This is a genomic window from Desulfovibrio sp. SGI.133 (assembly GCF_050313955.1).
Classification (GTDB): domain Bacteria; phylum Desulfobacterota; class Desulfovibrionia; order Desulfovibrionales; family Desulfovibrionaceae; genus Desulfovibrio.
In genome coordinates this window covers 112,687-169,807 of the sequence record NZ_JBNPMK010000004.1, presented here as the reverse complement: position 1 = coordinate 169,807, position 57,121 = coordinate 112,687, and the positions used below count along the sequence as shown (strand labels likewise).

At 63.8% G+C, this 57,121-nt stretch carries 44 protein-coding genes, 1 tRNA gene and 1 pseudogene (2 of these 46 running past the window's edge); 11 read left to right on the top strand and 35 right to left on the bottom strand.

The window, feature by feature from the left end:
• The 3 genes from ACQRBR_RS07600 to ACQRBR_RS07590 form a co-directional block, all read right to left on the bottom strand.
• A protein-coding gene (locus ACQRBR_RS07600) for a thiazole synthase (RefSeq protein ID WP_427812693.1) crosses the window boundary here: on the bottom strand, positions 1-589 show its 5' portion. 197 nt of this gene lie to the left of the window's left edge; the window shows 589 of its 786 coding nt (coding positions 1-589); the start codon lies at positions 587-589; the stop codon falls past the left edge of the window.
• Positions 590-666: 77 nt separating this feature from the next.
• Complete coding sequence (thiS, locus tag ACQRBR_RS07595; protein ID WP_168934698.1) at positions 667-867, bottom strand: sulfur carrier protein ThiS; 201 nt, start codon at positions 865-867, stop codon at positions 667-669.
• A gap of 417 nt (positions 868-1,284) precedes the next feature.
• Positions 1,285-2,856, bottom strand: coding sequence for a lipopolysaccharide biosynthesis protein (locus ACQRBR_RS07590; protein ID WP_427812692.1), 1,572 nt, complete (start codon positions 2,854-2,856; stop codon positions 1,285-1,287).
• 340 nt (positions 2,857-3,196) lie between these two features.
• Here ACQRBR_RS07590 and ilvD point away from each other — a divergent pair, with 340 nt between their 5' ends.
• Positions 3,197-4,876: a dihydroxy-acid dehydratase gene (ilvD, locus tag ACQRBR_RS07585; RefSeq protein ID WP_321127446.1), complete on the top strand. Its 1,680-nt coding sequence runs from the start codon at positions 3,197-3,199 to the stop codon at positions 4,874-4,876.
• A gap of 229 nt (positions 4,877-5,105) precedes the next feature.
• Positions 5,106-6,047, top strand: coding sequence for an AEC family transporter (locus ACQRBR_RS07580; RefSeq protein ID WP_303879760.1), 942 nt, complete (start codon positions 5,106-5,108; stop codon positions 6,045-6,047).
• A gap of 666 nt (positions 6,048-6,713) precedes the next feature.
• Here the strand turns inward: ACQRBR_RS07580 and ACQRBR_RS07575 are convergent.
• The 6 genes from ACQRBR_RS07575 to aprB form a co-directional block, all read right to left on the bottom strand.
• Positions 6,714-7,436, bottom strand: coding sequence for a hypothetical protein (locus tag ACQRBR_RS07575; RefSeq protein ID WP_427812691.1), 723 nt, complete (start codon positions 7,434-7,436; stop codon positions 6,714-6,716).
• A gap of 85 nt (positions 7,437-7,521) precedes the next feature.
• On the bottom strand, positions 7,522-8,706 hold the full coding sequence (qmoC, locus tag ACQRBR_RS07570) for a quinone-interacting membrane-bound oxidoreductase complex subunit QmoC (protein ID WP_006008668.1): 1,185 nt from the start codon (positions 8,704-8,706) through the stop codon (positions 7,522-7,524).
• A gap of 13 nt (positions 8,707-8,719) precedes the next feature.
• A complete protein-coding gene (locus ACQRBR_RS07565) occupies positions 8,720-10,981 on the bottom strand; it encodes an FAD-dependent oxidoreductase (protein WP_303740149.1) in 2,262 nt (753 codons plus the stop codon).
• A 5-nt stretch (positions 10,982-10,986) separates the two neighbouring features.
• A complete protein-coding gene (locus ACQRBR_RS07560) occupies positions 10,987-12,222 on the bottom strand; it encodes a CoB--CoM heterodisulfide reductase iron-sulfur subunit A family protein (RefSeq protein WP_006008672.1) in 1,236 nt (411 codons plus the stop codon).
• 222 nt (positions 12,223-12,444) lie between these two features.
• The gene (gene aprA / locus ACQRBR_RS07555) at positions 12,445-14,433 is read right to left on the bottom strand and encodes an adenylyl-sulfate reductase subunit alpha (protein ID WP_006008676.1); all 1,989 of its coding nucleotides are present in this window, start codon (positions 14,431-14,433) and stop codon (positions 12,445-12,447) included.
• A 37-nt stretch (positions 14,434-14,470) separates the two neighbouring features.
• Complete coding sequence (gene aprB / locus ACQRBR_RS07550; RefSeq protein WP_006008678.1) at positions 14,471-14,959, bottom strand: adenylyl-sulfate reductase subunit beta; 489 nt, start codon at positions 14,957-14,959, stop codon at positions 14,471-14,473.
• Positions 14,960-15,708: 749 nt separating this feature from the next.
• On the opposite strand from aprB, the gene ACQRBR_RS07545 reads away from it, so the two are divergent.
• A complete protein-coding gene (locus ACQRBR_RS07545; protein ID WP_303879778.1) occupies positions 15,709-17,517 on the top strand; it encodes a 3-phosphoshikimate 1-carboxyvinyltransferase in 1,809 nt (602 codons plus the stop codon).
• 164 nt (positions 17,518-17,681) lie between these two features.
• Here ACQRBR_RS07545 and ACQRBR_RS07540 read toward each other — a convergent pair whose 3' ends face one another.
• The 3 genes from ACQRBR_RS07540 to cutA form a co-directional block, all read right to left on the bottom strand.
• Positions 17,682-18,158, bottom strand: coding sequence for a YbaK/EbsC family protein (locus ACQRBR_RS07540; RefSeq protein WP_427812690.1), 477 nt, complete (start codon positions 18,156-18,158; stop codon positions 17,682-17,684).
• A 127-nt stretch (positions 18,159-18,285) separates the two neighbouring features.
• The gene (locus ACQRBR_RS07535) at positions 18,286-19,233 is read right to left on the bottom strand and encodes a carbohydrate kinase family protein (protein ID WP_168934687.1); all 948 of its coding nucleotides are present in this window, start codon (positions 19,231-19,233) and stop codon (positions 18,286-18,288) included.
• An 11-nt stretch (positions 19,234-19,244) separates the two neighbouring features.
• Positions 19,245-19,577 (bottom strand): divalent-cation tolerance protein CutA, encoded by a 333-nt coding sequence (gene cutA / locus ACQRBR_RS07530; RefSeq protein WP_303879787.1) that lies wholly within the window; start codon positions 19,575-19,577, stop codon positions 19,245-19,247.
• 113 nt (positions 19,578-19,690) lie between these two features.
• On the opposite strand from cutA, the gene nth reads away from it, so the two are divergent.
• Complete coding sequence (gene nth / locus ACQRBR_RS07525) at positions 19,691-20,359, top strand: endonuclease III (protein WP_297158824.1); 669 nt, start codon at positions 19,691-19,693, stop codon at positions 20,357-20,359.
• A gap of 341 nt (positions 20,360-20,700) precedes the next feature.
• On the opposite strand, the gene ACQRBR_RS07520 is transcribed toward nth, so the two are convergent.
• The 3 genes from ACQRBR_RS07520 to zraS form a co-directional block, all read right to left on the bottom strand.
• On the bottom strand, positions 20,701-21,330 hold the full coding sequence (locus ACQRBR_RS07520) for an HD domain-containing protein (RefSeq protein ID WP_303879794.1): 630 nt from the start codon (positions 21,328-21,330) through the stop codon (positions 20,701-20,703).
• 281 nt (positions 21,331-21,611) lie between these two features.
• On the bottom strand, positions 21,612-22,976 hold the full coding sequence (locus tag ACQRBR_RS07515) for a sigma-54-dependent transcriptional regulator (protein ID WP_204625690.1): 1,365 nt from the start codon (positions 22,974-22,976) through the stop codon (positions 21,612-21,614).
• Positions 22,977-24,617, bottom strand: a complete 1,641-nt coding sequence (zraS, locus tag ACQRBR_RS07510; RefSeq protein ID WP_427812689.1) for a two-component system sensor histidine kinase ZraS — start codon at positions 24,615-24,617, stop codon at positions 22,977-22,979.
• Positions 24,618-24,798: 181 nt separating this feature from the next.
• Here zraS and ACQRBR_RS07505 point away from each other — a divergent pair, with 181 nt between their 5' ends.
• Entirely contained in the window at positions 24,799-25,275 is a 477-nt protein-coding gene (locus tag ACQRBR_RS07505; RefSeq protein ID WP_427812688.1) for a periplasmic heavy metal sensor, read from the top strand.
• A 332-nt stretch (positions 25,276-25,607) separates the two neighbouring features.
• Positions 25,608-26,168 carry a Spy/CpxP family protein refolding chaperone gene (locus tag ACQRBR_RS07500; protein ID WP_081446885.1) on the top strand — a complete coding sequence of 187 codons (561 nt, stop codon included), beginning with the start codon at positions 25,608-25,610 and terminating at the stop codon, positions 26,166-26,168.
• Positions 26,169-27,117: 949 nt separating this feature from the next.
• On the opposite strand, the gene ACQRBR_RS07495 is transcribed toward ACQRBR_RS07500, so the two are convergent.
• The 4 genes from ACQRBR_RS07495 to ACQRBR_RS07480 form a co-directional block, all read right to left on the bottom strand.
• Positions 27,118-28,377 carry an aromatic amino acid transport family protein gene (locus ACQRBR_RS07495; protein WP_427812687.1) on the bottom strand — a complete coding sequence of 420 codons (1,260 nt, stop codon included), beginning with the start codon at positions 28,375-28,377 and terminating at the stop codon, positions 27,118-27,120.
• A 179-nt stretch (positions 28,378-28,556) separates the two neighbouring features.
• Positions 28,557-29,963: an L-serine ammonia-lyase gene (locus ACQRBR_RS07490; RefSeq protein ID WP_303879833.1), complete on the bottom strand. Its 1,407-nt coding sequence runs from the start codon at positions 29,961-29,963 to the stop codon at positions 28,557-28,559.
• 189 nt (positions 29,964-30,152) lie between these two features.
• On the bottom strand, positions 30,153-30,833 hold the full coding sequence (locus tag ACQRBR_RS07485; protein WP_303879836.1) for a helix-turn-helix transcriptional regulator: 681 nt from the start codon (positions 30,831-30,833) through the stop codon (positions 30,153-30,155).
• Positions 30,834-30,886: 53 nt separating this feature from the next.
• Positions 30,887-32,008 carry an elongator complex protein 3 gene (locus ACQRBR_RS07480; protein WP_427812686.1) on the bottom strand — a complete coding sequence of 374 codons (1,122 nt, stop codon included), beginning with the start codon at positions 32,006-32,008 and terminating at the stop codon, positions 30,887-30,889.
• A gap of 133 nt (positions 32,009-32,141) precedes the next feature.
• Here ACQRBR_RS07480 and ACQRBR_RS07475 point away from each other — a divergent pair, with 133 nt between their 5' ends.
• From ACQRBR_RS07475 to ACQRBR_RS07465, 3 genes are all read left to right on the top strand, one after another.
• Entirely contained in the window at positions 32,142-32,429 is a 288-nt protein-coding gene (locus tag ACQRBR_RS07475; RefSeq protein ID WP_072335293.1) for an integration host factor subunit alpha, read from the top strand.
• A 95-nt stretch (positions 32,430-32,524) separates the two neighbouring features.
• Positions 32,525-34,015, top strand: coding sequence for an MBOAT family O-acyltransferase (locus tag ACQRBR_RS07470; protein WP_427812685.1), 1,491 nt, complete (start codon positions 32,525-32,527; stop codon positions 34,013-34,015).
• An 11-nt stretch (positions 34,016-34,026) separates the two neighbouring features.
• The gene (locus ACQRBR_RS07465) at positions 34,027-35,244 is read left to right on the top strand and encodes a hypothetical protein (RefSeq protein WP_427812684.1); all 1,218 of its coding nucleotides are present in this window, start codon (positions 34,027-34,029) and stop codon (positions 35,242-35,244) included.
• A gap of 447 nt (positions 35,245-35,691) precedes the next feature.
• On the opposite strand, the gene ACQRBR_RS07460 is transcribed toward ACQRBR_RS07465, so the two are convergent.
• From ACQRBR_RS07460 to ACQRBR_RS07430, 7 genes and pseudogenes are all read right to left on the bottom strand, one after another.
• Positions 35,692-35,925 carry a SlyX family protein gene (locus tag ACQRBR_RS07460; protein WP_321128317.1) on the bottom strand — a complete coding sequence of 78 codons (234 nt, stop codon included), beginning with the start codon at positions 35,923-35,925 and terminating at the stop codon, positions 35,692-35,694.
• Positions 35,926-37,354: 1,429 nt separating this feature from the next.
• Positions 37,355-39,310: pseudogene (locus ACQRBR_RS07455) on the bottom strand (YgiQ family radical SAM protein); the annotation flags it as partial.
• 435 nt (positions 39,311-39,745) lie between these two features.
• On the bottom strand, positions 39,746-40,102 hold the full coding sequence (locus ACQRBR_RS07450; protein WP_303879857.1) for an EF-hand domain-containing protein: 357 nt from the start codon (positions 40,100-40,102) through the stop codon (positions 39,746-39,748).
• A 275-nt stretch (positions 40,103-40,377) separates the two neighbouring features.
• Entirely contained in the window at positions 40,378-40,773 is a 396-nt protein-coding gene (locus ACQRBR_RS07445) for a hypothetical protein (protein ID WP_278881911.1), read from the bottom strand.
• Positions 40,774-40,857: 84 nt separating this feature from the next.
• A complete protein-coding gene (locus tag ACQRBR_RS07440; protein ID WP_072335280.1) occupies positions 40,858-42,123 on the bottom strand; it encodes a phenylacetate--CoA ligase family protein in 1,266 nt (421 codons plus the stop codon).
• Positions 42,124-42,220: 97 nt separating this feature from the next.
• Positions 42,221-42,862 (bottom strand): hypothetical protein, encoded by a 642-nt coding sequence (locus ACQRBR_RS07435; RefSeq protein ID WP_427812683.1) that lies wholly within the window; start codon positions 42,860-42,862, stop codon positions 42,221-42,223.
• Complete coding sequence (locus tag ACQRBR_RS07430) at positions 42,859-44,226, bottom strand: chloride channel protein (RefSeq protein ID WP_427812682.1); 1,368 nt, start codon at positions 44,224-44,226, stop codon at positions 42,859-42,861. Before ACQRBR_RS07430 ends, ACQRBR_RS07435 begins: the two co-directional genes overlap by 4 nt.
• Before the next feature lie 218 nt (positions 44,227-44,444).
• Between ACQRBR_RS07430 and ACQRBR_RS07425 the strand changes: the two genes are divergently transcribed.
• Positions 44,445-44,520 (top strand) — tRNA-Phe (locus ACQRBR_RS07425).
• A gap of 314 nt (positions 44,521-44,834) precedes the next feature.
• Here the strand turns inward: ACQRBR_RS07425 and ACQRBR_RS07420 are convergent.
• From ACQRBR_RS07420 to hemB, 9 genes are all read right to left on the bottom strand, one after another.
• Positions 44,835-45,305: a hypothetical protein gene (locus ACQRBR_RS07420; protein ID WP_427812681.1), complete on the bottom strand. Its 471-nt coding sequence runs from the start codon at positions 45,303-45,305 to the stop codon at positions 44,835-44,837.
• Positions 45,306-45,565: 260 nt separating this feature from the next.
• Positions 45,566-46,633, bottom strand: coding sequence for a YeiH family protein (locus tag ACQRBR_RS07415; RefSeq protein WP_427812680.1), 1,068 nt, complete (start codon positions 46,631-46,633; stop codon positions 45,566-45,568).
• A 563-nt stretch (positions 46,634-47,196) separates the two neighbouring features.
• Entirely contained in the window at positions 47,197-47,592 is a 396-nt protein-coding gene (locus tag ACQRBR_RS07410; RefSeq protein ID WP_427812679.1) for a TraR/DksA C4-type zinc finger protein, read from the bottom strand.
• Positions 47,593-47,745: 153 nt separating this feature from the next.
• Positions 47,746-49,359, bottom strand: coding sequence for a Ppx/GppA phosphatase family protein (locus tag ACQRBR_RS07405; protein ID WP_168934668.1), 1,614 nt, complete (start codon positions 49,357-49,359; stop codon positions 47,746-47,748).
• On the bottom strand, positions 49,344-50,444 hold the full coding sequence (locus ACQRBR_RS07400; RefSeq protein WP_427812678.1) for an HD domain-containing protein: 1,101 nt from the start codon (positions 50,442-50,444) through the stop codon (positions 49,344-49,346). The genes ACQRBR_RS07405 and ACQRBR_RS07400 overlap by 16 nt, the downstream gene beginning before the upstream one ends.
• Positions 50,445-50,462: 18 nt before the next feature.
• Positions 50,463-52,616: a polyphosphate kinase 1 gene (gene ppk1, locus ACQRBR_RS07395; protein WP_427812677.1), complete on the bottom strand. Its 2,154-nt coding sequence runs from the start codon at positions 52,614-52,616 to the stop codon at positions 50,463-50,465.
• Positions 52,617-52,952: 336 nt separating this feature from the next.
• A complete protein-coding gene (locus ACQRBR_RS07390; RefSeq protein ID WP_427812676.1) occupies positions 52,953-53,450 on the bottom strand; it encodes an AsnC family transcriptional regulator in 498 nt (165 codons plus the stop codon).
• A 6-nt stretch (positions 53,451-53,456) separates the two neighbouring features.
• Positions 53,457-54,638: a heme b synthase gene (gene ahbD / locus ACQRBR_RS07385; protein WP_427812675.1), complete on the bottom strand. Its 1,182-nt coding sequence runs from the start codon at positions 54,636-54,638 to the stop codon at positions 53,457-53,459.
• 17 nt (positions 54,639-54,655) lie between these two features.
• Positions 54,656-55,645, bottom strand: a complete 990-nt coding sequence (gene hemB, locus ACQRBR_RS07380) for a porphobilinogen synthase (RefSeq protein WP_204674593.1) — start codon at positions 55,643-55,645, stop codon at positions 54,656-54,658.
• A gap of 322 nt (positions 55,646-55,967) precedes the next feature.
• Between hemB and ACQRBR_RS07375 the strand changes: the two genes are divergently transcribed.
• Positions 55,968-57,121, top strand: the 5' portion of a protein-coding gene (locus tag ACQRBR_RS07375) for a DUF6056 family protein (RefSeq protein ID WP_427812674.1). 193 nt of this gene lie beyond the right edge of the window; only the first 1,154 of its 1,347 coding nucleotides appear in the window; it begins with the start codon at positions 55,968-55,970; its stop codon lies beyond the right edge, outside the window.

Sequence of the window (57,121 nt, the reverse complement as noted above, 5' to 3'; positions counted from 1 at the left end):
CGCAGGCATGGGAGGGCAGGCCGATACCGGCGTCCACTACGATGGGCAGGTCGATCTCTTCGATGAGGATGCCGATCATCTCGCGGGTGCGCAGGCCGCGGTTGGTGCCGATGGGCGCGCCCAGGGGCATGACGGCGGCGGCACCGGCATCCACGCAGGCGCGGGCCACATAGAGGTCGGGGTTGATGTAGGGCAGCACGGTGAAGCCTTCCTTGGCCAGGATCTCGGTGGCCTTGGCGGTCTCGTAGCCGTCGGGCAGCAGGTGGCGGGTATCGGAGATGACTTCGATCTTGATCCAGTCGGCGCAACCGGCGGCACGGGCCAGACGGGCCAGGCGCACGGCCTCTTCGGCGGTGCGGGCGCCGGAGGTGTTGGGCAGCAGACGCATGTGGGAGGGGATGTGGCCCACGATGCCCTGCTGGCCTTTTTCCACGCGGCGCATGGCCACGGTGATCACCTGCGCGCCGCTGCTGGCGCAGACGTCGGGGATAAGGGCGTCATTGCTGTATTTGCCGGTACCGATGAACAGGCGGCTCTGCAGTTCCACGCCGCCGATGATGAGGGGATCGTTGTTCTGAAAATCGCTCATGATGGTCTCCTGCGGCCGACCGGGCCGCGCGGTGCGCACTGGGCGCAGAGGAAGAAAAAACGTCGTCGTGCCGGCGGCTAACCGCCGCCCACGAACTGCACGATCTCCAGCACGTCGCCCTCGTTCAGGGCGGTGGCCGCGAAGTCCGCGGCGGGCACGATCTGGCCGTTGTGTTCCACGACCACGGCGGTGGCATCGTGTTCCCGCTCCCGCAGCAGGGCCGCCACGGTCAGGCCTTCGGCACAGGTACAGGCTTCGCCATTGATGGTGAGTTGCATACTGCCTCCACAAAAAAACCCGTCCACCTTGCAAGAGGGCGAAACGGGCACGTTGGGCGCAAAAAGAGCGCACGTTGCCAGCTTCCCTTCGACAGCACTATCTGCATCAGGTGCAGGGCCGCACGGCGGCCCTAGGGGTCAGGGTCCTTGCACCCTTTCTCAGCCCGCAGGCTCCCCCAGCCGGAAGCAAAAAACTAGTCCCGGGACAGAAATATTGCAAGGGGGATAGCCCCGGCTTGCCGATTTTCCCGGTGCCCGCCCTGTCAGGACTGTGTTCGGGCTTGGTTTTTCCGTGCTGCGACCTGCTGCCGGCAGGAATCCGGCAGTCCGTTATCCACAGGGGCCGCAGCCTGTGTCCTCATCTTCGGAGGCCGGTGTTCCGGAGCGTCTCCTGTCCTCTCTTCTGTCGCGTAGTCATCAGCGTCCCAGACGGGCACGCAGCTTCTGGATCTTTTCGCGCATCTCGGCGCGGCTCATGCCCAGCAGCTGGGGAATGAGCAGGGCCGTGAGCGCGGCGGCCAGGGTGTAGACGACGCCGGAGATCAGGAAGCGCAGCAGGGAGTCGATGCCGCCCAGGCCCAGCATAAGGGTGAGCTCGCGGCAGGCAAAGGCCACGGCGGCCAGCACCAGCACGCACCAGATCTCGTGCAGCATGATGGGCAGCAGCCGGATGGGCACGAAGCGCGAGGCGCGCCAGAGGCAGATGTTGACGGTCACGCACTGCACGGCGATGGTCTTGATGGACAGGCCCACGGCCCCCAGATGCAGGCCGCCGTAAGCTTCGGGCGCCAGCAGGAACCAGGCCGTGGTCATGCCGTAGACGCATTCCAGCAGGGTGAGGTTGCGCAGTTCGCGGGTACGGCCCGAGGCATGGAACACGGAGCTGGCCAGCTGCAGATAGGACTGGTGCAGAGGGTAGAGGGCCATGATCTGCACGGGCAGGATGGCGGCGGTGAACTCCGCGCCCCCGAAGATGCGCACCAGGGCCGGGCCCTCGGCCATGCTGAAGCAGGCGAAGTAGGCGGCCACGGCATAGATCAGGGGAGCGAAGCGATTGACCAGGCGGCCCATGAGCTGGAGATCGCGCTGCCCCCAGGCGATGGAAAGCTCACGCATGACCAGCGGCGTCATGGCCGAGACGAACATCAGACAGGCCAGGCAGACCTTGTGGCCCAGGGCGAAATAGCCCTGTTCGGCACTGCCGTCGAACCACTGCAACAGCCAGCGTTCCGCGGCGGCCATGAGGAAGATGAGCAGGGCCTGGACGAAGAGCGGATGGCTGTAGGTGAAGAACTCCTGACAGTAGGCCTTGTTGCTGTCGGCACTCAGGCGCAGGCAGAAGGTGGCGTCCGGGCCGCCGTAGCAGCGCTCCCAGTGGCGCCGGGTGACGATCCAGTAGCCCAGGGCCGTGACGCCCAGCATGGCGTACTGCTGGCCGAAAAGGCTGAAGATGTTCAGCCAGTCCAGCAGGAACAGGCCGATGAGCAGGAACACGGCCGAGAGCGAGACCACGGTGCGCACCATCTCGGACTGCACGGTGGCGCCCACGGCATCGTTCATGGAGCGGAGCACGCGGCCCCACCAGGTCAAAAAGGCCCAGATGGCGGCCAGCGGGGCCAGCCACAGGGGCACGTCGGGCATGAGCCAGTTGCCGACGAGGGGCACCTGCATGGCGCCGGCGATGAGCAGGCTGATGACGGCGATGAGCAGGCTGAGCCGCATGTAAAAGCTGATGAGGCCCGTTTCGGACTGGCGCCGGGACAGGGCATTGTAGAAGCAGGTGGACGTGCCCATGTCCAGGAACATGAACAGCTGCTGGAAAAAGTTGGTGGCAAAACTGTAATTGCCGTACATGGCCGGGCCCAGGGCACGGGGCAGGATGGCTTCCATGGCCAGATAGACCGGCACGGAAGCCACGTTGGCCAGCAGCTTGCATATATAGCGACGCGCCAGACTTGGCGTGGAGGGGGGATTCGTCCTGTTTTCCATGCGGGAAAACCTAGCCCACTTTGCGGCCTGCCACAAGCCGGGAATGGGGCGTGGCGTGCCCTGCGGACCGGCTGCCTGCCGGGGACAAGTGTTTACGGCCTCCGGCTTTTTGCGTATGAAAAAACATTGAGCGCACGCACAAACAGCGCACCGGAGGACGCGGCCCAGCCGCTCCGGGAGCGGCCGCCTTACCGGCGGTCCCGCCCCGCCCTCAACGCCACCATGCGGCGGGCTGCCGCGCCGCTGCCCCCGTGACGCCCATGCACAAGATTCCCGCGCGATCCTTTTGCGGCCTTCTGCCGCCGCGCGGGCCGCTGACAAACGTCCAAAGGATACCGTCATGGAAGAGAACAGCAAAAAAATGAAATCCGGCCTGGAAAAGGCCCCTCACCGTTCCCTGCTTTATGCCCTGGGCCTGACCCGCGAGGAAATGGAACGTCCTCTGGTGGGCGTGGTCAACGCCGCCAGTGAAGTGGTGCCCGGTCACCTGCACCTGGGCAAGCTGGCCGAGGCCGTCAAGGCCGGTGTGCGCATGGCCGGCGGCACCCCCCTGGAATTCCCCGCCATCGCCGTGTGCGACGGCATCGCCATGAACCATGAGGGCATGCGCTTCTCCCTGCCTTCGCGCGAGTTCATCGCCGACTCCATCGAGATCATGGCCCGCGCCCATGCCTTCGACGCCCTGGTCTTCATCCCCAACTGCGACAAATGCGTGCCCGGCATGCTCATGGCCATGATGCGCCTGAACATCCCCTCGGTGCTGGTCTCCGGCGGTCCCATGCTGCCCGGTACCCTGACCCCCGGCAAGCAGGGCGACCTCATCACCCTGTTCGAGGGCGTGGGCCGCGTGCGCAACGGCCAGATGAGCGAAGAAGAACTGACCCAGTGGGAAGAACGCGCCTGCCCCGGCTGCGGTTCCTGTGCGGGCATGTTCACGGCCAACTCCATGAACTGCCTGGCCGAGACCATCGGTGTGGCCCTGCCCGGCAACGGCACCATCCCGGCCGTGCATGCGGCCCGTGTGCGCCTGGCCAAGCAGGCCGGCATGCGCGTCATGGATCTGGTGAAGCGCAACATCCGTCCCCGCGACATCGTCACCCGCGGCGCCGTGGAAAATGCCATCGCCGTGGACATGGCCCTGGGCTGCTCCACCAACACCACCCTGCACCTGCCCGCCATCTTCCATGAAGCCGGTCTGGACATCGACCTGTCCGTCTTCGACGAAGTGAGCCGCAAGAGCCCCAACCTCTGCAAGCTTTCCCCCGCCGGCCACCACTACATGGTGGACCTGGAGAACGCCGGCGGCATCCCGGCCGTCATGAGCGAGCTGGACAAGCTGAATCTGATCCGCAAGGACTGCATGACCGTCACCGGCAAGACCGTGGGCGAGAACCTGAAGGAACGCAACGCCCGCATCCTGGATACGGACGTGATCCACACCATCGACAACGCCTATTCCAAGGAAGGCGGCATCGCCATCCTGCGCGGCTCGCTGGCTCCTGACGGCGCCGTGGTCAAGCAGTCCGCCGTGGCGCCCGAGATGATGCGCCGCGAAGTGACCGCCCGCGTGTTCGAAAGTGAAGAAGACGCCATGCACGCCATCCTCGACGGCAAGATCAAGCCCGGCGACGGCGTGGTGGTACGTTACGAAGGTCCCAAGGGCGGCCCCGGCATGCGCGAGATGCTGTCCCCCACCGCCGCCATCACCGGCATGGGCCTGGGCAAGGACGTGGCCCTGTTCACCGACGGCCGCTTCTCCGGCGGTACCAACGGTGCGGCCATCGGCCACATCTCGCCCGAAGCCGCCAACGGTGGCCCCATCGCCCTGGTGCGTGACGGCGACCGCATCCTGGTGGACATCCCCAACCGCAAGCTGGACCTGCTGGTGGACGAAGCCGAACTGGCCCGCCGTCGCGCCGAGCTGGTGCCGCCGCAGAAGGAATGCCCCTATCCCGTGCTGCGCCGTTACGCCAGCATGGTGAGCTCCGCGGACAGCGGCGCCATGTACAAGAAAGTCTAGGACGCTTTCCCGGCCGGGACAGGCGCCCGCAGGAGGGACGGCCTGTGCCGTCATCCCCTGTGATGCCGTGCCTGTCCCTTCCGGGCATCCGTCCGGCTCTTCGGGGGCGGTGTGATGCCCGGAAAGCCGAAGGACGTCCGTCCGTTTGCCGATGGTCCCGCATTGCCGCCGGAGCAGTGCGGGACCATCGTTTTCTGGCAGGGCCTGTTCCTGCCGCACAGGTGCCATCATGGTTTTTCTGCACGCCCTTCAGGGCATCCTCAGCTTGCAGATCATCGTCTCGGTAGCGTATGTGCTGGCCCGCAAGGGCTGGTTCTCACCCGAGACCCAGATCCTGCTGCCCCGGCTGGTCACTACCGTGGCCCTGCCTTCCTACCTGTTCTATACCATCACCCATTCTTTCGGCCGGGACGATCTCGTCCACCTGATCTACGGTTCGATCTTCCCGCTGTTCAGCATCCTGCTGACCTTTGCCGTGGCCTTGCTGGTGGCCAGGATCACACGCGTGGAGCGGCGGCATTTCGGCCTGTTCTGCGCCAGCTTCACCACGTCCAACACGGTCTTCATCGGGCTGCCCGTCAATCTGGCCTTGTTCGGTGATGCGGCCGCGCCGTATGTGCTGCTGTATTTCTTTGCCAACACCACCTTTTTCTGGAGTATCGGCAGCTACATCATGAGCCATGACAACGAAGCGTTGCGCGGTTCCGCCACGCTGCTGGACAATGTGCGTCATATCTTTTCACCGCCCATGCTGGGCTTTCTGGCCGGGCTGGCCATGACCCTGCTGGGTCTGCGGCTGCCGGAGTTCGTACAGGAAGCCCTGCGCTACATGGGCAACCTTACCACGCCGCTGGCCCTGATCTTCATCGGCATCTGCCTCTACAAGATGGATCTGCGCCATCTGCATCTGTCGCGTGACCTGGTGCTGGCCCTGCTGGGCAAGCTGGTGATCTGTCCCCTGATACTGGCCGGCATGCTGCATTTTGTGGAGCTGCCCGAGCTTATGGAAAAGGTGTTCATCATCCAGGCCGGTCTGCCCTGCATGATGCAGATCTCCATCCTGGGCGCTGTCTACAAGACGGATGCGCCCTTCGGGGCCCTGCTGGTCAGCCTGTCGACCATTCTTTCCGTCATCACCATCCCTGTGGCCATGACCCTGCTTTCACTGTAGCGCTGAAGGGGACGGGCGAGAGCCGGAGCCCGGAGTTGTTGAGGGGGGAAGGAAGGACCTTTAGCTCGCGCGTAAAGGGCCCTCCTTCCCCCCTCAAGCTCCCCCCCCATCCTCCTCCAAACGCGCTTTATCGGCGTCAGGAGAGGCCTGGTTTTCTCTCTGGCTAGACCAGTACTCCTGCTTCTGCCCAACCCTCCGCGCACGGCTGCATACCCCTGATCCCTCTTTTCCATCTACGCAGTCTCTCCCCCCTGAGCTATCTTCGTCATGTATTGAGCGCGCCGTTTGGGCGGCGTACGCCTAAGGCGTGGTGCCGCCCAAGTGGCGCGCCGTGATGCAACCGGGGGCCTGACGCGGGGCACGGGGATGCAGGGGGGCTGGGGCCGCGCAGGCCCCGCCCCCTTGCCGCTTCGCCGCGGAGGCGACCAGGCCCCCGGCCGGGCAGTGGCCATCCATCGGACGGCTGGCTGTCGCGCTATGCGAGTTTTCCCCTCCCCGTAGCGAGTAATAACCGCCATTGGACGGCGGCTGTCGTGCTACGGCTCCCCTCATCCCGGGCAGGGGCTGCCATATGGCACTGCCCCTTTTGCCCCGCGCCGGCGACCATGAAAAAAGGCGCGCCCGCCGGAACGGACGCGCCTTGAAAGGCGATGCCTTGACTTGGGACTAGAAGCCGAAGCCGTCGGAGTTGGCGCCGCTGGTGCCGAAACCGAAATCGTCCGGCACGCCGCCTTCTTCCTGGGCGGGTTCTTCGGCGGCGGCAGCTTCACCGGCCACGCCGGCAGCAGCCACACCCACGGTGATGTTCTTCAGGTTGTCCTTGATGGCGTCCTTGATGCTCTGCATCAGTTCGTCATGGTTGATAGCGACCTTGCCCTGGAATTCGGCCACCTGGCGACGCAGACCGCCCATGTCGGTCTTCATGGTCTTGATGGTGTCTTCCAGCTTGTCGCACTTCTTCTGCAGTTCTTCAGCCTTGCCCTGATAGGGGGCCAGGGTTTCCACCTGCTGGCGCAGGGTGGCGATCTCGGCGCGCTGGCTGACCATGGTGCCGTGCATGTCGTCCATCATGTCGAGCACGGTGGCGACGGCGTTCTTCAGGCAGTCGTCCATGGGGGGCAGGGAGATGGTGTCGCCCAGCAGACGGGCACCCTGGTTGACGAAGTCGCCCCAGTTGTCACCGTCTTTGTAGTTCATGTCCAGGAACTTGGGGGACAGCTTGGCCAGCCAGGCAGCGGCGAAGGGAGCCACAGCGGCGGCGCAGGCGTCACAGACGATGCTGCGACCGGTGATGTAACCGGCGATATCTTTCACGTCCGCGCCCTTCTTGGCGACGGCCAGGGCCAGGACGGTTTCCACAGGGAACATTTTGCGAGCGGTATCAGACATTTTCGGCCTCCTCCTCGGAGAACGGTGTTTTGCAGTGTGAGCCTGTGCGGGCCGTCGTCACGGGGCGACGGCCCGGAAGACCATCCTAGTAGCCGCGTCCGTACATGCGGACGAACAGCAGGGCCGCGGTGCGGTACACGAAGTGACCGAGCTTGGACCACGGCAGGTAGGCAAAGAGCATCCACACAAAGACCAGATGCAGGTAGTACACCACAAAGGCGGGCTGGATGGCATCGGCCAGGCGGAAGACCTGGGACAGGATACCCGTCACGGCCACCAGCCAGATGATGCCCAGCAGGTACCAGTCATACCAGCTCGAACCCTGATGCTTGGGGTTCAGCTTCAGACGGCGGGCGGTGAGCATGGCCAGGCCGCAGACCAGCATGATGGCGCCGAGGTTGGCCAGGATCTTCACAGGGTACAGCAGCGGCATGGGGGTCTCGATCTTGATGAGCGGGATGATCTTGCCGCCCCAGTGGCCCAGGGCCACCACGGCCGTCACGAAGGCCAGGATGACGAAGCTGTAGACCAGGATCATGTGGCCGGCCTTGCGGTTGGGCACATAGGTACCGGTCTTGGGACCAGCTTCGCAGTCGTCGAACTTGCGATGGGTGACCACTTCGTCAATGAGCACGTCCAGCAGGTGCCAGTACCAGGCCTTGGTCTTGCCAAGCACGGTCAGGCGGCCTTCGGGCTTGAACATGCCCCAGAGCTTGCGCACGCCCTTGTAGAGGATGTAGCAGGCCCCGAAGAAGGTGATCATGAAGATGGGGTCGATGGTGTAGTCACCATAGAACACCTGACCGAACACGATGCGGCCGTCGGCGGCGCGGGGGAACCAGTTGCCGTCATTGAAGCCGGCGCGGATCCACCAGATGAAGAGCCACAGCAGGGCCGGGATGGCGAAGAGGAAGGGCAGGCCGGAGGGCTTGCTCATCCACTTGCCCACGATGGTGGGCTCGGTCAGATCGCGGTAGACCATGTTGCGGGCAGCGCCCATGACGTCGGCGGGACGGGCACCACGGGGGCAGAGGTCCGCGCAGTTGCCGCAGTTGTGGCAGAGCCACAGGTCCACGTCGGTGGCCAGCTTTTCCTTGAGGCCCCAGGACGCCCACACCATTTCCTTGCGGGGGTAGGGAGCGTTTTCCGGAGCCATGGGGCAGGCCACGGAGCAGGTGGCGCACTGATAGCATTTTTTCAGGCTTTCGCCGCCCGCTTCCATCAGCTCCCGCGTAAAGGTGGAATCCGGCTTGAGAATATTCTGTGCCATTGCAGCCTTCCTCCTACATGCCCTTGAACGGGTTGGGGCCGAGTTCCACGATGCGAGCGACGAATTCGTCGATCATGTCCGGCACCTTGTCATATTCGTCGATGGCCACTTCGAGCTGGTCAACGCGCTCGGGCTGCACGCCCAGACGGTTCAGGGTCTCGGCGATGTTTTCCTTGCGGCGGTTGCAGATCTCGGAACCCTTGATGAAGTGGCACTGGTAGTCTTCGCCATATTTGCAGCCCAGCAGCAGCACGCCGTCGAAGCCCTTGCTCATGGCGTCAGACACCCAGATGGCGTTGACGGAGCCGAGGCAGCGCACGGGGATGATGCGGCAGTACGGGCTCCAGGCCTTGCGGCGCATACCGGCCATATCCAGGGCGGGGTAGGCGTCGTTTTCGCAGGCCAGGATGAGGATGCGGGGGCCTTCCTTCTTGAAGTCCTTGGGCACCACAACTTCGCGGATCATGGAACCGATCTGGTCGATGTTGTAGTTGGCAAAGGAGATCACGCGCTCGGGGCAGGCGCCGAAGCAGGTACCGCAACGACGGCAGCGGGCCGGGTTGGGTTTGGGCGTACCCTTTTCGTCGTCGTCCAGGGCGCCGAAGGGGCATTCTTCGGTGCAGCGCTTGCACTGGGTGCAGCGCACGAAGTTGAACACCGGGTAGGAATTGTCACCGGAGCGGGGGTGCACGGCCACACCGTGGGAAGCGGCTTCCACACACTGGATGGCTTTGAGCACGGCACCGCGGGCGTCTTCTTCACAGGCGTCCAGGGTCTGGGGCTGACGCACGCAACCGGCGGCGTAGACACCGGTACGGCGGGTTTCGTAGGGGAAGCAGATGTAGTTGGAGTCCGCGAAACCGTCGAAGAGCTGCAGATCCGGGAAGTCGGGGCCCTGGCGGTAGTCGAATTCCACCACCACGTCCTTGGCGGTCGTGGGCACGACGCCCGTGGGCAGCACCACCAGATCCACATCCAGGTCGAAGTCCATGCCCAGCAGGGTGTTCTTGCAGCTGACCACCATGTGGTTGCCGGCATCACGGATGTCGGTCACATCGGCCTTGGTCATCATCAGGCCCAGACGGTCCTGCATCTTCTTGTAGAAGCGTTCCAGGATGCCGGGGATGGTCATGTCCTTGTACAGCACGAAGGCCTGCACGGCGTCATCGGTCTTGTCACAGATGATGTTGGCCATGCGCAGCATGCCCACGCTGTTGACGGCGTTGGAGTAACGCAGGTGCTTGATGCTTTCCAGGTTTTCCTTGACGAAGCCCTTTTCTTCTTCCTCGGCAGGAGCTTCGGCAGCGGGGGCTTCGGCCTCGGCAGCGGCGGCTTCGTCAGCGGCCTTCTGCAGGGCTTCTTCAGCGATGGTGGTATCGAGCACGAAGGCGATGCGGCGGGCGTCGACCTTGCCTTCGCCCAGCATCTTGGCGAACTGGGCGGCATGGACGACCTTGGGGTTCACGCCCAGGCCCATGCTTTCCAGATACTTTTCAGCCAGCGGCACCCAGCCGGTGGCCAGGACCACGGAGCCGATGTCGAAGGTCTGTTCGCCGTTGGCGGTGGCCACGGTGGCCTTGAACTCGCCGGGCTGGCCTTCCAGTTTGGCCATGTGGGAGTTCAGCAGCACGGTGATGCTGCTGTTGCCGGTCACAGCGGCGATCTTTTCGGCCAGGTTGGTGGGCTGGCGGTCTTCCCAGGGAGCCTGCAGGGGCGAGCCCATGGGCATGTTGTTGACCGCGCCGCCGAGCTTGTCGGCCTTTTCCACCAGGATGACTTCATAGCCGGTCTTGGCGGCTTCCTGGGCGGCGGTGAGGCCGGTCCAGCCGCCACCGATGACCAGGATGCGCTTGATGCCTTCGATGGCCGCAGATTCGGGCATGTTGCTCTTCTGCAGTTTGACCACGCCCATGTTCACGTAGTCGGTGGCCATCTGGGTCAGCAGGGCGGGAGCCGCGCCGCTGACGGCGGAACCATCGGGGTTCTTGTAAGCGAGCACGCACTGTTCGCGCAGGTTCACGTGTTCCACCTGCACGGGCAGCTGCCAGGGGGTAGCTTCGTCGCGGGGGCTGGCACCGCAGAAGAGCACGCCGTCAAGGCCGTTGGCTTCGATGTCGGCACGCACTTCGTCTTCGGCCACGCTCAGCATGGGCAGCACTTTCACCACAGGGGTGAGGTCGCTCCATTTGCTGCGGACCTGTTCGGCCAGGGCTTCCACATCCAGGCCGCCGCCGATGTTCTGTACGTCAAAATAGACGCCGATCTTGCTGGCCATGCCGCCTACCTCCCTTTCACCGTTTGCACCGCCTTAAGAGCGGCGGCCGTGCCGGACTGCGCGGTACGCATCACGTCCAGCGGCATGCGGGCGCAACCGGCGGCAAAAATGCCAGCCTCTTCACCACCCATGACGAAACCGTCTTCGTCCAGGGGCAGGGGCAGGGGCAGGCTGTCGGTGGCCAGGCTGGGCTGCATGCCCGTGGCCAGCACCACCATGTCATAATCCAGATGCAGCTTTTCGCCGCGGATGGCGTCTTCAACGGTCACGGTGACGTTGTCGTCAGCGGCCTGGGCCACGTCGGCCACCTTGCCCTTGATGAAGCGCACATTGGGGGCGGCCTTCACCTTGTCCAGAACCTTCACATAGCGGCCCGGAGCGCGCAGGTCGATGTAGAACACCGAGATCTGGGTCTCAGGGTACTGCTCGCAGATGTACTGGCACTGCTTGAGGGTGGCCATACAGCAGATGTAGGAGCAGTAGTTCAGGTGGTTCTGGTCACGGGAACCGGCGCACTGCACGAAAGCGATGCGTTTGGGACGACGGCCGTCGGTAGGACGGACGATCTTGCCGCCGGTGGGGCCGAAGGGGGAGGCCAGGCGTTCGAGCTGCATGTTGGTCACGCAGTTCTTGACCTTGCCGGCGCCCAGGTTGGCCAGGTTGGTGACGTCGTAGGGCTTCCAGCCGGTGGCCACCACGATGGCGCCCACATTGAGTTCGATCTCGCGGGCGGGTTCGTTCTGGTCCAGGAACTTCTGGCCGGCGACGCGGGCGGCGTCAGCCTTGCTCAGGGCGTCGGTGTCCAGCACGAAGCGGTTGGGGAAAGCGAAAGGCATGGATTTGTACAGAGCCTTGCGCTGGGACAGCCCGAAGTCGAATTCGTTGGGCACGGTGCCTTCCAGGCTGGAGGCGAGGAGGGTGAAGTCCACGTTGTGGGCGGCTACCTTGCGGGGCTTGATGCTCACGGTAGCGGTATAGTCACCCTTGCAGCCGACCAGCTTGGTCACTTCGGCCATGGTGAAGAATTTGATGCGGGGGTTCTTCCTGATGCGCTGGAACTGGATTTCCAGACCGCAGGAGGGGGGACAAAGTTTGGGGAAATATTTGTTGAGCTGGGCCACACGGCCGCCCAGGTAGGGCGACTTTTCCACGATATACACATCGTGGCCCAGTTCCGCCGCTTCGATGGCGGCAGTAAGGCCTGCAAAGCCGCCGCCCACGACGAGAATGGAGTTGGACATCCTGGATATCCTCCTGCGTTGCAGCGCCGTGGCCCCTCTGCGGGGCGGCGCGCACGCCTGCCCGGTTGTATGGGATTGCCGGGCGGCGCAATTGAGAGCCAAGGGGCCCTGCCGCGCGGCGCATATTCCAAGGCGCGGCGGGGAGCTTGCATGTCGCACACCCGCCGCGCCGAAAAAAATGGGGTGGCCTAGGCGGCCACCCCAGGGATGTTCTTCCGCCTACTAGTCAGGGATGATCTGGTAGTAGGGCTTCTTGAAGATCTTGGTTTCGCCGGTGGCGGGATCGTACTTGGAGTTCACGAAGCACTTCCACTTGCTGTCGTCGATACCCAGGAAGTCAGCGCGGTAGTAGAAGCCGGGGTAACGGGACTCTTCACGGAAGGCGATGTGCTGCATGTGCAGGCGCACGGTCCACAGGCGATGGTAGTTTTCCCAGCAACGCAGCAGTTCGTGCAGGTCGCGGGCGGCCAGCTTGGCGGAGTCTTCTTCCATCATGCCCAGCAGATAGAAGCCGGTGTCCAGCAGAGCCTTGGAGGTGGTGTAGTAGGTACCCACGCCGCCGCCGTATTCGTCGGTGCACTTCACGAGGCGCATCATGAAGTTCTTGGGCGTGATGTAGTTGGGGTTCACCACGGGGTCAGTGGAGGCGTCCTTGCCGGCCAGGTAGTTGTAGTAAGGACGGTAGATCAGCTGCTTCAGTTCTTCGGCGGTTTCCTTGAACTCAGGCTTGAAGTCCTTGTGGTCCAGGCACCAGCGGACCATCTGCTTACCGGCGATACGGCCTTCAGCGTGGGAACCGGAGGAGAACTTGTGGCCGGAAGCGCCCACGCCGTCAGCGCAGGTGAACAGGCCTTCCACGGTGGTCATGCGGTTGTAGACCTTACCGTTGGCAGCGCGAACCTTGTAGTCTTCGGGCACCCAAGCTTCGTCGGGACCGGAAACCCAGATACCGCAGCAGCCGGAGTGAGAGCCGAGCAGGTAAGGTTCGGTGGGCATGATTTCGGAACCGCGTTCTTCAGGAGCGGTGTTGGTGGCGGCCCACAGGTTGGCCTGACCCACGCACATATCCAGGAAGTCTTCCCAAGCTTCGGACTCGAGGTCTTTCTGCTGTTCTTCGGTCAGGGTGGCGAAGGTGGTCAGCAGAGCGGTCTTGGTGTCCATGTAGATGGGGCCGCGGCCTTCGCGCATTTCACGAAGCATCATGTGGTTACGCAGGCAGGTGGGGATCACGTGACCCTTGGCGTAGCCGCGATCTTCGTAAGGCTTCAGCATGGCGCGGTTGGTGGCGCAGTAGTCTTCGCCCTTGCTGTTGGTGGCTTTAGCCTTGAACAGCAGGAACCAGGCGCCCACAGGGCCGTAACCGTCCTTGAAGCGGGCGGGCACGAAGCGGTTTTCCATCATGGTCATTTCGGCGCCGACCTGAGCGCACATGGTGTAGGTGGAACCGGCGTTCCACACGGGGTACCAAGCGCGGCCCATGCCTTCACCGGTGGAACGGGGACGGTACACGTTAACGGCACCGCCGGCGGCCACCATGATGGCGTTGGCTTTGAAGATGTGCACTTCGTTGGCACGCAGGTTGAAGCCCACGGCACCAGCGACGCGGTTGGGGGTGTTCTTGTCGAGCAGCAGCTTCACGATGAAGATACGCTCCATGATGCGGTCTTCACCCAGGGCATTCTTGGCAGCTTCGGCCACGATGCACTTGTAGGATTCACCGTTGATCATGATCTGCCAACGACCGGAGCGGACGGGCTCGTCGCCGTTGCGCAGGCTCTTACCGGCGGCCTTGGCGGCGGCGCCGTTCATGTTGTGGCCGTTTTCGTCCTTGATCCAGCAGGGCAGGCCCCACTCTTCGAACAGATGCACGGAGTCGTCAACGTGACGGCCCACGTCGAAGATCAGGTCTTCGCGGACCAGACCCATAAGGTCGGTGCGGACCATGCGGACGTAATCGTCGGCGGTGTTTTTGCCGAGGTAGGTGTTGATGGCGGACAGGCCCTGGGCCACGGCGCCGGAGCGCTCGAGGGCGGCCTTATCGCACAGCATCATTTTCAGACCGTGTTTGTCGCCCCAGCGCACGGCTTCGAAAGCGGCACCGCAGGCACCCATACCGCCGCCCACGATCAGCAGGTCGACGTCATGTTCCTTCACTTCAGGTTCAGCAATGGCAACGCCTTTCATCGCTTCCTTGACGGGAATCATAGGCATAGTGATTTCTCCTTAAGCTCTACGCGGTTACTGCTCTCTAGCGGCCCTGTTCCATAGCGGTGAAGACCTTGTCGGCTTCAGTCACTTCGAACTTCTTGCCCAGGACTTCGATGGGGGTGGCCAGCTTTTCTTCGGTGAACAGCAGTTCGTCGTCGAGGTTGGCGCCTTCCGGTTTGCCTTCGAAGGGCTTGATGGAGCCTTCAGGAGTGGTACGGATGGGGAACTTGAAACGTTTCACGCTGCCGTTGCGGAACTGCACGGTCCACATGATGGAGTCGGCAGAGCGCATGGGGATACAGGTGCCGCCCATGGGAGCAAAGTCGGCGTAGGGACGAGCGGTGATGGCGCCCTGGGGGCAGATCTTCACGCAGGAATAGCATTCCCAGCAGGCGTCGGGTTCCTGGTTGTACGCCTTCATTTCCTGAGGATCGAGGATCATCAGGTCGTTCGGGCAGATGTACATGCAGGCCGTCTTTTCGCCACCCTTGCAGCCGTCGCATTTGGACGGATCGACAAACGTAGGCATAACGTATCCTCCAACTCTTAAAGTGTTTCAGGTCAATTTTGACCATATGGGCAGCCACTCGGGCCGCCCGAGTGCCGTCTTGATTGGATCACGACCCTGGGCAACAGCGCTCAGGTCGTGCGCTTGTGTTTTTAGTAACAAGCTACCCCTCTTCACGTCAAGCCCCCTTTTGAAAAATTCGTGGAAACTCTCGGTGAAAAACGGCACAACCCACTATAATCCTTGCACATTCTCCCTAGCATAATTTTTATGCTGTGTAAAGATGCTCCGCGTTTTGGACGGCTTCCATGTCCAAAATCTGCGTTGAGCCAGGAAAAGGCATGTTTATCAGCTGGTTATCCTGAATATCTCCCTGCTCCTGTTCATGGAGTGTTTTAATAAAATTGTTTAATTTCAAATAGTTATTCTATCAATACTTTCTATGTCGGACGGGCGGCTTTTTTATGACCTTCCGGTGTCGGCCTGATCTTGATGAGAAAAAGAAGCAAAAGTTGAAACAATTATCCAATAAAATCAAATAGTTGATTATATCTATTAGAAATAATTGGTTTTTTATTGAAAAAACGTCACAAGGCATCCGGCATGCTCGTTGAGGTTCCCTCCAGTGTTCGCCAGAGCTTGCACTCTCTTTCACATGAGGCCGGAAAAGTCTCTTCCGGGGGCTTGCCAGTGAGGACGTTTCGGGATACAGCATCCCCCACAAATTCATAGAGCGACGCGCCGTCCGGCGGTCGAGAGGAGCATCCACCATGAACGAGCACCACGAATTCCGACCTGCCCAGAGGCCGGACAAACGCAGCGACCGCCCCGAAGGACGTTTCGAGGCCAGAACCGACGGCAAGCCCGAGCGTCCGCGCCGCAGCCTGCGCGAGACCGTCTGTGACATCGACCGCGATATCCTGCGCATGCTCATGCGCCGCCACAATCTCATCAAGCGCATGTACAATGCCAAGGGTTTCCTGGAGCCCGCGGAAGAAAAGAGCATCCGCGAGTCCTGGGAAGCCGCCGTTTCCCGCGTCAGCCGCGACCCGCGCCTGAGCGGCCGTTTCTTCACCCTGATGCAGGAAGTGGAATTCCTGCCCCGTCCCGGTGAAGACGGTGAAGCCCAGCGCCCCGCCTTCAATCTTGCCCCCGCCGACATGCCCGTGCGCCTGTCCATGCCCGCCCCGCGCTCCTGCCGCCTGACCCGGGCCTGGGCCACGCTGGCCGCCTGCACCGGTCAGGCCGTGCGCATCGCCCCCGCCCTGATGAACGATCCCGTTGTGGATTGCGTCAAGCTGCTCAACCAGCTGGGCGCCCATGCCAACCGTGACGACGGTGCCGTGCATGTGGCCGCCGGCACGCCCCTGGGCACCCCGGACAAGGTGCTGCATGTGGGCGACAGCTCCTGGAACTTCTATCTGGCCCTGGGCCATTACCTGGGCCGTCCTTCGCGCACCAAGTTCACCGGCGGCGCGGCCCTCAAGCTGGCCGACCTCAGCGCCACCCGCCGCTTCCTGCCCCTCATGGGTGCGCGTCTGGTGCATGTGGTGCCCAAGTCCGACGGTTTCCCGGTGCGTATCGAATGCTCCGGCGTGCTGCCCGGCAAGGTGGTCTTCCCCGCCGATGCCCCGGTGGAACTGGCCGAAGGCATCATGCTGGCCGCGCCTTCCTATGAGCGCGCCATCACCCTGGACCTTTCCGCCATGCCGGAGCGGGCGCTGGCCTTTGCCCGTATCCTGCCCGTGCTGAACGCTGCCGGTGCCGACGTGCGCCGCGAAGGCGACGTGCTCCACTTCCAGCCCTGCGCCCTGAGCATCCCCTCCGAGCCCACCCTGCCCGTGGAACCGGAACTGGCCGTGTTCCTGATGGGCCTTGCCCCCGCTCTGGGCGGTGAAGTGCGCCTGGAAGGCCAGTGGCCCACCTGGCCCGGTACCGAAGCCGGCCTGGATCTGCTGCGCCAGACCGGTGCCAAGGTCGAATGCTCGGCCACCGAGATCCTGGCCCGCAGCCTGAAGCCGCTGGCCGAACTGCCCGCCGCCTTTGCCCTGCCCGAAGGCCTGCCCGCCTCCTGGCGTCCGCTGGCCGTGGCCCTGAGCACCATGACGGCCCTGCGCGGCGGTCGTGCCGTGCTGCCCGCCGGTCTGGAAGCTGAAGAAAACGTGGTGGAAAGCTACCTGCACGCTGCCGGTCTGGCTCTGGACGCCGAAGGCTGCCTGGTGGCCTGGAAGCCCGGTGACGACATGGAAGAAGCCGACGAACAGGACGAGGAAGGCCGCCCCGTGCGCAAGCCCCGTCCCGCCCTGCAGGCCCGCGGCTGGAACGCCCCCGACGCTCCCTGGGCCGTGGCCCTGGCCCTGGCGGCCTGCGCCCGCGGCAAGCAGGAAGGCTTCAAGCTGGGCAACCCCGGCGTGCTGACCGAGCTCTATCCGCCTTTCTGGGTGCTGTACAACAATCTGCCCGAACCGCACATGACGCGTGAGAACAAGGAAGTGCCCGCCGAGCCGGTGAAGAGCCGCCGCCGCGTCATCACCAGCGCCGTGGCCGTGCCGCCTCCGCTGGAAGACGAAGATTACTAGGACCGGGCAGTTTCCGCCGTCCGGCTTGGCCGTGAGGACCGGGCCGTAGCAGCCCCGGTATGAAGATGAAAAGGGCGTCCATCCGCGAAGGATGGACGCCCTTTTTTATTGGCGGAAAGCGGCTGCCGAGCTCTCGTGCCCGCTTTGCCCGCGGGATAATCCCGTCAGGCCAGCTCTTCCGGGAGCTTGCAAAGATTGACCCATTGTCCGCCGGTGACGGCGGCCAGCTCGTCCGGGGTCAGCTGCACGGCGTTGTTGGGGGCCCCGGCGGCAGGGTAGACCACGTCATAGCGCTTGAGGCTCTCGTCCAGGAACACGCGCACCCCTTCCGGCAGGGCAAAGGGGCAGACCCCGCCCTGGGGATGGCCGGTAAGGCGTTCCACGTCCTCCACGGGGATGAAGCGGGCCTTTTCGTGGAACAGATCCTTGAACTTGCGGTTGTCCAGACGGGCCAGCCCCATGGCCACCACCAGCACGGGACCGGTGGAGGTGAGGATGGACAGCGTCTTGGCGATACGGCCCGCCTCGCAATGCAGGGCTTCGGCCGCCAGCGCCACAGTGGCGCTGGAGACGGTGAACTCGCGGTAGCGGTCGCCCAGATCGTGGGCGGCCAGTTGGGCCCTGACGGCTTCGGTGCGCATGGCTGGATGCTCCTTGGCTGAAACATGCTCCGTTGTTGCCGGTAATGGCAGCATGCCGGAGGCGGGATCTCCCCGTCCGGGCGGGGATGAAAAAAAGGGGCCTGCCGGGCAGGCCCCTCCGGTATGGTTACAGGGTGATGGGCAGGGGGCCGAAGCTGGCCTCGTAGCGCTTGCGGAACTCGTCCTTGCTGAAGTGGTGTTCCTGCGTGCCCAGCTGCTCGATGGCGTAGCAGGCGCTCACCGCGCCCAGCTTGGCGGCTTCGGGCATTTCCAGGCCGCAGACCAGGCCCTTGAGCAGGCCCGCGCGGTGGGAGTCGCCCGCGCCGGTGGGATCCTTGACGCCGTCGCAGGGGATGGCGGGCACATGCACGTCCACGCCCTGGGCATTGCGGATGCGCTGGCCGTCGCCGCCCAGCGTGGTCACCAGCCAGCCGGTCATGGCCACCAGTTCTTCCTCGCTCTTGCCCGTCTTCTTGCAGACCATGCCCAGCTCGTAATCGTTGGTCACGCAGGCATAGGAACCGCGGATGGCGTCGCAGAGGTCGTCGCCCGAAAGCACGGGCAGCTGCTGGCCGGGGTCAAAGATGTACCGCACGCCCTTTTCACGGAAGAAGCCGGGCAGGCGGCGCATGTCGTCCACGCTGCCGGGAGAGACGATGGCCCAGTCCTTGGCGGGATCGAGGTTGGGGAAGGTATAGGTGGCGGGCTGACTCATGGCGCCGGGGTAGAAGCCCGTGATCTGGTTGTTGTTCTGGTCCGTGGTGATGTAGCACAGGGCCGTGAACACGTCGGAATCGCGCCGGATGCCTTCCAGCGACAGGCCCAGCTTTTCCCAGGCCGCCGCGTAACCGGTGAAGTCGCGGCCGGCGGCGGAGACGACGATGGGTTTTTCGCCCAGCAGAGCCAGGGTGTAGGCGATATTGCCCGCACAGCCGCCGCGGCGTTCGTCCATGCTGTCCACCATGAAGCTGACGCTCAGCATGTGCAGCTTGTCCATGAGCACATGGTCCTGCAGGTTGCCGCCAAAGGTCATGATGCGGTCAAAAGCCAGGGAACCGGAAACATAAATGGCCATCTTCGTTCCTTTTATTCGTTGGGCTGCCCTGCGGGCAGGCTGTTTTGGGCGATCCAGTCCAGGAAGGGCGCGTTGCCCTTCTCCAGCGGCATGCCCACGATACAGGGCACTTCATAGGGATGGGCCGCCTCCACGGCGGCACGGAAATCTTCCCACGCTGCCCGGCTGACCTGGGCCAGCAGCAGGCATTCGCGGCTTTCGCGGACCTTGTCTTCCCAGCGATAGATGGAAAGGGCTCCGGGCAGGATGTTCACCCCGGCGGCCAGCCGTCGTTCCACCACCAGATGGGCCAGGGTTCGGGCAGTCGCTCCGTCGGGCACAGTGACACAGGCAAGCAGGCTCATGGCGTCCTCCTGTTCGGGAAGTGGGAAAAGCGGACAGAAGATACACCAGCGGGCCGTAAAAACCAAGCATGCCCCGCCTTGCTCCCCCTGTCTTCCTGTGGCATAGCAGGCCCATGAGCGCAAAAAAATCCCTGCCGCGCGGTGCCCTGGCCCGTGCTGAAAAAGTCCTGGCGGCCCTTCAGGCCCGTTATCCCCGTCCCGCGACCCATCTTGAAGCCGACAACGCCTGGGAACTGCTGGTGGCCACGGTGCTGGCCGCCCAGTGCACCGACGCCCGCGTCAATACCGTGACCCCGGAGCTGTTCCGGCGCTGGCCCGGCCCGGCCGAGCTGGCCCTGGCCACGCAGGAGGAGCTGGAAAGCGTCATCCGTTCCACGGGCTTCTATCACAGCAAGGCCCGCAACCTGCTGGGCGCGGCGCAGCGTGTGGTCTCCGTCTACGGCGGTGAGGTGCCGCCTCGTCTGGACGAGCTCATCACTCTGCCCGGTGTGGCCCGTAAGACGGCCAATGTGGTGCTGTTCGGCGCCTTCGGCATCAATGAGGGGCTGGCCGTGGATACCCACGTCAAGCGCATCAGCTACCGTCTGGGGCTCACCGCCCATACCGATCCCGTGGACATCGAACAGGATCTGATGCGCCTCTTCCCCCGTGCCGAATGGGGCGACGTCAATCACCGCATGGTCTGGTTCGGCCGCGATGTCTGCCACGCCCGCAGCCCCCGCTGCGCGGAATGCGAGATGGCCGACTTCTGTCCCCGCCGCGAACCGCCCAAGGGAAAATAGCTTTTGGGAAAAAGAACGTGGGGGAAGGGGGGAACTTTGGCTAGCGCACAAAGTTCCCCCCTTCCCCCACACCCCCATCCTCCTTCAAACGCGCTTCATTCGTTCCTCTCCATCATCGTCGAACACGGCTCTTGCGGAATCCCTCGGCTTCTCTTCTCGCGCATGTCAGCCAGTTCCCGGTCCGCTGGGGCCTCTTTTTCCTGGAGTGACTTGGTTGGCCTGAGCTGGGCAGGGAAGGCAGTGCGCCCGGCTCCATGACAAAAAAACAGCCCGGTCTCCATGGAGACCGGGCTGTTATCGTTATCGGGAAAGGACTGTTCCCGGAGAGAGCCGGGACAGGCTCACTTGCGGTCCACCCACCATTTTTTGTCCACACGGCCGTACCACCAGCGGTTATGGTCCGTGCGCAGGATGACCTCGCACAGGGCCTGGGCCTGCGGGCTGCGCAGGCGCTTGACCGCGCTTTCCAGCCAGTCGGCGGCAAATTTGTTGCCCTTGTCCAGCTCGGCCTTGAGGTTGCAGATCAGGTCCAGCTGGTCGGCGTCGTGAGCCAGCCGGGCTTCCAGGCTCCGGCGTTCCTGCAGTTCGTCCCAGCCGTCGAGGATGTCCTGTTCCAGCCCGGTGCCGTCCACGGCATCCTGCAGGGCGTCACGGTCGCGGCAGGTGTCGTAGCGGTGGTTCACATAGTTGAAATCGCCGGTACGGGCTTCATGCAGGTCGTGGAAAAGGCAAAGGAAGGTCACGCGGGCGGCATCGGCCCCCGCCAGTTTGGCCAGGGTGTAGCCGATGACGCTGGTACGGTAGGAATGCTCGGCCACGTTCTCGCTGCCGGAGCCCAGGAAGGCATAGCCGCTGCGCGGCGTGTGGCGCAGATGCCCCGCCTCGTGGAGAAAATCCGTGATGCGTTCCAGCTGCTGTTCATCGGGCAGGCCCGCTGCGGGCGTGCTTTTGTTTGGGCTATCCTGTGCCATGTGTGTTTCCTTATGGATGGAGCGCGGTGCCCCCTCCGTTGCTGATTTGTGCGAAAACTGTCCGGCGTGCGCCATCGACCGTCCTTTTCCGTCTTTGCCCAACCGCCGGCAGGCGGTGTTTTTTCGGGGAACGGGCACCCAGGCAAGGCCATGGCTTTCCCGGGCCTCGCCATCCTCCTGAACAAAGCGCGTTGGGGGAGGGATGGGGGGCGGGGGGAAGGGAACCCCCTTGCGCGCGAGCCAAGGGGGTTCCCTTCCCCCCGGAAAATCCCTGCCCGCTCTTATTCCAGCCCGTACTTGCGCAATTTGTTGTGCAGGGTGGCGCGGGTGATGCCCAGGCGGCGGGCAGCCTCGCTCTTGTTGTCCTCGGTCTGGCGCAGGGTGTCCTCGATGGCGCGGCGCTCCAGGGCCTCCAGAGAGAGGCCGGCAAGGGAGGCCTCGGCGGTCTCCGGTACCGGGGCGGCCTGTTCGGCGGCGCCGGTGACGCTGGCGGGCAGTTCCGGGCCGGTGATGAGGTCGCCGGTGCAGAGGATCACGGCGCGTTCCACAGCGTTCTGGAGCTCGCGCACGTTGCCGGGCCAGGAGTAGCGGCGCAGCATGTCCAGGGCCTGCGGGGCGAAGCCCTTGACGTTCTTGCGGTTGCGGGCCGCGAATTTTTCCAGGAAATGGGCCGCCAGCAGGGGGATGTCCTCGCTGCGTTCACGCAGGGCGGGCACCTCGATGCTGATGACGTTGAGGCGGAAGAACAGGTCCTCGCGGAAGCGCTTCTGCTCCACCTCTTCGCGCAGGTTGCGGTTGGTGGCGGCGATGACGCGCACGTCCACGGTGATGGGCGAGTCCGAGCCCACGCGCTGCACCTCGCCCTGCTGCAGGGCGCGCAGCAGCTTGGCCTGGAGGGAAAGGGGCATCTCGCCGATCTCGTCCAGGAAGAGGGTGCCGCCGTCGGCCTGCAGGAAGCGGCCCTCGCGGCGGCGGTCGGCGCCGGTGAAGGCCCCGCGCTCATGGCCGAACAGTTCGGATTCCAGCAGGTTTTCGGCCAGGGCGGCGCAGTTGACCGTGACCAGAGGCTTGTTGGCACGGGCGCTGGCACCGTGGACGGCGCGGGCCACCAGCTCCTTGCCGGTGCCGGATTCCCCGGTGATGAGCACCGTGGCCTCGGTGGGCGCCACTGTGGCGATGATCTCGCGCATGGCGCTGACGGCGGGGCTGCGGCCCAGGATCTCGGGCCCGGCGGCAGCCTCGCTGAGCTGGCGGCGCAGCTCGCGGTTCTCCACGCTCATGCGGGAATGGTCCACGGCCCGTTGCAGGGTCTCGCGCAGGGCGTCGAAGTCCAGCGGCTTGGTCAGATAATCATAGGCCCCCAGACGCAGGGCATCCACGGCGGTCTCCACGGAGGAGTAGGCCGTCATCAGCACCACGGGCAGGGCCGGATTATAGTCCAGGATGCCCCGCAGGGCGTGGATGCCGTCCATGCGTCCCATGCGCACGTCGGTCAGCACCACGTCGTAGGGCTTGGCGCGCACGGCCTCCACGGCCAGATCGCCGTCGGCCGCCTCGTCCACGCTGTAGCCCCAGGCCTGGAGCATCATGCGCAACATGCCGCGGTGGGCATCGTCGTCGTCAACCACGAGAATGCTGGTATTCACCTAATCCTCCCCCTTCTGCCTGTCGGCAGGCTCCCCCGCCTGCCTGTCCGGGCCGTCCGCCGGATGGCCCGCTGCCTTGCCGGCCTGCGGCAGGCGTATGAAAAACGTGGTCCGGCCGGGCGTGTCCGCCGTGGCCTGACGGGATTGCACATAGACTTCGCCTTCGAGCGCCTCCACGATCTTGTGGACGGTGGCCAGTCCCAGGCCCGTGCCGTGCCCCTTGGTGGTGAAATAGGGGTCGAAGATGTGGTTGAGGTTCTCGGGCGCGATGCCCTGCCCGGTATCCGTGACCGAGAGGACAAGATGCTGCTTCTCCACCGTACAGCCCAGGGTCAGAGTGCCGCCGTCGGTCATGGCGTCTAGGGCGTTGAGGCAGATGTTGAGCAGGGCCTGCCCCAGCCTGTCGGGGTCCATACGGGCCGGGGGCAGGGCGGCCGGAAGGCTGTTCACCAGCCGGACGCCGCGTTTTTCGGCATCCTGGGCGATGAGACGCAGCACATGGGCCACGCTGTCTTCCAGCGGGGCGGCCACGGGGCGCACGTCACTGGGACGCGAGAGCCCGATGAGCTCGCTGATGACGCGGTTGAGGCGTTCCACCTCGCGCACCATGACGCCTGCGGCCTTGCGGTCTTCGCTGCCTTCGGGGAAGCGCATGCCGAAATAGGTGGCGTAGCCTTTGATGGAGCTGAGCGGGTTGCGGATCTCGTGGGCCACCCCGGCGGCCAGCGTGCCCACGGCGGCCAGCTTCTCCTTGCGGCGGATCTCTTCTTCCAGGCGGCGGATCTCGCCTTCGGCCCGGCGCTGGCGGCGGCGGGATTCGCGGGCGCGCTGCGCGTAGTACAGGGCCAGCAGACAGGCCAGGCCCACCAGCATGGCCACCCCGGCCAGCATGAAGACGTGGTCCCTGTCCTGGCCGCGGGTGATCTCGAACGGTGAGAGGTCGAGGCCCAGGAAGATGACGGGTTGCGGCAGGCCCGGCGGCAGCTCCTGCCCCGGCGGGGGCTGCATGAAATAGCGGTAGACCACGAACACGCGCTGGCCTTCCATATTGAGGATGGCGGAACGTGTCTGGCTGCCGGGGGCCAGGATCTTCATGGTCTTTTCGTCGGCCTCTTCGCCGTCGATGCGCAGGATCTCGCCCAGGCGGTTGCCGTTGCTGTGGGCCAGGATGGTGCCGTCAGGCATGGTGACGGCGATGAACTGCACGTCCGAGGTACTGGCCATCTCCTTGAGCAGGATCTGCAGGCGCACGCGCGCCTCGCCGCGCATGCTGGTGCGCAGCATGCTTTCGAAGGCCATGATCAGGGAGCTGCCTTTTTCGGCCAGCAGGCGTGACATGGCGCGTTCGTTGCGCTCGATGGAGGCCAGGGCCAGCAGGGTGACCAGCAGGATGAGGACGAAGGCCGTCCCGCCCAACAGCAGGCCCAGCGGGGTGTTCTGCTGCTGCGCCAGCTGCGAACGGGCCTGGGAGCAGTCGTTCTCGCGTGCGGCCTGGTCATTGGCCACCATGCCTCCGGTGTTCCGGCCGGACGCGGCAGACCCCGGCGTCTGGCAGGGCCGGTTGGCGGCGCGGGCCAGCCGGTGGCGGCGGGGATCCAGCAGGGCGGCAGCAGCGGAAAGGCAGCGTCGGATAAAGTTCATGCCTGCACTATAAGCATGGTTGGGGCACCTGTCACCTTGCCGTCGGATATTTGGCTTGCATGTTTTTTGCAAGAACGAGGAAAGACGAAAAAAATGCCACGGCCTGTCGGCGGCCTTTCCTTGCGCCGCGGACACAGGCTTGATATGCCAGAAGCATGGCCCAACAGAACAAGGTTTGCCTATGTGGAAGAATATAGTTGTCAGTGGTCTGGTCATGACATCGCTCCTGCTGCTGCCGCTCATGGCGGCTGCCGGGGGGCATCACGGCGGCGGTCACGGGCCGCGCGGCTACCGCAATGTCGACCAGTGGCTCCAGAGCCTGCCCGAGGAACAGCAGGTCAAGGCCCGCGCCATCCTTGAAGAAGCCCGTCCTGCCATCGAAGACACCCGCTGGCGCATTCGCCAGAAGCGGGAAGAACTGGCCCATTTCGACTACGCGGAGGACTCGTCCGCCGAGACGCTCTCCCGTCTCGGCTGGGAACTGCAGGACCTGCGCGACCGCCTGCGTTTGCAGCTGGCGCAGCTGGAAGGCCGTCTGCTGGACGAGGTGGGCGTGAGTTTCCGCCGCGCCGGCAAGAGCCGGGGCTGCAACAGCATGATCCGGCAGGATGTGATCCATACCTATTCCCTGCAGGAAAGCCTCGAACCCTGTCCGTAATTTTTGCAGCCCCCATGAAGCATCCGGCCCCGCTCAGGCGGGGCTTTTTTGTGCCCCGGCTCCGGCTTTGGGGAGCCGGGCGTCAGGGGTGTATGAAAATTTGTCTGCTGTATAATTTTTGACCAGGTCCGCAGGCCCGCTGCATAAAAACTGGACATCCGGGGGGAACACAGAGCCGCCGGAGAAAGATTGTTTGCCGGTATGAAAATATAATATATTGATTTATATTGAAAAATAATGTTTGGCACGCGGGTTGCTATATACAGAGCACAAAGGGCAAGACCCAAAGCCCAAAGATAACCCACTCTGAGAAGAGATAAAGGAGCATATATATGAAGACTTCCCGCGTTATGATCCCTGCCCTGCTGGCTGCAGCCCTCATCGGCGGAACCATGACCTCTGACGCTTTTGCCGGCCCCCATCATCGCGGCCAGGGCAACGGTTACGGTCCCTGCTACGGTTACGGCGACGGCGGCTGCTGGGAAGGCGGCTGGGGACATCACGGCCACGCCCGTGGCTGGGGTTACCGGGCCATGTCGGACGCGCAGCGTGCCAAGTTCGACAAGATCATGGAAGAATTCGCTCCCCGCATGGAACAGCTGCGCGACAGCATCTACGTCAAGCGCCAGGAACTGCGGGCTTTGGAAAACGCCACCAACCCCGATGTGAAGGCCGTGCGTGAGGCCGCTACCGAAATGACCCGCCTGCGCAACGAGATGGCCGACCTGCATGACGCCCTGGGCGACAAGCTGGCTGCCGAAGTGGGCGTGCCGGAAGGCTTCAAGGATGCCCCCCGCGGTCCTCGTGGTCCCCGTGGTGATCGCGGCCCCGCCATGGATTGCCCTCGCGGTGACGCCAGCTACGACGACGGTCCCCATCGCGGTCACTACTAAGAGCTGATCCCTGCCAACGGCAGAAAGAAATATCTGGCCGGAAGCTCCTCCTCCTTCCGGCCAAGCTCCCGAAAACAGCAACCTCCTTTGACAGGCACCTTTAACCAGAGCTCCCGCTCTACAAAATGCAGTCCTCTGGAACTTCTACCCCGGCCGGGGATTCCCCTGGCCCCGGCCGGGCCTTCCTGAGAAAGACAGATTTTACTCCTGAGATCGCCCCTCCCCGCCTTAGGCGGACAACATATCCGGCAGGGCAATCCCCCTTGGTCCTGCCGGGGCTCACAAGAGCATCCTCCTCCTTCACCATAACCTCTAACCATCAGAACATCCTCCCTCTTTGGCCGGCTGCTCCTCCCCCTGGGCAGCCGGTCGTCTTTTTTTGTCCGCTGTCCGGCGTCCGTCCGGTCTGTCTTTCTTCTCTCCGGCGGCATGGTCTGCCCAAGGGGGGACAGGCCTGCACTGCGTCATGGAGGCCCGCTTTGCCGGACACGAGACAGGGAAGATGAGTTCTCCCTCTCTGCGTCCCTGTCTTCGCTGGCGCGGCAGCCCTCCGGCTGTCCGGTCACGGAGCCCCGGCCAGCTGGGAAGAATGCTCTTTTATGTGCGGTGCCCTGCCGGTGCGCCCGCTGTCCGGCAGGCTTTGGCAGGCCCGGTGTTGCCGCCTCGCTCCGTCCGTACGCTCCCCGTTCTTGGCCAGGATGCTCGTGCAGCCCGGCCATCACAGATGGCACGGCGCATGTCTGCTCGCGGAAATTCGCCGTTCCTCTCTTGCTCATCCTTCTTTCTTATCATGGAGATGCCGTGCGCTGTCCGCCTGCTGTGCGGCAGGCGGAGGAAAGGCTCACACGGGCCGCATCGCCCGCGGCAGTCCTGCAGCGCAAAAAAAGACGCCCACCGGCATGGAGACCGGCGGACGTCAGGAGTCGCTTTACGGATGTGGCGTGCGGGATCAGAACAGCTTGTAGAGCAGGGAAGAGATGGCCACGCAACCGGCGGCCAGCACGAAGGCATTGCTCCACTGGCCACGGTAGCGGCTCATAGCCGGGATCTTGTGCACGGCGTACATGGGCATGATGAACAGGATCATGGCGATGACCGGGCCGCTGAGGGATTCGATGATGTCCAGGATGCCGGGGTTGAGCCAGCCGGCCAGCCAGAGGGTCACGAAGAAGAACAGGGCGATGCCGGTGCGCACGCTGCGCGAGGTGGCCGTGGCTTCGGGCTTGGAGGACATCTGGATCAGGATGCCGTGCAGGCCTTCGCGGGCGCCCAGATAGTGGCCGAAGAAGGAGCTGCCGATGGCCAGGAAGGCGATGAGCGGGCCGAACCAGGAGATGAAGGGATTGTCGAACTGGTTGGCCAGATAGGAGAGCACGGGGATGTTCTGGGCCTTGGCTTCCACCAGCTGGGCGGGGCTGAGGCTGAGCACGCAGCTGAAGACGAAGGCCATGACGAAGAGCACCAGGATACAGGCCGTGCCGCGCAGGGTCTGGGAGGCCTTCTGTTCGGCCATGTCGCCGTACTGGCGGCGCTGGGCCAGGGCAAAGGACGAGATGGCGGGCGAATGGTTGAAGGCGAAGACCAGCACCGGCAGGGTGAGCCAGAGGGTGCCCAGGAAGCTGCCGGCATCAGGCATCTGCCCCAGCGAAGAGGTGTTCCAGTGCGGGATGAGGTAGAGCGACAGGCAGAAGAGGATGCCGCACAGGGGGTAGACCAGCCACTCGTTGAATTTGAGCATGAAGTTCTCACCCACCAGGATGACGGCCATCAGGGCCGCCACCAGCACGCCGGAAAGCAGCAGACGCGGCGGCGCGGCCATCTGCAGCTGGTTGATGATGAAGGATTCCACCGTGTTGGTGATGCCCACGGCATAGATGAGCAGGATGGGGTAGATGGCGAAGAAATAGAGCAGGGTGATGAGCTTGCCTGCGGAAAGGCCGAAGTGTTCCTCCACCACGGCGGTGATGTCGCTGTCGGCGCGGGAGGAGGACAGCACGAAGCGGGCCAGGCCCCGGTGGGCGAAATAGGTCATGGGGCCCACCAGCAGGGTGATGACGACCAGGGGCCAGATGCCGGACATGCCCGCATTGATGGGCAGGAAGAGGATGCCCGCGCCCACCGCGGTGCCGAAGAGGTTGAGCATCCAGACGACGTCGAATTTCGTCCAGCGGCCGGAGGCGGCATGGCCGGTTTCAGGGGTCTGTGCCATGAAGGTTCCTTAGGGGTGAAAGGGTTGGAAAAGCAGGGGAACAGGTCCCGGGCCCGTGGCAGGGCCCTGTGCGGGGCGTCCGGCAGCGGCGGATGCCGTTCCTGTTCCTGTCCGGGGACGGAAGGGGCCGCCTTCGCCGGATGGACGAAGACGGCCCCGCGGGAGCGCACGGCTCCCGATCAGCATTCCACCAGGCTGACGGCCAGGCCGCCTTCGCTGGTTTCCTTGAATTTGGCGTTCATCTCGCGGCCGGTCTCGTTCATGGCCATGATGACGGCGTCCAGGCTGACCATGTGCTGCGAGGACTTTTCGCAGGTGGCCAGCAGGCAGGCATTGTAGGCCTTGATGGCGCCCACGGCGTTGCGCTCGATGCAGGGGATCTGCACATAGCCGCCCACGGGGTCGCAGGTCAGGCCCAGGTGGTGTTCCAGGGCCACTTCGGCGGCGTTCTCCACCACATCCACGGCATAACCGCGCGCATGGGCCAGCATGGCGGCGGCCATGCTGGAGGCCACGCCCACTTCGCCCTGACAGCCCACCTCGGCACCGGCGATACCGGCGTTGTGTTTGGCCAGGAAGCCCACGGCCGCCGAGGCCAGCACGCCTTCGCGCAGGGCCCGGTCACCGATGTTCATGTTGTAGCGCATGGCGTAGAGCAGGGCGGGCATGACGCCCGCGGCCCCGCAGGTGGGCGCGGTGACGATGACGCCGCCCGAGGCGTTCTCTTCGGCCACGGCAAAGGCATAGGCGTTGACCTGGCCCAGGAAGCGGTCCACGGCCAGGGGCATCTCGCGAGCGCGTTCCAGCAGGGTATGGCCCTTGCGCCACACGCCCAGGGTGCCGGGCAGCTGCCCTTCGGCCTCAAGGCCGCGGCGCACGCTGGCGTACATGGATTCCATGATCTGTTCCAGGTTCTGGAAGATGTCCGGGCGGGACATGCCGGTGATGGCGCTCTCGTTGTCCAGGATCAGTTCGTGCAGGGTCAGGCCGGTCTTGGCCAGCTGTTCGCGCAGCTGGCGCATGGTGCCGTAGGGGTGCACGGGCTTGCCGCGTTCGGGCGGGGTCCAGCCCTTCCACTGGATGAAGCCGCCGCCCACGGAATAGTATTCCATGCTGTACAGGGCCTGGCCGTCGGCATCCTCAAGGCTGACGAGCAGGGTGTTGCTGTAGGGGGCGTCGTGGATGATGGGGCCGTGTTCGATGTCGGCAAGGCCCACCTGCAAAAGGACGTCGTGGATGCGCAGCTCGTGCCGGGCGTCGGCTTCGCGGCCCAGCTTGTCCAGCAGGCCCGCGGGACAGGTCTCGGGACTGGTGCGCAGCAGACCGGCCAGCACGGCGGTGTTGGTGCCGTGGCCCATGCCCGTGGCGCTCAGCGAGCCCAGCAGCACCACGTGGATGCGGGCGGCGCGGCGTACCAGATCGGGGTCGAGGGCGTCGCAGCGCTGGACGAAGTCATGGCCGGCGCGCATGGGACCGATGGTATGGGAGCTGGAAGGGCCGGGGCCGATCTTGAAAAAGTCGAAGAGCGAGGTCTCGATGGCCGGACGGACATGCAGGGCCGTCAGGGGCTTGTGCGTGGGAGTCATGGTGTCTCCTTGTGTGGGATGACTGTGCTGGCCGCAGGCGGCAGGCCTGGTGCGGGGCGGGCGCGGAGCGCGCCGGGGAGGGAGAGGAAGGAAACAGAAGCTGCGCCCCATTGCAGCACATCCCCTTTTGCCTTGAGTACGGGGATGTGTCAATATTTTTTAATTTAAAAAATATTTTAAAGAGTAAGACTAATCATTATCTTTCTTGATTTGGCGCATATAATTGTACACCGTGTAGATGGAGACCTGCATCTCCTTGGCCACATGCTGGACCACGCCCTTGATGAGGAAGGCGCCTTCCTCGTCGAGGATGCGGATGAAGTCCTTTTTTTCCTCACGGTTCATGAGGGAGGGGTGTTTGCCTGCGCGCCGGATGGCCGCCTCGAGGATGGCAAGGCTGGTATCGCCGGTGCAGGCGGCAAAGGTCTCGCTTACGTCGCGTTCCAGCGGATCCACGTGCAGCAGGGGGTGCAGCACGGCCTGGAAGTGGAGCAGGTCGGAAAGGTCGATGTTCATGCAGAAGGCGCCGATGACCCGGCCGTCGGCCCTGCGCAGGAACGAGGTGGAGGACTTGAGGGATTTGCCGCCCGGCGTGGATGAGGGATAGCCCACGATGTCCGCCACATCGTCGCCCTGCTGGCGCCAGGCCTTGACCACGATGTTGGTGATGGGGGCGCCCAGCTTGCGGCCGGTGAGGCTGCCTTCCAGATGGACGAGGGAGTGCTCGAGATCGCGGAAATCGTGGATGGCGACCTCGCACAGCGGCCCCAGGGTCCGCTGCAGCATGCGGGCCTGCCGGATGGCATTGGCAAAGATGGCGCGTTCTTCTTCACTGAGCGGCGGCAGGGACCCGGAAGGGGCGGCGGACATGGTCACCTCATGGTCGGATGCGGGCTGTGCCGCAGGTTGAAGGAAAAATCGGATCAGGCATCAAGATGCAGGCAGGCGGCCTGTCCCGCTGTCCAGACAAGGTTCCGGCGCGTGATGCCCAGGGCCGCCCAGGCCTTGCCCAGCTCGTCGCCCGGCCCGCGGAAGAAGCCCTGGCAGGAGCGCGGCAGGTACAGCGCCTGTGCCCGGGGCAGTCCGGCGGGGGCTTTCCCGCCCGCCAGCAGGGCGTCCAGCAGGGCAGCGGCCCGTACCGCACTGCAGGCGGCATCATTTCCCTGCGCCCGCAGCAGGCAGGCGCAGACATGCAGCCACAGGGCCCGTCCCAGCACGCGTCCGCCCAGGTTCCTGTCGGCGGGCCCGGCCAGCAGGGCCGCTTCCATACCGGGTTCGGGGGCAAGGCCCATGCGGATGACGGGCACCCCGGCGCGACGGGCGTACAGCCAGCCGCGTGCCAGCAGGGACAGGGTGAGCGGCAGGGGCCAAGGCGTGTACAGGCCCTGCTGCCAGCGGCGGGCCAGTTCCGTGCCCGCCAGTACCAGACAGGGATAGAAGCGCAGCATGTCAGCCCCCAGATCCAGGGCCCGGCGCACATCGGTCAAAAAGTCTTCCGGCTGGTGGCCCGGCATGCCGGGCAGCAGCTGCACACCCAGGGCAAGGCCTGCGTCCCGCACCAAACGGCAGGCTTCAGTGGCCTGCCGTCCGCTGTAATGGCGTTCACTGGCCTGCAGGGCCGTATCGGAAAAGCTCTGGATGCCCAGCTCCACAGTGCGGCAACCGTGACGGCGCAGACGCGCCAGCAGGGCCGCATCCAGGCAATCAGGACGGGTTGAGCAGCGGAAACGGGTGATGCAGCCCTCATGGAGGAGACTATCGGCCATGTCCAGGCAGGCGTCCAGATCGCGGGGAGCCAGGGCCGTAAAGGTCCCGCCGTAAAAGGCCAGCTCTACCGGCGGCCTTCCCTGTACCCGCCGGATACGCAGGTCACTGGCCGCGCGGGCCAGTATCTCGTCCAGAGGACTGGCTTGCTGACCTGTCTGGTCATGCTGGGAACAAAAGACACAGCGGCGGGGACAGCCGAAAAACGGGATGAAAACGCTGAAGACCGGGACTGCCCTTGCAGGAGTCTCCCATAAAAAAGTAAGCGAAACACGCGACATGGCAGAAAGCGAGGAGTAGCAAGGCTTGGCAGGCTTCGCGCGGAGACAAAAATCTTGCCGGAAATGCAAGTTGAGTATATTCTACAAAAAAGTTGTGCATATGTGAAGCGTGCCTGTGGCATAAGGATTGGACATGAAGAAAACATTGACCAAAGCTGACATCGTCGAGCGGATCTACGAGAGTACAGACAAAAATCGGGTTGACGTGAAGAATGTGGTCGAAAAACTGCTGGAGATCATGAAGAATGCCATCAAAAAGGACAATGCTCTTCTGATCAGTGGGTTCGGCAAGTTTGAGGCTTACGACAAAGCGTCGCGTAAAGGCCGCAATCCGCAAACGGATGAAGCCATCACGCTGCCTCCGCGCAAGGTCGTCGTCTTCCGCCTGTCCCGCAAATTCAGAGCCGAGCTCAATTCCTGAGATCGCGCGGCATTCGGGACGATCCAACGTATCAGTCTCCTCGTTTTCTCCCGGGGTGGCCGTCTTGAGATGTGCCGCGCCGGGAGATTCTTTTTATGCTTTTCGCTTCCTTCCCCTTCCTGTTCCTCTTCCTGCCCATCCTCGTCTGGCTCTGGAAACTGACTGCCGGAGAAGACAAGACCCGCCTGTCCGTGCTCCTGCTGGGGGCCTCGCTGCTCTTTGGGGCCTGCCAGGGGCTGGAGGCCCTGCTGCTCCTGCTGGGCCTGACCGTGGTCAACTATCTGTTCGGCCTGCTGCTGGCCGATGAGGGGCACCGCCGCCGTCGGCTGGGCCGTCGCGGCCTGCTGCTTTTGGCCGTGCTGCTTAATGTGCTGGTCTGGTGCCGGTTCCGCCATCTGCCGGCCCTGTCGGCCTGGCTGGCGCAATGGCAGGACATCCTGCCCATTCTGGCGCCCGCGGCCATGCCCGCGGGCTTCTCCTTTGCCGTGCTTATCCAGCTGGCCTGGCTGCTGGGCGTCTACCAGCGCCGCATCCGTCCCGAAGGCATCGTGCGGCAGGCCCTGTTCACCACCTGCTTCCCCTATGCCCTGTCCGGCCCGCTGGTCCGTTATGAGGAGATGGGCCCGCAGCTGGATGCCCTGGACGTGCCGCAGGCCGAGGATCTGGCACGGGGCCTGGGCCTGATGGTGCTGGGCCTTGCCAAGAAGGTGCTGCTGGCCGACAGTCTGGCCCCGGCGGCGGATGCCGTGTTCCATGCCGCCGCCCAGGGACTGCCCCTGAGCACGGCCGAGGCCTGGCTGGGGGCCCTGAGCTACACCTTCCAGATCTATTTCGACTTTTCCGGTTATACGGACATGGCCGTGGGGGCCGCTCTCATGCTGGGCCTGCGCCTGCCGGAGAATTTTGCCGCGCCCTACAAGGCTACGGGCATCGTGGATTTCTGGCGCCGCTGGCACATGACTCTGGGCCGCTGGCTGCATGACTGCCTGTATCTGCCCCTGGGGGGCAGCCGGCATGGCCGGGTGCGCCAGTACGCCAATTTGCTGCTGACCATGCTGGTTTGCGGTGTCTGGCACGGGGCCGGGCTGACCTTCCTCCTTTGGGGGGCCCTGCACGGCCTGCTCCTGCTGGTCAACCACGCCTTCCGCCATCTGCTGCGCGGCAGCCTGGCCGAACGCGTGCTGGCCCTGCCGCCCCTGCGGGCCCTGTGCGTGCTGGTGACCTTTTTGTGCCTGACCGTGGCCTGGGTGCTGTTCCGCGCCGGGGACACGGGCACGGCCCTGTATGTCTGGCAGAGCATGTTCCTCTGGAGCGACGGCCATCCCTTGCCCCTGCAACAGGGGCTGGAGGCCCTGCTGCCCGGCGGCCTGCTGGAGCCCCGGCTGCTGCTGCCGCTGCTGGTTGTCTGCGCCGTCATCGTCTGGGGCCTGCCCTGCAGCCAGCATGTGATGCTGGGCCGCGCCGACGGCAGCCGTCCCTGGCTGCACTGGCAGCCGAACCTGCTTTGGGCCGTGGCCCTGGCCCTGCCGGCGCTGGCCTCCCTGCTGCTGATGCAGGGCCATGCCTTCCTTTCTTTCCGCTTTTGACGGAGGCCTCCATGTCCGAGATAGTCCATCCGGCCCTTGACGGCTGGCTGAAACGTTTTTTCCTTTCTTTGCTGGTCCTGGCCCTGCTGGCGGGGCTGCTGCTGGTCCCCTGGGCCGTCTGCTGGCTGACGGCCAGCGGCGAGCTGGATCAGGAAGAGGTCGTGGCACGGCAGGCACAGGGAGAATTCGTCCTGTTCGGGCCGGGGCTGGCGCAGGACATCATGGCCTACAAACTGGCCCTGTATGCTGCCGTGAAGCCGGAGGTGGTGGTGCTGGGCTCGTCGCGGGCGGGGAACGTGCGCGCGGTCTTTTTCGAACGCCCCTTCGTGAATATGGCCGGGGCCGCCACGGATCTGGAGAGCCTGCACCTTCTGGTGGACAGGATGCTGGCCATCCACAGGCCCAAGATCGTGCTGCTGGGTCTGGACTTCTGGTGGCTGACGGCAGGCGCTCCGGCCGGGCAGCCTGAGCGGACCGTGCAGCCCTCCCTGCTGGATGCGTCCACCTTGCGGGCCCCCTGGCGCTGGCTGGCGCAGGGGCGCATCGCCCCGGCGGACATGCTGGCCCCCCTGCAGGGCCGTCTGCGCGCCGACCGCTACGGGCTTGAGGCCCAGCTCCGTGATACGGGCTACGGGCCGGACGGTTCGCTCTATGAGGGTGCGGTACTGGATGGCCGCCGGCCTGCGCCGGACCATGCTTTTGCCCGCACATTGCGTGAGCTGGAAAGCGGCAGCGGCGTCTGGGCCGGGAACCTTGCACCGGACAGGGAACGTCTGGAAGCCTTTGCCGAAATCTGCTGCCGCCTGCGTTCGCGCGGCATCCGCACCATCGTCTTCCTGCCGCCCCTGGCCACGCCCGTACTGGGCGCCCTTGCCGACAGGAACGGCGGTGATGCCGGCTGGCTGTCCGCCCTGCGGCAGGGCCTGCTGGACTGCGGCGTGGAGAGCATGGACTTTTCAGATCCCCGCGTCTACGGCTCCGGTGATTGCGAGATGATGGACGGCCTGCACGGCGGGGACGTCATCGGCGCCAGCCTGGTGCGCGATATGGGCGACCGGCAGCCCTGGCTACGGGACATGCTGCACCGGGAGTACCTGAGCCATGTGCTGCGGGAGCGGCGCGGCCTGGCGGCCGTGCCTGACGAGCGCCTGACCGCCCTGCCCGAAACGGATTTCCTGGGCCTGCAGTGCGCCAAGAAGCGTCGCGGCGAGGCCACGCCCCGTTTTTAGGAGCGAAGGCGCACAGGCTGGAGAGCGACAACGAAGGGCCTGATGGCCGCGCAGTACTGCCGTCCTGATACTGGATGCAGGCCTGAGTGGGACGGTGGCGGTAGCCGTTTAGCGTATATTGGGCCGCCCTTTTCCGCAGCTTTCTTGCAACAGAAAAAGCCGCGCCATGACAGCGCGGCTTTTTTGTTGGCCTGTAGTCAGATACGACTGGGAGCTTCATCCGCCCCAGCGTTTTCATGTCGCCCCCGTATGACGGCCTTTTTTCCATGTCGCCGGAGGACGTGACGGGCGGGTACAGGCCGAAGGGCCATGATGCCCGTCATAGCCCTCTGTAAAAGTTTTGGGAAGGGAGCGGGGGAGCGCGAGGGGGAGAGGGAGAACCGTTTTCCAAAACGGTTTCCCTCTCCCCCTCGCATAGATATGCTTAACTGCCTGTCGCCCGGCCGATCAGTAACGCTCGGGCATGTAGTGGGGCGGCAGATCGTTGACCGGGGCACCGTTACCGGTCTGTCCCAGCTGATCGCGCAGGTTGCGGGCCAGCTCCATGGTCTCGACCAGACGGTGCTCCAGCATGTCGATCTGCTGTTGCTGGGCCGTCAGGGCCTCGTTGAGTTCGCGCAGGCGTTCTTCCTGAAAATAGGCCAGCTCTTCCAGCCGGATGATGCGTTCTTCCTGATCCATGAGCTCTCCTCGGCGTCCTGCGCCTGTGTCGGGCCGGTACGCCCTGCTTGCCTGCCCGTCCGCCAACGGCGGCAAGGGCTGTGGGCGCGGCGTGCGTCCATCTTTACGTTTTCGGGCGATACCCTTGCGGGTACCGCCCGTTTTTTTATTCTTCGTCGTCGTTCAGTGCCGGGCCGTCAAAGCCTCTGTCCCGGCGGCGGGAGCCGAAGGCGGGCTTGCCGTCCCTGCGGAAGGCGTTCTTGCGGAAGGGCTTGTCCGCATCCTGCCGGAAACCGGGCTTGCGGAAGCCGTCGCGGTCGGGACGGCGGAAGTCGCGACGGGGGGCCTCGTCCTGCTCGTCATCGAAGCGGGGGAAGGGCGCACGACGCTGCTGCCAGTCCTGTCCTTCGCTACCGTCGCGGTCGTTGAAACGCCGGGGACGGAAGCCGTCCTTGCGGAAAGACTGTCCCTCGTCGTCACGGCGCGGGCGGAAGGGGCGACGGGCTTCTTCCCCATCACGATGCGCGAAGCGGTCGCCACGGGGATGGAAGGGGCGTTCGTCCTGACCATCCCTGCGGAAGGACGGGCGGGCCTGCGGGGCCTCGTCACCATCCCGTGCGGCATCAGGGAAGGGACGCGGGCGGAAGGGCTTGTCTCCGTCCTGCCGGAAACCGGGCTTGCGGAAGCCGTCGCGGTCGGGACGGCGGAAGTCGCGACGGGGGGCCTCGTCCTGCTCGTCATCGAAGCGGGGGAAGGGCGCACGACGCTGCTGCCAGTCCTGTCCTTCGCTACCGTCGCGATCGTTGAAGCGCCGGGGACGGAATCCGTCCTTGCGGAAAGGCTGACCGTCATCTTCACGGCGCGGACGGAAGGGACGCCGGTCTTCTTCGCCATCGTGGTTCACGAAACGGTCACCACGGGGACGGAAGGGGCGTTCGTCTTGAGCATCCCTGCGGAAGGACGGGCGGGCCTGCGGGGCCTCGTCACCATCCCGTGCGGCATCGGGGAAGGGACGCGGGCGGAAGGGCTTGTCCCCGTCCTGCCGGAAACCGGGCTTGCGGAAGCCGTCGCGGTCGGGACGGCGGAACTCGCGACGGGGAGCCTCGTCCTGCTCGTCATCGAAGCGGGCAAAGGGCGCACGGCGCTTCTGCCAGTCCTGTCCTTCGTGGCCGTCGCGATCGTTAAAGCGCCGGGGACGGAATCCGTCCTTGCGGAAAGGCTGGCCGTCGTCATCGCGACGCGGCCGGAAGGGACGCCGGTCTTCTTTCCCATCGCGGTTCACGAAGCGATCTCCACGGGGACGGAAGGGGCGTTCGTCCTGACTATCCCTGCGGAAGGACGGCCGGGTCTGCGGAGCCTCGTCGCCGTCACGGGCGGCATCAGGGAAGGGACGCGGGCGGAAGGGCTTGTCCACATCCTGCCGGAAGGCGGGCTTGCGGAAACCGTCGCGGTCGGGATGGCGGAAATCGCGGCGGGGCGCCCCCTCCCGTTCGTCATCGAAGCGGGCAAAGGGCGGCTTGCGGTCTTCCCGGAAGTCGCGGCGGCCCTCGTGCCGGGGGGCCAGACCGTCAGCGCTGCGGCGTTCGTCGCGCCAGCGCTCGGTGGTGTTTTCCCCGCGGGGTTCGCGGCGGTGGCCTTCGCCCGCATCCTCAGCATCGGCATGGCCGCCGCGTTCGGGCATGCGGCCGAAATCGGGCATCAGGATGCGGTGCTGGCGCAGGCGGTCGGCATCGCTGCGGGCCACATAGATCTCTTCCCCGTCCTCGTTGCGGCCGCAGTAATACATGGCCGTGGCGATGCTGCCCGGCGTGGGGATGAAGCACTGGGTCTGCTGCGGGCTCCAGTGACGCTCCTGCAGCCAGCGGGCCAGCTCGTGCATGTCCTCGTCCGTACAGCCGGGGAAGGCGCTCATCATGTAGGGCACCACATACTGCTCGCGCCCGGCCAGACGGCTCTGCTCCACGAAGCTCTGGAGGAAGGCTTCAAAGACTTCCATGCCCGGCTTGCGCATCAGGTCCAGCACGCGGGCGGCGCAGTGTTCCGGGGCCACCTTGAGCTGGCCGCCGGTGAATTCGCCGGTATAGGCCGCCAGGGCCTCGGGATCGTTGAGGGCCAGGTCGGCGCGCACGCCGCTGGCCACGCGCACCTGCCGCACGCCGGGCAGGGCCGCCACTTCGCGCAGCAGGCCCACATGCTGCATCTGCGGGGTGATGAAGGACTTGCAGACCGTGGGGTAACAGCAGCTGCTGCGGCGGCAGCGGGACGAAGGCCGCGCACCGGGTTCCGCCTTGGCGGCCGTGGCGTCATCCAGGGCACAATGGGCCTGCCACATGTTGGCCGTGGGGCCGCCCACGTCGGAGATGGCCACCTGACCGCGACGGGACTGGGCCACCAGCTTGCGGGCCTCGGCCAGGATGGATTCCTGACTGCGGGAGCTGATACGGCGCCCCTGATGCAGGGCCAGCGAGCAGAAGGAACAGCCGCCGCCACAGCCGCGATGGCTGGTGATGCTGGTGCGCAGCATCTCGTCGGCGGGGATGGGCTCGCGGTAGCGGGGATGGGCCGCGCGGGCGTAGGGCAGTGCGTAGATTTGGTCCATCTCTTCCGTGGTCAGGGGGCGGGCCGGGGGCGCCAGCACCAGGGCGCGGTCGCCCACCATCTGCTGGGCCCAGGCGTTCTGGCGGTGCACCTGCTGTTCCAGCATCTGGGTCAGGCGCAGCAATTCCGTGGCCTCGGCCTGTACGGCCTCGTGGGAGGGCAGCTGCATGCGCGGCAAATCGAGCCATTCTTCGGGCAGATCCACGGGGACGTTGTTCTCGTCCACTTTGGCCAGCCAGGCCGTGCCGTCGATGCCGTGCAGGCTCTTGCCTTCGGCCAGACGGCGGGCGCATTCCAGCATGGCCAGCTCGCCCATACCGTAGATGAGCAGGTCGGCCTTGGCGTCCAGCAGGATGGAGCGGCGCAGGCTGTCGGTCCAGAAATCATAATGGGTGGTGCGGCGCAGCGAGGCCTCGATGCCGCCCAGGATCACCGGCAGGCCGGGGAAGGCCTGACGGGCCAGGTTGGCATAGACCAGACAGGCGCGGTTGGGACGCGCACCGGCCTTGCCGCCGGGGGTGTAGGCATCATCGTGGCGCTTTTTGCGGAAGGCCGTGTAGTGGGCCAGCATGGAGTCCAGCGCGCCCGCGCTGACGCCCACGAAAAGCCGGGGACGGCCCATGACCAGCAGATCGTCGGGCGACTGCCAGCGGGGCTGGGCCACGATACCCACGCGGAAGCCGTGGGCCACCAGCCAGCGGCCCAGCAGCACGGGCCCGAAAGCCGGGTGGTCCACATAGGCGTCGCCGTTGACCAGCAGTACGTCCAGTTCCTTCCAGCCCAGGGCCTGCATCTCGGCGCGGCTCATGGGCAGGAAGCGGGGCTGGCCGTCCACCCACGGGTCCTGGAACGCCTCGTTGCGGGAACGGGAGCCGGGGCGGGCATCGCGGCGGTCCGCGGGGCGCCCGGCGCGCGGGAAGGCCCCGGCAGGGCGGCGCCCGTCACGGGGACGGTCGTCCCGGGAAGGAAATTCGTTATGTTCCTCGCGCTGGAAGCGGGGACGGTCGGCAGGCTGCGTGCCGGTGGCCGGACGCGGGCGGAAAGGGCGGGGCGCGGCGTCGGTGGTGCTGATGTCGGTATCGGCGGGCGCGGGTCGGCGCCGGGGCTTGGGGAAGAAGGGCATGGTTTTCCTTTGGCGGCCTTGGGGCGCCACACGGATGGGGTGAAAGGTCGAAAGGGCGGCACCGCAGTGCCGTGGAAGGGGGAGCGTCCCGGCAGGAATGCCGGGACGCTCCCCTGACGGTTACTTGGAAGGCGGCGTGACCAGCGGCATGGTCTTGGGCGCGGCCTCATTGGCGGGAGGCATCTGGGCGTCGGGATGACCGGCGCGGCCCATGGCGTGGCTCTTGCTGAAGCCCTGCCATTCCTCATGGCTGATGGCGCCGTCCTTGTTCTTGTCGATGGCGGCAAAGGCGCCGTCCTGCATCTGGGGGAAGAACTTCTTGAATTCTTCCTTGCTGACGCTGCCGTCCTTGTTGGCGTCCATCATGGGGAACTTGTCCACAGGGGCCTTGCCTTCGCCCATGCCGGGCATGGCCAGGGCGGGAGCGGCGCAGAGCATGGCGGCGCAGAGCAGGCCGCCCAGGATACGTTTGTTCATGGTAACTCCTTACGTCGGTTCAGGGTGTGGCTATTCCGGCCGTCTGGGGCCGGGAGGCCTTCACCAGAGGGAAGGAGGCGGCCTTGCCGCGCCCCTCCCGAAATCTTCCGTGGGGAGACCTCCGGGGCAGCACCGGGAGACCGGCATCCGGGGAAGGCCGGAGCGCCGCCGGGATCATATCCTTCCGGGCCAAACGCGCTGGAGGAAGGATGGGACGGGGAAAAGGCCTTGCGTGCGAGCCCCAAAGCCCTCCTGCCCCCGGAAAACAATTTCCGCTAGTCCTGCGGGTGCAGGGTGTAGTGCTCGCCCTCGTCACGCAGGCGCCGGATGAAGACCTGCAGGTCGTCGGGCTGGCCGGGCTTGTGGTCTTCGGGATAGAGCAGGGCGGACATATAGAAGATGGAGCCGATGCGCAGCGCGTTGCGGGCGCTGGCCGAAAAACGGTGCAGACGGTGCCCGGCCTGGTCCTGGAGCTGCTCGGGCAGCTCTTCGAGATAGGCCTCGCCTTCTTCTTCCAGCGAGGCCAGCAGGCGGGCTTTTTCCTGCATGTGGGCCGTATAGGCGGGCATATCGCCCATGACGGCCAGGGCCGCCTGTTCGGCCTGCATGACGCGGGCGTGCATCTCTTCCAGCCAGGCCACAAGACGGGCCAGTTGCGGCGACATTTCCATGACGAGCCTCCTTGCGGGACAGCCGGGCAGCGACCGGCACAGGGCAAAAAGGCCCGGCGCAGGGGCCGGGCCTCCATGACGGGGTTAATCCCAGTGACGCTTGTCCTCGATGGGACGGATCTGCGGGGGCAGGCTGCCCGGCGCCAGGATCTTGAGTTCGGGACGCAGCTTGATCTTTTCGCGGAACTGGTGGAGCAGCTCTTCTTCGCGCTTGAAGCCGCTGGTCTCGATGAACAGGGTCATCTCGTCGATGCCGCCGGGGTTGGTGACTTCGATCTGCCAACGCTTCACTTCTTCGAAGCGGCTCATGACCTGTTCCACCTGATGCGGGTAGACGAACATGCCCATGATGCGGGCGGTGGTGTCCACGCGGCCCACGATGTTGCCCAGGCGCGGGCTGGTACGGCCGCAGGCGCAGGGGCTGCGGTCGATGTACGACAGGTCGCCCGTGGCCAGACGGATGAGCGGATAGGTCTTGTTGAAGGCCGTGACCACGATCTCGCCCACTTCGCCGTCCTTCAGCGGGATGCCGGTATCGGGATGGCAGATCTCCACATAGCAGCGGTTGGCGATGTGCAGGCCGGTCTTGTGGAAGCATTCGTAGCCGATGCAGCCCACGTCGGCGGTGCCGTAGCCCTGGCGCATGATGAGGTCGTACTTCTTTTCCATCTGGGAGCGCATCTTTTCGGACAGGCGCTCACCGGTGACGAAGGCAACTTCGAGGAAGAGGTCCTTGCGCAGGTTCAGGCCCTTTTCCTCGGCCTTCTGGGCCAGGTGCATGAGGAAGCTGGGCGTGCCCACATAGCCGGAGACGCGCAGCTTCTGCATGATGTCCAGCTGGGTGGAGGCATCGGTGGGACCGGCGGGGATGACCGCACAGCCCAGGTTGCGCAGGGGCTCTTCAAACATCAGGCCGGCCGGGGTCAGCTGATAGTTGAAGGTGTTCTGCACGGCATCACCGGGACGGAAGCCCACGGAATAGAAGGCTTCGGTGTAGCCCCAGTAGTCTTCGCCACGGTCTTCGGGGTCGAAGATGGGTCCGGGGGAGAGGAAGATGCGCTTGAGATCCCCGATGTCCTTGGTCAGCAGACCGCCCAGACGCGGGCCCATGGACTGCAGGAAGATGAGTTCCTTTTTCTTGAGGATGGGGATGTGCTTGATATCGGACAGGGTCTTGAACTTCTCCACGTTGAACTGCGCACGGTCGAAGCGTTTTTTGACGTCTTCGGAGTAGCGGTAGGCGTAGGAGAGCAGGTCCTTGAGCTGGATCAGGCAATATTGACGGCGTTCGCTTTCGTCGAGCACTTCACGGCGGCTGTAGATGCCTTCGGTACGGTCTTTACGAGTCATACGGCCTCGCCTTGTAGAATTTTATTTGGGACAGTTGTTTACGCAACCTGAACCATATTTGCAAGCACTATTTTATTTTTACAATTATATCAAAATGTTACTTATAATTTTTGGGTGCATTCGCCTTTGCCGCACCAGCGGGGCGCGCCGCCTCTTCCAGGCCCACGGCCGTGAGCCCGTGGAGCACTAGGGCATCGGGATCGCGGCGGCAGTACTGGTGCAGGGGGCTCTCGCCGCTGTCGAACAGGGCGAAGATGCGGTCGAGGCGCTGCTGGTCCTGCAAAGGGACCTCCAGACCGGCCCGCCCCAGGGCATGGCCCGCGAGCCAGAGGGAAAGGGCCAGCTGCTGTTCGTTGCCCGTGATGGGCCGCGTGGCCGGGGCGTACCAGCCCGCACAGTTCACGGCGGGCAGCATCCTGCCCTTGTCGGCATGCCGGCGGCGCCAGGCTAGGATGACGTCGGCCAGCTTTTCCTCGCGATGGGTGGGGCACCAGGCTTCCAGGTGATCCAGCAGGGCGTCGGTCCCCGCCGTACCGAGGCGCACCTGTTGTGTGCGGGCGGCGGCCCAGCCGTCCAGCATCAGCACGGGCGTGAGGGCGTTCTCGTTACTGTCCAGATAGGTGGCGCATGTCCAGGGCGCGGCCACGGGCGTATACCCGGCTTTGTCGGGGACGTTGCGGGACGTGCAGGCCGCAAGGCAGCACAGCAGCAGGACGAGACAGGGGAGCAGGCGGGTCATGATCTCTCCTCGGTGGGGGAAGCGGTGGCCCGGCGCCGGCGACGCTGGTCCAGGATACGTTCCTTGAGACTGTCGTAAACAGGCGTCGAATGCAAGGCGTTGGCCGTGAAGGCCGCGGCGAAGGCGGCCAGCAGCACGGCCGGGGCCAGATGGAACCCGCCGCACATCTCCATGACCAGGGCGGCCCCGGTGAGAGGGGTACGCACCGAGGCGGAGAACAGGCCCGCCATGCCCAGCACCAGCAGGGTGGCCGTCTGTTCCGGAGCCACCAGCCCGGCATCGCGCAAGGGTGCGGCCAGCAGGGCTCCGGCCATGCTGCCCATCAGAAGGATGGGCATGAGGATGCCGCCGGAAACGCCCGAGGCGAAGCTCACGCAGGAAAAGGCGATCTTGCCCGCCAGCAGCAGGGCCAGCGTGAGGGCGGGCAGGCGCAGGTGCTCCAGCTGCAGGGTGGTCAGGCCCATGTTGCCCGTGATCTCCGGCCAGACGAGCAGCAGCACGCCGCAGCAGGCAAAGGGGAAGACGATGCGCACGGGCCCGGGCAGCCAGCGGGCCCTGTCCTGCCAGAGCAACAGGCGGATCATGCCCGCATTGTACACGGCCCCCAGCAGGCCGCAGGACATACCGGCCAGCAGGGGCAGCCAGTACTGGCTCCAGTGCAGGCCGGGCAGCTGGGCGAAGGGGAAGACCAGGCCGAAGTCCAGCACCACGTCCACCATGAACCAGGCCGACAGGGCCGACAGGCTGGTGAAGAGCAGCATGGGCAGGGTGAGCGGGGTCTTCATCTCCTCGAAGGCGAAGAACATGCCGGCCACAGGCGCGCCGAAGGCGGCGGTCATGCCCGCCACGCCGCCGCCCACCAGATAGCGGGGCCGGTTGGCGCGGCAGCGATCGTGCCACATATAGCCCACGCCCGCGCCCACGGTGGCGCCCATCATGATGCAGGGGCCCTCGCGCCCCACGGAAAGACCGGCGCTGAGCGCGGCCAGGGTGGCCACGAACTTGCACCAGAGCACCCGCGCCCAGCGCATGGGCGGCAGTTTTCCGGCCGCGATGAGTTCCACCTGCGGGATGCCGCTGCCGCCGATAAGGGGCTCGTAGCGCAGGAGCAGCCCGGCCGTCAGGGCCATGAGCAGCAGCCCGGCGGCCATCAGGGCCAGCGAGAGCGGTGCGAAGGGATCCTGCCCGGCCACATGAGCCCGGATGGCACCATTGATGATGGTATAGAGCCAGCGGAACAGGCCGATGACCCCGCCGGAGACAAGGCCCGTGAGCAGGGCCTGAGCCATGAGCGTCCAGGCGCCCTGACTGCGCAGGGCCGCAGATTCCAGGATGAAGGGAGGCAGAGAAGGGCGGAAGGCCATGGGGATCCTGTGGGGATAAAGGGCGCGGACAGGGCGCACAAAAAAAGATGTGCCTGCAACAGCCTGAAAATATAGGGAGAATGCCTGTCCTGACAGGGACAGTATGGAGGCTGGACAAAAAAATTTCAAGTTTTTGGCAAAAAACGAAAAAAAATGCTTGCCAAGTCGGAGGTAAATCTGTACAAGCATTTTTGTTGTGACGAACAACACCACCTCACGCCGAGGTAGCTCAGTTGGTAGAGCAGGGGACTGAAAATCCCCGTGTCGGCAGTTCAATTCTGTCCCTCGGCACCAGGGAATCCAAAGGCTTGCAGCGAAAGTTGCAAGCCTTTTTCGTTATGGGCTTTTGCCGGACGCGCGCTTGTGGACAGCCGCCCGGCAAACGCCTTCTATCGGACGGGCCTTCCCGCTCTTCCTTCTTTTTCCCCGTTTTTTCCTTCGCCCTTTCTTTGTCCCGGTTCGCGGGACTGTCCCCGGTGTTACCGGTGGCTTCCTGATGCCCATACGGGCCTTCATCCGTACGGACTACGTCCCGGAGCAGCACATCACGTGCCGCATATCCGGATAATCATGCCCCGCTCCCTTGCGCCGTTACCGCGTGTTCCCTGTCACGGCCTTTTTGCAAGGGAAAAAGCGGGAAGGAAACGTCCGCTCCTTCCCGCTCCCTGTGGCAGGTCTTGTGGTCGTGGCCCGGCCCGCAGCCGGGAGTCAGGCAAGGGAAGGGACATGCCTTCCCCGCCAAAGACCCGCACGTTCTCTTCTTCCCGCCAGCGGCGCAGCAGATCGCGTACGGCACTGGGGCCGTAGACCACATGCAGGCGCATTGCTACGCCCCGGCTGCGGGCGGCCTGCCGCAGCGGCGCGAAGGCCGCTTCCGCTTCTTCCTCGCTCTGGCGGCGCACATAGGCCGTGAACTCCGCCATGGCTCCGGCGGGCGCCAGCTGATCCACCTCGCCGTAATGGCCAAGGTCGATACCGGCATCATAGACGGCACGGATATCTTCCTGTCCGCCACAGGCGGCCAGCGGGGCGGCCGTGTCGCGCAGGGGGCAGGCGGCGGAAGCCAGACAGCAGATCATGCCAGCACCTTGGCCAGCAGGATCAGCAGGAGGCCGCAGGTGATGACGATGATGTCCTGTTGTCTGCTTTTGGAGATTTTGTTCCACATGATGTCCTCCAGGGGGGCGTAGCCGTCCCCTCTATTTTGTGTGGTTTCCGTCAGGCGGCATCAGAAATTGCCTTCCGTCGGGGATGAGTCGTCCGGTCATCGAACACGTCGGGAAGGGCCGCGGAGGCCTTGCGTGCATCCCGTCAGACCCTTCCCCGCAACGCCTGTCCGTTATTGCAGGAAGCAGAGGACCACCAGCAGGGCCAGGCCTGCCTTGACCGAGGCCACGCAGAAGCCGATGAGCGCACCGGAAAGGCCCGCGGCCTTGATGTCGCTGAGGTGGGTGGTGAGGCCGATGCTGGAGAAGCCCAGCAGGAAGCACCAGTTCATGAAGTTGCCGGCCATCTTGGCTTCCTCCTTGCTCATGAAGCCGAAGGTGTTCAGCAGGACCACGGCCAGGAAGCCCAGCACGAAGACCGGGAACTTGTCGAGGATGATGCGCATCTTGCTGGTATTGGCCAGCTGGGAATGCACCTTGGCGTCCTCGGCGGCCACCATGATGGCCAGCATCAGCACCACCAGGGGCAGACAGATGACGCGACCGATATTGTACACGCCGGCCACGATGCCCGCGTCATTACTGAAGGCAAAGCCCGCTGCCAGCACCTGGGCCGAATTGACGATGCCCACACCGGCAAAGGCCCCGAACTGGTTGGGACTGAGGTCGAGCCAGTGGCCGATGAAGGGGAAGACGAAGAGCGCCAGCAGGCCGAACATGAGTACCACGGCGATGGTGTAGGCGATGTCTTCATTCTTGGCCCTGACGGCCGGGGTGATGGCCACACAGGCCGAGACCCCGCAGATGGACAGGCCGGCGGCCAGACAGGCCCCCAGTGAAGGCGACATGCTGAGGCGGCGGGAAAGCCACATCAGGATGATGGCGGAGGTAAACAGAAAGACGGAAATGATGATGATGGCTTCCGAGCCGGTCTTGATGAGTCCGGCGAAAGAATATTTGCAGCCCATGACCACGATGCCGGTCTTGGTCAGGGTGGTGGAGAAGCGCAGGCCGTCTCGGAAAAGGGCGTGCACACCGACGGTATTGCAGATGAGCATGCCCAGGATAATGGCCACGATGAAATCACTCAGGTTGAGGGACTTCATGAAGGGATGCAGGGCGATGAGGCGCGGCGTTATGAACCACGAAAAAACGGCGACGCCTGTCAGCAGAAGGATACCGGGCAGGGCGGAAAGGCTTTTCCGGACAAAGGACGGTTCGTGTCGTTCACAGCTGGCCATCGTTCTCCCCTCATTGTGTTGTTACATACTTTTACAAAACGTAATACACTCCTGTTCTTCTCAAGATACCATGCTATTTGTGTTTTGTATGCAGAAAAAATAAAAAACTATAATTCACAACATAAGATCATATTATTTTATTTACGTCTAATTTTTAAAGGATATATTCAAAAATATGTGCATTTTTTCATAAGTAACGTATTATGAGAACTCTTTTTTTCATAATAAAATCCGAATGGACGCATATGCGGTATTCATGACAGTCATGCAAGGTGAGCGATCGGGGGAAACACGAAGAAAAGGGCTGCAGGAACGACACGACAGGCCGTTGCTGCAATGGGGCTGGGGGCTCGCCGCAATGGCAGGGTCAGTCGATGTGGTAAAAAATATTTTTTGAGATTTTGCGGGCGGCGATACGCCCGCGCCCAAATGTCTGGCGAGGCGCTAACGAAGCTGCAAACAATAAATCTAGTTATTCAAGCTGGTTGGTGTGCTACTGCAGGAACGGCAGGCCCAAGGGCCTGCCGTGGGCGGGAAGGGTGCTGTCCCGTGAGGCACAATCCTCAGCACAGCGGAGCGGCCAGCGGCAACAGTCCTTCCGGCAGCAAGGGCGGGCGCTGGTCGCAAGCCGTGCCTTCCTCTTCCGCCAGCTGCTGGCAGTCGCGGCAGCGGCAGGCCCCGGGTACGGCCAGCAGGCGGGACAGGGGGATTTCTTCGCCGCAGTCCATGCACAGGCGGCGGCCGCTGCACCGCAGGTCGCCCAACAGGCCCTCCAGGGCGCGGATGCGCGCCGCGCACAGGTTGGCGTGGCTCCAGGCCAGCAGCTCCGCCATCTCGTCGCGGGCATTGTCCGCCTCGTCACCGTGGCCGTGGGGCAGGGCGAATCCGGCGCACAGGCAGGCCAGATGCCGCCTTTCCTGTTCCAGTTTGCGTTGCAGGGAATGCTGGGCGTCGTCCATGGGCAAGACCTCCGGGGGATGATTTCCCGGCAGGATACACCGGCCCGCGCCCCGGGGCATGGCAAAGCCGTGACGGTTGGCGTTCGCTCCTGTGAAAAAAAGGCCCCGCGTCGTGCGGGGCCCCTGACATAGCATGCGGCGGGATGCGCGGGATCAGCGGCGGAAGCTGCTGACCACCTCCACGGGGATCTCCTGCCGGAAGACCTTGCGCACCAGCTTGGCGCTGCCGCGCACCAGATCCAACTCAATGGGGCATTCCTCGGGAGCGCGCAGCGAGAGCTGCAGGCCGCCTTCCTTGCGGGCCTCGAAGCGGACGGTGCGCACGATCTGGCGATGGCTCTTGTCCATGCGCTCGGCCAGCAGCAGGAAGAGGGAGAGCAGGCGGATCTCCTCGCGGGTCTCCTGGTCGAATTCCATGAACAGCGGCACCTTCTTGGAGGGACGCTTGCGGTGGAAGTAGGTCAGGGCGGCCATGATGTCCACTTCACGACGGGTGAAGCCCAGCAGCTCGGTGTTGCGGATCAGGTAGTGGCTGTGGGCGTTGTGGCGCGAGAAGGAGATGAAGATGCCGATGTCGTGCAGCAGGGCCGCGTAGTGCAGCAGCTCGCGGGCCAGGTCGCCGGAGTCGTGCAGGCCCATGGCCTTGGCGCTGTCGAACAGGTCCAGGGCCAGGCGCGACACATGGCGGGAGTGGCGCTCCTCGAAGCGGCAGCGCCGCGCCAGATGCAGCACGCTCTCCTTGCGTACGGGATGGAAGCTGCCGTCGGCATGGGGCATGCGGGTGGACAGGTAATCCACCAGGATGCCGTTCTGCAGGTTGCGGTTGCTGATGCGCACGCTGTCGAAGCCCTGGTCCTCCATGATGGTCTGGAGGATGGCCGCACCGGCCACGATGACATCGGCACGGTTGGGATTGATGCCGGGCACGCTGCGGCGTTCCTTGAGGGTGCGGCCGCAGAGCTCCTTGACGGCCCGGCGCAGGCCGCCGTAGCTGAGCACGTCGCGGGATTCCTGCGGGGCCCGTCCCGTGCGCGCGGCGTCCTCGGCATCCAGGGCGGCGGCGATCTCGGCCAGGTTCTGGGCCGTACCGGAGCTGGCCACGGCCTCTTCGATGACGAAGTCCGCGATGCGCTGGAACGAGCGCAGGGCATTGTTGCGGATGTAGTTCTGCAGGGCGGCGTAGCGCTTGGCGGAGATGGTGCCGGAGTCCTTGTCGAAGAAGAGGTTGGACAGGCGCACGCAGCCCATCTTGAGGGAATCAAGGTTGCGGTATTCCTCGGAATTGCCCACCACCAGCTCGGTACTGCCGCCGCCGATGTCGATAAACAGGCGCAGGCTCTCGGTATGGGCCAGACCACTGGAGACGCCCAGATAGATGAGGCGGGCCTCTTCGCGGCCGGAGACCACGCGGAAGTCGATGCCGGTCTTCTCCTTGACCCGGCGCATGAAGTCCGGGCCGTTGGCCGCGTCGCGCACGGCGGCCGTGGCGATGGCGATGACCTCCGAGGCGCCGTAGACGCCGCACATCTCGGCCATGCCGCGCAGGACGTTGATGGTCCGGGCCATACTCTCTTCACGCAGATGTCCCGTCTCGAAGGCGCCTTCGCCCAGGCGCACCATGTTCTTGACCTGGTTGAGGACCGTGTGCGAGCCGTCGGGCAGGATGCGCACCAGCATCAGGCGCAGCGAGTTGCTGCCCAGGTCGATGATGCCGATGACGCGTTCCCCGTCAGGCCCCGCCTGATCCGGGACTACAGGATGGGACATACGCACTCCAGCTCCACGCCAAAGATGTGCATGAACAGGTCGCCCTTGACCAGCAGGCGGTCCTGCTCGGGGGCGCAGTCCTGGGCGCCGCTCAGGGTCAGCACCACCTTGCCGGGCTGCAGGTCGATGGCCACGTCACGTACGGCTTCCATGTGGCGGTAATCCAGGGCGTCGGCCATGCGGATGAGGGCCGCGGCCTTGTTCAGGGCCTCGCGGTCCTTCTTGCCCAGGGCGGCGAAACGGCGGTGGCGCATGGCGGGCCAGGCCTTACGGTGATAACGGACCAGCTGGGCCACCAGAGAGCGGTCTTCGGGCAGCAGGGCCAGGCTGGTGTCCTGCTCCACGATGCGCATCCCCTTTTTGTGATGGCCCTTGCGCCCGGAAGCGAAGCCGATGTCATGCAGGCAGCAGGCGATGCGCAGGCGGTAGAGCCAGCGGCCGTCCAGACCGTGCAGAGGCTGGAGCTGGTCGAAAAGCTGTTCCGCCAGATGGGCCACATGCTGGCCGTGACGGCGGGTGGCCTCCAGCTCGGGGCTGCCCGGCAGCAGGTGCTCCAGCAGGGCCTCACAGGGCAGGGGCGTCCAGTCGTGGGCGGCATCGGCCGCTTCGGGCCCGGCGACCTTGACGCGCTTCTTGCCCGTCTTGGCCTTCTTTTCTTCCTTGTCCTTTTTCTTGGCTTTCTTTTGGGGAGCGGCGGCTTCCTGCTCCGCTCCGGCGTCCGGCGCCGGAGCTTCCTGTGCCGTCACGGGCACTTCGGCCGGAGCCTGTTCGGGCTCTTCGGCGGGGAGCGCTTCTTCCTTCATCGTTTCTTCAGGGCAGCCTGCCTGCATTTCGGGGGCAGCGGCCGCGCATTCCTTCGGCTGTTCCGGGGCAGCCTCTTCCGCGACGACCGGCGTCACGGCAGGCGCTTCGGCGGCTTCGGGAGCGGGCTGCGGCGTGTCCGTGCCGGGCAGGGAAGCCTGGAGGAGTTCGGCGCTGTCGTTGCGGGGAGCGGCGGTGGTGGTAGAGCTCTGCCCCTGGCGCTGCTGCCGGCTGCGGCTGGTGCTGCTGCCGGTCTTGCCGGCGGGGCGTTTTTTGGTAGCCATGATGAAAGCTCCTTGGGATCAGATATCGTCCCTGCTGATATGTTGGGCGATCATGCGTTCCTGCGCGTTGACGGCAGTTTCCTTGCTGGAGGGCTTGAGTCGCGTATAAGTGGCATCGGCCTGCAGCTGCCAGGTCTGGACGTTGTCCGCCAGATGGACTTCGAGGATGTCCTCGCGGATCTTGCGGCGCAGTTCGGGATCGAGGATGGGGGTCAGGACCTCGATGCGGTGGTCGAGGTTGCGCGGCATGAGGTCCGCGCTGCCGATGTACATGATGTCTTCGCCGTTGGCATGGAACCAGTAGATGCGCGAATGCTCCAGGAAGCGGCCCACGATGCTGGTGACCGTGATGTTTTCACTGATGCCCGGCAGGCCGGGGCGCAGACAGCAGATGCCGCGCACCTGCAAACGCACGCGCACACCGGCCATGGAGGCCCGGTACAGGGCACGGATGATGCCCGCATCCACCAGCTGGTTGCACTTGAAGATGATCTCGCCGTTGCCGTAGCGCTTGTGCAGCTCGATCTCGCGGCGGATCATCTCCATGAGCGGGCCGCGCATGGCCTGGGGCGAGACCAGCAGCTTGCGGTACAGGTCGCGGTCCGCATAGCCGGTCATGACGTTGAACAGGTCGGTGACGTCGGCGCAGATGTCCTCATTGGAGGTGATGAGGCCCATGTCCGTGTAGATCTTGGCCGTGGAGGCATTGTAGTTGCCCGTGCCGATGTGGACATAGCGTGTGATGTGTCCGGCTTCGCGGCGCACCACCAGGCAGAGCTTGGCGTGCACCTTCAGGCCGATGAAGCCGTAGACCACGTTGACGCCTTCCTTTTCCAGCTCTTCGGCCCAGGTGATGTTGCGTTCCTCGTCGAAGCGGGCCTTGAGCTCCACCACGGCCACCACCTGTTTGCCGCGGCGCCGGGCCTCGATGAGGGCGCGCACGATGGGCGAATCGTTGCCCGCACGGTACAGGGTCTGCTTGATGGCCAGGACGTTGGGGTCCTCGCAGGCGCGGCGGATGAAGTCCAGCACGGCCTTGAAGCTGTCGTAGGGATGGAAGAGCACCACGTCCCGCTTGCGCAGGTGGCCAAACATGTCGCCTTCCTGGAACAGGCGCGAGATATGCCCCTGGATGCCGGGCGTCTTGAGCTGGGGCCGGTCCACATTATAGAGGGTCATGAATTCGGAAAAGCCCATGGGCCCCTTGATGCGGTAGATCTGGAAGGGCTGCAGGCGCAGGCGCCGGGCCAGAAAGTCCACCAGCTCGCGCGAGGCCTTGTGGGCGATCTCCAGCCGCACCACGTCGCCGAAGCGGCGCTGTTCCACCAGGTCGCGCACGGCTTCCAGCAGGTCGTCGGCCTCGTCCTCTTCGATTTCCAGATCGGTATTGCGGGTGATGCGGAACAGGGCGGAGCTGACCACCGTATGGCCGGGGAAGAGCAGGCCCAGATACTGGGCCATGAGGTCTTCCAGCAGCACGATGTCGTCACCGCGCACGTTGGGGTCGAAGCCCAGGGAGGCGTAGGTCTTGGCCTCCTTGTTGCGCGGGATGAAAATGAAGCGCGAGAGGTTGTTGGGGCACTTCAGGCGCACGAAGCGCGATTCGTTGTCGCGGTTGCGCAGCTGGATGATGAAATTGAGGCAGGTGGTGGAGATGGTGGGGAAGGGGTGCCCCGGGTCGATGGCCTGGGGCGTGAGCACGGGATAAATCTCGTTGCGGAAATAGCCGTCCAGGAAGCGGCGCTGCTTTTCCGAAAGATCGGTGTAGCGCACGATGCGCACGCCCCTTTCCAGCAATTGCGGGGCCAGGCTCTTGAGCCAGTGGCTCTGCGCGCGTGAGGTCAGCAGCAGGGTGCGGCGGCGTATCTCGGCCAGCTGTTTGGCCGGCGTGATGCGGTCGGCCGAGCCGTTGGGCGCGCCGTTGCGGTACTGGCGCAGGATGTTGGCCACGCGGACCATGAAGAATTCGTCAAGGTTGTTGTAGAAGATGGCAAGGAATTTGAGCTGTTCCAGCAGGGGCTGCTGGGGCGAGAGGGCCTCGTCCAGAACCTTGGCGTTGAAGTCCAGCCAGTTGATTTCCCGGTTGAGGAAAAGGTTGGGGCAGGAAAGATCCTGCATGTCTTCGGGCGAGCAGGGTTGCTCAGGATACTTGAGGACTATCTGGGAGGTCATGCCGCTCTCCTTGTGCGCGTAGCTGTTCCCGGAATACTGCTGCATGGTTGTGACAATTCTGTGACATTTTAGGACAGGATCGCGAAAGAAAAAGCGAAGAAAAGCAGGCGGACCTCCGGGCCGCACCGGGGAGGTACACGGCCGGAAATCCGCATGTCCGTAAGGTGAAACGAATTTTCAACAACTGGTGTTGAGGTGTTAGCACAGGCCCCGGCGGAGCTCAAGAGGGGGCAAGGGGCCCCGCGGGAAGGGCGGCGGAGCACCACAGACAGCAGCGGCAGGATCAGACAAAAAAGGGGAGGCCTTGCGGCCTCCCCTCAGTCTCGGGAGCAGATCTCAGTCCTGCATACGGAAGTCCACGCGGATCTTGAACAAACGCGTGGCGGGCAGGTTGAGGATGGGGATGCCCGTACGGGCCGTGATGTCATCCAGCGTGGCACGCTCGTCTTCCCGCGAGGGACTGATGAGCGTGAACCAGATGTTGTAGTTGTGCTCGCGCAGGTAATTGTGCGTGATGCCGGGACGGGCGTTCACTTCGCGCACGAAGTCGTCCATCTTGTCATCGGGCACCTTGGCCGCGCAGAGGGTGGAGACGAATCCCAGCTTGTTGGACTGGAAGTTGGCTCCCAGGCGGCGGATAATGCGCCGTTCGCGCAGGCTGCGCACGCGCTCCAGGGCCTCTTCCTCGGGGATGCCCAGCAGGGTGCCCAGGTCGGCATAGGGGCGGGGCGTCAGGGGGAAGGCCGTCTGGATGATGTCCAGCAGGCGGCGGTCGGTCTCGTCCAGGGATTCCTGCGCGGTGTGGGGACCGCAGTATTCAGGGGCGTCCGTCATGCTTGCTCACTTTGCGCCCGTGGCGCGCTTGGGCTGATAGGTGCACAGGGGCTCTTCGGCCATATGGTTGCCGTTCATGCTCCAGGCACGGGCACGACAACCGCCGCAGACCTTGTGGAACTCGCACACGCCGCACTTGCCTTCGTAGCACTTCTGGTCGCGGAACTGGCGGAAGTACTTGCTGTTGCGCCAGATCTCGGGGAAGGGCGTCTCGCGCACGTTGCCGCAGTTCAGTTCCAGATAGCCGCAGGGCTGCACCTGGCCGGTATGGCTGATGAAGCAGAAGCCCGTGCCGCCCAGACAACCGCGGGTCATGGCGTCCATGCCGAAGGTCTCGGGCGTGACGGCCACGCCTTCCTCATGGGCGCGCTGGCGCATGATGCGGTAGTAGTGCGGCGCGCAGGTGGCCTTGAGGTGCATGCTGGTGGTCTTGCGGAAGTCGTAGAGCCAGTGCAGCACGTCCTCGTATTCCTCGGCGCTGATGACCTGGTCGGCCAGGCCGGAGGCCCGGCCCATGGGCACCAGCAGGAAGATATGCCAGGCGGCCGCGCCGATGCGCTCGCACAGATGGAAGATGTCCTTGAAGCTGTGCAGGTTGTTGCGCGTGACCGTGGTGTTGATCTGGAAGGGCACCCCGGCCTGCTTGAGGTATTCGATACCGCGCATGGAGGCTTCGAAGGCCCCGGGCACGCCGCGGAACTCGTCGTGGCTGGCGGCGTCGGCGCCGTCGATGGAGATGGAGCAGCGGTTGACGCCGGCTTCCTTGATCTTGCGGGCCAGTTCGGGCGTGATCAGGGTGCCGTTGGGCGAGAAGGCGCAGGTCAGCCCCTTGTTGTGGGCATAGGCCACCAGTTCATAGACATCGGGGCGCATCATGGGATCGCCGCCGGTGAAGATGATGATGGGGTTGCCCACCTGGGGGAAGGTGTCGATGAGGGCCTTGGCCTCTTCGGTGGAGAACTCGCCCGGATAGGGTTCCGGGTGGGCCTCGGCGCGGCAGTGCTTGCAGGCCAGGTTGCAGGAGCGGGTCACTTCCCAGGCGATGAGCTTGCAGGCGGGCGTGCCGTCCTCAAGGGTGCGCACCATCTTGTGGCCGGGCGCGCCCCCCGGATGACCGCCGGGATGGGCACCCGCGGCACCGGGATGGCCGCCGGGGTGTCCCCCCATGCCGCCGGGATGGCCCGGCATGTGCTTCTCGTCATGCATCAGCGCACCAGCCTTTGCTTGAGCAGGGTCTCGGTGAAGTAGGTGATGAGCATCTTGGCACCGGCGCGCTTCATGCCCAGCAGGCTTTCCATCATCACGGCTTCTTCGTTGATCCAGCCGTTGAGGCCGGCGGCGCGGATCATGCTGTATTCACCGCTCACCTGATAGGCGCACAGGGGCACGTCCACGGCGTCACGCACCTGGCGGATGATGTCCATGTAGGGACCGGCGGGCTTGACGATGAGGCAGTCGGCGCCTTCGTCCAGGTCGGCCAGGGCTTCGATGATGGCTTCACGGGCGTTGCAGGGATCCATCTGGTAGCTCTTGCGGTCGCCGCAGGCCGGGGCGGATTCGGCGGCCTCACGGAAGGGACCGTAGAAGGCCGAGGCGTACTTCACGGCATAGGACATGATGGGCACCATGACCAGGCCGGATTCGTCCAGAGCGTGGCGGATGGCGGCCACGCGGCCGTCCATCATGTCGGAGGGCGCCACCATGTCGGCACCGGCGGCGGCATGGCTCACGGCGGTCTTGGCCAGCAGTTCCAGGGTGGGGTCATTGAGCACCGCACCGCCGGGGGTCAGGATGCCGCAGTGGCCGTGGCTCATGTATTCGCACAGGCACACGTCGGTGATGACGTAGAGCGAGGGCCAGCGATGCTTGAGGCGGCGCACGGCTTCCTGTACGATGCCGTCTTCGGCATAGGCGCCGCTGGCCTTTTCGTCCTTCACGGCCGGGATGCCGAAGAGGATCACGGACTTCAGGCCGTCATCCACGGCCTTTTCCACCTGCTTTTCCAGCTCGGTCAGCGACAGCTGGTACTGGCCGGGCATGGCGCCGATCTCTTTGCGGAAGGACTGGTCTTCGGTCTCCACCACAAAGTAGGGCATGATGAGGTCTTCGGCCAGCAGGGGCGGGGTCTCGCGCACCATGCTGCGGATTTCGGGGGTCCAGCGCAAACGTCTGCCGCGATGGAAGGATTGGGACATGGTTCTACCTCGATGCGGCAATGCCGCGGTTGTGTTTGGGGAGGACGGCGACGGTTCGCCCCCGGTCCGGCGGGACCGCGGGAAAGACCGGCGCCCGGAAGAGCCTGTCTCCTGATGCCTTCGGGCGGCAGGGGACGGGGCCTTCCGATGAGAAGGCCACCATAGCGCAAAACGCCACAAGGGAAAAGCCGCCGGGCACCACTGTGATTGCAGGCATGCAAGGCGGGGTGAGATACGGATATATAATGAAAATACTTAGATAAAAATATAGTTGATTTGTCAATCTGCTATGCTAATTTGTTATTATAAAAGGAGGGTTGCTATGCTATCAAAGAGAAGTGATTTTGTTATATTTCTATTTATATTTATTGTTGCATACTTTCAAAGTAAATATATAGGATTTTATCATGATGATTATGGATATGCAGCTCTTTCTTATGGGGTAAGAGGAAACTATCCAGAATTTTCTATGTATAATGTTGTCCTTTTTATAAAGGATCACTACGTGAATTGGGGAGGGCGCGTCTTATTTTTTTTCTTTGAGGTATTAGCTCTCCAACTTGATATGCAAGGGTTTATGTTCGTTCAGTCAATTATTGTTGCAATTACTATATTTTTTACATATAAAACTATATTAAGTATCATAGATCGTGATGATAGTCGGTTAAAAGTTTTTATTTTGCTTTCTTTTATTGGTATATACCTTCTTTTTGCTAAAAAAACGTATGCTAATGCTCTTTTTTGGGCGTCAGCATCAGTACTTTACGTATGGCCTTTGTGCCCAATGATGATTGGAATATACTTATTTATTAGGTGGTATATCAAAAAAGAAATGTCATTCTGTCGTCTGTTGATGATGGGGATTGTTTTTTTTATGGCTGCTTTTTCTCAAGAGCAGATAACATTGGTAGCTTTATCTATATCTTCTTTATTTTTTATTTGTGCAAGGAGCTTGGATGGTTATAATGAAATAAAAAAACCATTATTTACAATCCAGATAAGTACTTTTTTGGGAGCCTGTTGCCTGCTACTTGCCCCTGGAAATTTTAGTAGATTGGACTCTGGACATGATGGAGGATTTCATTCTTTGCTTGATCTTCCAGCTGTAACATGGGGGTTTCTCCAGGATCTTTGGGCAGCACCGGGAAGCATACTATGGATAGCGGCATTTATAATTTGTCTATTTACAGTAAAGAAAAGAGAGGTGAGGCTTTTCCTTCCCTTTGGGCTTATGGCGCTCATTTCACTTTCTATTTTTTATGTCATTAAGTTGCGATATCCATCTCCAAGAATTTATTTCCCTGCAAGTTTCTTCCTTACTATTTTTAGCTGTGGTGTGTTATCCGTTGTTGCATTTAGTAATAAATATTTTAAGAAATATATGATTTATGTTGCATCTGCTTTTGTTGTATATTCTATTTGGCATCATTCATTTTTTGTATTGCAGGGATATTATATAAATTATCCAGTTGTTGT

What these genes read in the sequence shown, in the direction of transcription:
- ACQRBR_RS07410 (WP_427812679.1), bottom strand. Translation starts at nt 47,592, where the DNA reads ATGGACGACGCCCAGCATTCCCTGCAACGCAAACTGGAACAGGAAAGG.
- cutA (WP_303879787.1), bottom strand. Translation starts at nt 19,577, where the DNA reads ATGAGCCTGCTTGCCTGTGTCACTGTGCCCGACGGAGCGACTGCCCGA.
- ACQRBR_RS07390 (WP_427812676.1), bottom strand. Translation starts at nt 53,450, where the DNA reads ATGACGGACGCCCCTGAATACTGCGGTCCCCACACCGCGCAGGAATCC.
- ACQRBR_RS07465 (WP_427812684.1), top strand. Translation starts at nt 34,027, where the DNA reads ATGTCCGAGATAGTCCATCCGGCCCTTGACGGCTGGCTGAAACGTTTT.
- ACQRBR_RS07485 (WP_303879836.1), bottom strand. Translation starts at nt 30,833, where the DNA reads ATGTCCGCCGCCCCTTCCGGGTCCCTGCCGCCGCTCAGTGAAGAAGAA.
- ACQRBR_RS07495 (WP_427812687.1), bottom strand. Translation starts at nt 28,377, where the DNA reads ATGGCACAGACCCCTGAAACCGGCCATGCCGCCTCCGGCCGCTGGACG.
- ACQRBR_RS07470 (WP_427812685.1), top strand. Translation starts at nt 32,525, where the DNA reads ATGCTTTTCGCTTCCTTCCCCTTCCTGTTCCTCTTCCTGCCCATCCTC.
- ACQRBR_RS07545 (WP_303879778.1), top strand. Translation starts at nt 15,709, where the DNA reads ATGAACGAGCACCACGAATTCCGACCTGCCCAGAGGCCGGACAAACGC.
- ACQRBR_RS07500 (WP_081446885.1), top strand. Translation starts at nt 25,608, where the DNA reads ATGAAGACTTCCCGCGTTATGATCCCTGCCCTGCTGGCTGCAGCCCTC.
- ACQRBR_RS07415 (WP_427812680.1), bottom strand. Translation starts at nt 46,633, where the DNA reads ATGGCCAGCTGTGAACGACACGAACCGTCCTTTGTCCGGAAAAGCCTT.
- ACQRBR_RS07520 (WP_303879794.1), bottom strand. Translation starts at nt 21,330, where the DNA reads ATGGCACAGGATAGCCCAAACAAAAGCACGCCCGCAGCGGGCCTGCCC.
- ACQRBR_RS07535 (WP_168934687.1), bottom strand. Translation starts at nt 19,233, where the DNA reads ATGGCCATTTATGTTTCCGGTTCCCTGGCTTTTGACCGCATCATGACC.
- thiS (WP_168934698.1), bottom strand. Translation starts at nt 867, where the DNA reads ATGCAACTCACCATCAATGGCGAAGCCTGTACCTGTGCCGAAGGCCTG.
- ilvD (WP_321127446.1), top strand. Translation starts at nt 3,197, where the DNA reads ATGGAAGAGAACAGCAAAAAAATGAAATCCGGCCTGGAAAAGGCCCCT.
- ACQRBR_RS07480 (WP_427812686.1), bottom strand. Translation starts at nt 32,008, where the DNA reads ATGTCGCGTGTTTCGCTTACTTTTTTATGGGAGACTCCTGCAAGGGCA.
- ACQRBR_RS07460 (WP_321128317.1), bottom strand. Translation starts at nt 35,925, where the DNA reads ATGGATCAGGAAGAACGCATCATCCGGCTGGAAGAGCTGGCCTATTTT.
- ACQRBR_RS07540 (WP_427812690.1), bottom strand. Translation starts at nt 18,158, where the DNA reads ATGCGCACCGAAGCCGTCAGGGCCCAACTGGCCGCCCACGATCTGGGC.
- hemB (WP_204674593.1), bottom strand. Translation starts at nt 55,645, where the DNA reads ATGTCCCAATCCTTCCATCGCGGCAGACGTTTGCGCTGGACCCCCGAA.
- ACQRBR_RS07475 (WP_072335293.1), top strand. Translation starts at nt 32,142, where the DNA reads ATGAAGAAAACATTGACCAAAGCTGACATCGTCGAGCGGATCTACGAG.
- ACQRBR_RS07490 (WP_303879833.1), bottom strand. Translation starts at nt 29,963, where the DNA reads ATGACTCCCACGCACAAGCCCCTGACGGCCCTGCATGTCCGTCCGGCC.
- ACQRBR_RS07420 (WP_427812681.1), bottom strand. Translation starts at nt 45,305, where the DNA reads ATGATCTGCTGTCTGGCTTCCGCCGCCTGCCCCCTGCGCGACACGGCC.
- ACQRBR_RS07560 (WP_006008672.1), bottom strand. Translation starts at nt 12,222, where the DNA reads ATGTCCAACTCCATTCTCGTCGTGGGCGGCGGCTTTGCAGGCCTTACT.
- ahbD (WP_427812675.1), bottom strand. Translation starts at nt 54,638, where the DNA reads ATGCCGGGCCATCCCGGCGGCATGGGGGGACACCCCGGCGGCCATCCC.
- ACQRBR_RS07445 (WP_278881911.1), bottom strand. Translation starts at nt 40,773, where the DNA reads ATGGAAATGTCGCCGCAACTGGCCCGTCTTGTGGCCTGGCTGGAAGAG.
- ACQRBR_RS07565 (WP_303740149.1), bottom strand. Translation starts at nt 10,981, where the DNA reads ATGGCCAGCAAGATCGGCGTCTATTTTGACGTACAGAACATCGGCGGC.
- aprA (WP_006008676.1), bottom strand. Translation starts at nt 14,433, where the DNA reads ATGCCTATGATTCCCGTCAAGGAAGCGATGAAAGGCGTTGCCATTGCT.
- zraS (WP_427812689.1), bottom strand. Translation starts at nt 24,617, where the DNA reads ATGAACTTTATCCGACGCTGCCTTTCCGCTGCTGCCGCCCTGCTGGAT.
- ACQRBR_RS07430 (WP_427812682.1), bottom strand. Translation starts at nt 44,226, where the DNA reads ATGGCCTTCCGCCCTTCTCTGCCTCCCTTCATCCTGGAATCTGCGGCC.
- aprB (WP_006008678.1), bottom strand. Translation starts at nt 14,959, where the DNA reads ATGCCTACGTTTGTCGATCCGTCCAAATGCGACGGCTGCAAGGGTGGC.
- ppk1 (WP_427812677.1), bottom strand. Translation starts at nt 52,616, where the DNA reads ATGACCTCCCAGATAGTCCTCAAGTATCCTGAGCAACCCTGCTCGCCC.
- nth (WP_297158824.1), top strand. Translation starts at nt 19,691, where the DNA reads ATGAGCGCAAAAAAATCCCTGCCGCGCGGTGCCCTGGCCCGTGCTGAA.
- ACQRBR_RS07440 (WP_072335280.1), bottom strand. Translation starts at nt 42,123, where the DNA reads ATGACTCGTAAAGACCGTACCGAAGGCATCTACAGCCGCCGTGAAGTG.
- ACQRBR_RS07435 (WP_427812683.1), bottom strand. Translation starts at nt 42,862, where the DNA reads ATGACCCGCCTGCTCCCCTGTCTCGTCCTGCTGCTGTGCTGCCTTGCG.
- qmoC (WP_006008668.1), bottom strand. Translation starts at nt 8,706, where the DNA reads ATGGCACAGAATATTCTCAAGCCGGATTCCACCTTTACGCGGGAGCTG.
- ACQRBR_RS07505 (WP_427812688.1), top strand. Translation starts at nt 24,799, where the DNA reads ATGTGGAAGAATATAGTTGTCAGTGGTCTGGTCATGACATCGCTCCTG.
- ACQRBR_RS07450 (WP_303879857.1), bottom strand. Translation starts at nt 40,102, where the DNA reads ATGAACAAACGTATCCTGGGCGGCCTGCTCTGCGCCGCCATGCTCTGC.
- ACQRBR_RS07590 (WP_427812692.1), bottom strand. Translation starts at nt 2,856, where the DNA reads ATGGAAAACAGGACGAATCCCCCCTCCACGCCAAGTCTGGCGCGTCGC.
- ACQRBR_RS07405 (WP_168934668.1), bottom strand. Translation starts at nt 49,359, where the DNA reads ATGTCCCATCCTGTAGTCCCGGATCAGGCGGGGCCTGACGGGGAACGC.
- ACQRBR_RS07400 (WP_427812678.1), bottom strand. Translation starts at nt 50,444, where the DNA reads ATGGCTACCAAAAAACGCCCCGCCGGCAAGACCGGCAGCAGCACCAGC.
- ACQRBR_RS07580 (WP_303879760.1), top strand. Translation starts at nt 5,106, where the DNA reads ATGGTTTTTCTGCACGCCCTTCAGGGCATCCTCAGCTTGCAGATCATC.
- ACQRBR_RS07575 (WP_427812691.1), bottom strand. Translation starts at nt 7,436, where the DNA reads ATGTCTGATACCGCTCGCAAAATGTTCCCTGTGGAAACCGTCCTGGCC.